The organism is Micromonospora aurantiaca ATCC 27029, assembly GCF_000145235.1.
Classification (GTDB): Bacteria; Actinomycetota; Actinomycetes; order Mycobacteriales; family Micromonosporaceae; genus Micromonospora; species Micromonospora aurantiaca.
Map to the genome: position 1 here is coordinate 2,665,344 of NC_014391.1, position 57,671 is coordinate 2,723,014.

The 57,671-nt window shown below is 75.2% G+C and carries 4 protein-coding genes (2 of these 4 cut by a window edge); all 4 read left to right on the plus strand.

Going from position 1 to position 57,671, the window contains the following annotated elements:
- A protein-coding gene (locus MICAU_RS12285) for a type I polyketide synthase (protein ID WP_013285630.1) crosses the window boundary here: on the plus strand, positions 1-5,219 show its final stretch. Its footprint begins 14,029 nt before the window's first position; only the last 5,219 of its 19,248 coding nucleotides appear in the window; the start codon falls outside the window, past its left edge; its stop codon occupies positions 5,217-5,219.
- A 245-nt stretch (positions 5,220-5,464) separates the two neighbouring features.
- Entirely contained in the window at positions 5,465-6,325 is an 861-nt protein-coding gene (locus MICAU_RS12290) for a metallophosphoesterase family protein (protein WP_013285631.1), read from the plus strand.
- Between the two features lie 324 nt (positions 6,326-6,649).
- A complete protein-coding gene (locus tag MICAU_RS12295; RefSeq protein WP_013285632.1) occupies positions 6,650-29,212 on the plus strand; it encodes a type I polyketide synthase in 22,563 nt (7,520 codons plus the stop codon).
- A gap of 26 nt (positions 29,213-29,238) precedes the next feature.
- Positions 29,239-57,671 carry the 5' portion of a type I polyketide synthase gene (locus MICAU_RS12300; RefSeq protein ID WP_013285633.1) on the plus strand. Its footprint extends 1,378 nt past the window's final position, so 28,433 of the gene's 29,811 nt are visible here — the first part of the coding sequence; its start codon is at positions 29,239-29,241; its stop codon lies beyond the right edge, outside the window.

The window sequence follows — 57,671 nt, forward strand, 5'->3', positions numbered from 1 at the left end:
GGGATCGGTTTGTGCCGTCGTTCACGGCGTTGCGTCCGTCGCGGTTGTTCACCGACATCCCCGAAGCACAGGCGGCGATCGAGGCGGCGTCCCGAGCCGAGACCGGCCCCACCGACCGGGCCTCCGCACTGCGCGAGCGGCTCGCGGCCCTGACGCCGCCGGAGGTCGAGGCGTCCCTCCTGGACCTCGTACGCTCCCAGGTCGCCACGGTGCTCGGCCACGCCACCGTGGAGGCGGTGCGGCCGGACCGGGCGTTCCAGCGTCTCGGCTTCGACTCGCTCACCGCAGTCGAGCTGCGCAACCGGCTGACCGCCGAGACGGGCCTCGCGTTGCCCTCCACCCTCGTCTTCGACCACCCGACGCCGGCCGCCCTGGTCGCCTTCATCCGGGAGACCGTGCTCGGAGCATCGGGCGACGCGCCGGCCGACCGCAGGGTCGCCACCGTCGACGACGACCCGATCGTGATCGTCGGCATGGGCTGCCGCCTCCCGGGTGGCGTCGCGTCCCCGGAAGAACTGTGGCAACTGCTCGCCACGGGACGCGACGGCATCTCCGAGTTCCCCCTCGACCGGGGCTGGGACAGCTTCCTCAGCAGCGGCCTGTCCGACACGTCCTTCGCCCGCAGGGGCGGCTTCGTCTACGACGCCGGCGAGTTCGACGCCGAGTTCTTCGGCATCTCGCCGCGTGAGGCGCTCGCCATGGACCCGCAGCAGCGGCTGCTGCTGGAGACCTCGTGGGAGGCCGTCGAGTCGGCGGGCATCGACCCGACCACCCTGCGGGGCGGCGCGGTCGGCGTCTTCGCCGGGGCCAGCTTCCAGGGGTACGCCAGCGGGTCGGTCGGTCGGGCCCAGGAGGTCGGCGGCCACCTGCTCACCGGCAACGCGACAAGCGTGTTGTCGGGCCGGGTGGCGTACTCGTTCGGCTTCGAGGGCCCGGCCGTGACTGTGGACACGGCGTGTTCGTCGTCGCTGGTCGCGTTGCACCTGGCGGCGCAGGCGCTGCGGTCCGGCGAGTGCGACCTCGCCCTGGCCGGCGGCGTCACCGTGATGGCCTCCCCGGGCACGTTCGCCGAGTTCTCGATCCAGGGCGGCCTGTCCGCCGACGGCCGCTGCAAGTCGTTCTCCGACGCTGCGGACGGCACGGGCTGGTCCGAGGGTGTCGGCGTGCTGCTGGTGCAGCGGCTGTCGGATGCGCAACGTGACGGGCGTCGGGTGTTGGCGGTGGTGCGGGGCACGGCGGTGAATCAGGACGGTGCGTCGAATGGTTTGACGGCGCCGAACGGTCCGTCGCAGCAGCGGGTGATCCGGCAGGCTCTGGCGTTTGCGGGTTTGTCGGCGGCTGATGTGGATGTGGTGGAGGCGCACGGTACGGGTACGTCGTTGGGTGATCCGATCGAGGCTCAGGCGTTGTTGGCGACGTATGGGCAGGGTCGGGATGTGCCGTTGTTGTTGGGGTCGGTGAAGTCGAACATCGGTCATACCCAGGCTGCCGCCGGGGTGGCCGGCATCATCAAGATGATTTTGGCGATGCGGCATGGTGTGGTGCCGGCGTCTTTGCACGTGGATGTGCCGTCGTCGCATGTGGACTGGTCGTCGGGTGCGGTGGAGTTGGTGACGGCCTCGCGTGAGTGGCCGGGCGTTGGGCGTCCCCGGCGGGCGGGTGTGTCGTCGTTCGGTATCTCGGGCACGAACGCGCACGTGATCATCGAGCAGCCCGAGGCCGCCCCGGCACCGGTCGCGCCCGTCGCACCGGTCGGGGTGCCGGTGCCGTGGGTGGTGTCGGGTCGTTCGGAGCGGGGTCTGTCGGGTCAGGCGGCGCGGTTGGCGTCGTTCGTGCGCGATCGTGGCCTGTCGCCGGTGGACGTGTCGTGGTCGTTGGCGACGACCCGTGCCGCGTTGGAGCATCGCGCGGTGGTGTGGGGCTCGGACGTGGACGAGCTGGCGGCGGGTCTGTTGGCGGTGGCCGAGGGCCGGTCTGCGGGTGTGGTGTCGGCGGGTCGTCGGGCGGTGTTGTTCACGGGTCAGGGTTCGCAGCGCGTGGGCATGGGCCGGGAGCTGTACGAGACGTTCCCGGTGTTCGCGGCGTCGTTCGACGAGGTGTGCGCGGAGATCGATCCGCGCCTGCCGCGTGCGCTGCGCGAGGTGGTGTTCGCCGAGCCGGGCACCGCCGATGGGGCTCTGTTGGATCAGACCGTGTTCGCGCAGGCGGGGTTGTTCGCGGTCGAGGTGGCGTTGTGGGAGTTGCTGTCGTCGTGGGGTGTGCGGGCGGACTACCTGGCGGGTCACTCGATCGGTGAGGTGACGGCCGCGTACGTGTCCGGGGTGTTGTCCCTGGCGGATGCGTGCACCCTGGTGGCGGCGCGGGGTCGGTTGATGCAGGCCCTGCCCAGCGGTGGGGTGATGGCGGCGGTCGGCGCGTCGGAGGAGGCTGTCGCCGAGCTGATCGGCGTGACCGGCGCGGCGGTGGACGTCGCGGCGGTGAACGGTCCGGCGTCGGTGGTGGTGTCGGGTGCCGTCGGCGAGGTGGCCTCGGTGGTGGCGGCCTGTCGTGAGCGGGGTTGGCGGGTCAAGGAACTCTCGGTCAGTCACGCGTTCCACTCGCGGTTGATGGAGCCGATGCTGGAGGAGTTCGCGTCGGTGGTGGCGGGGCTCGACTGGCGGTCGCCGAGGATCCCGATCGTGTCGAACGTGACCGGCGCGGTCGCGGACGCCGCAGAGATCACCGAGCCCGGCTACTGGGTGCGGCACGTGCGGCAGCCGGTGCGCTTCGCCGACGGTGTGGCGGCGTTGCGGGCACAGGGGGTGGACACCTTCCTGGAGATCGGCCCGGACGCGGTCCTCACCGCCATGGCCGCCGAGGCGGACACGGCCGACGACGTGCGGTACGTCGCCACGCTGCGCCGCAGCCAGCCCGACGTCACCACCCTCACCAGTGCCGCGGGGCAGCTCTGGGCCGCCGGCGTGGCCGTCGACTGGGCGGCGTACCTCGGCCAGACCGGCACCCGGCCGCGCGCGGTGGAACTGCCCACCTACGCCTTCGACCGGCAGCGCTACTGGCTGGAGGACCCCCAGCCCGGCTCGGCTCCGGAGCGGGCCGACGCCCCGTCCGACGAGCAGTTCTGGGCGGCGGTCGAGTCCGGGGACCTCGGCGTGCTGGACGAGGATCTCGCCGTGGGCGCGGACGAGCCGTCCACGGCGCTGCTGCCCAAACTCGCCCGGTGGCGGCGGGCGACGCAGCAGCGGGCGGTCGTCGACTCCTGGCGGTACCGGGCGACGTGGCGTACGGCCGCCGTGCCGGACTCCGCGACGTTGGCGGGAACCTGGCTGCTGCTGATGGCGCCCGGGCAGGAGGACCACCCGGTGGCCGCGGCGCTGGCTGCCCGGGCCGACCGGGCGGTCCCGGTGCTGGTCCCGGCCGGCGCCGACCGCGACCGGGTGGCGCGGCTCCTGCTGGAGGCGATGAGCTCAGACGCCCGGGACGCCCACGTGGTGTCCCTGCTGTCGCTGGCCGAGCCGCGGGAGGCGTCCCCGGTTCTGGCCGCCGCCGAGGTGTCGACGGCGCTGGCCGTGGTGCAGGCGCTGACCGACGTCGGTGGGTCGGGCCGGTTGTGGTGGCTGACGCGCGGGGCGGTGTCGGTCGGCGGCTCGGACGAGCTGGCGGATGTCGCGGGTTCTGCGGTGTGGGGTTTGGGTCGGGTGGTGGGTTTGGAGGTGCCGTTGCGGTGGGGTGGTTTGGTGGATTTGCCGGGTGTGTTGGGTGGGGGTGTGTGGGGTCGGTTGTGTGGGGTGTTGTCGTCGGGGGTTGAGGATCAGGTGGCGTTGCGGTCGTCGGGTGTGTTTGTGCGGCGTTTGGTGCGTGCGGGTGCGGGTGCGGGTGCGGGTGTTGGTGGTGGTTTTCGGTTGTCGGGGACGGTGTTGGTGACGGGTGGTACGGGGGCGTTGGGTGCGCGGGTGGCGTTGTGGGCGGTGGGTGTGGGTGCGGAGCATGTGGTGTTGGTGAGTCGGGGTGGTGGTGGTGCGCCGGGTGTGGGTGAGTTGGTGGGGCGGTTGGAGGGTTTGGGTGTGCGGGTGTCGGTGGTGGGTTGTGATGTGGCGGATCGTGGTGCGGTGGCGGGGTTGTTGGGGGATTTGGTGGGTCGGGGTGAGCGGTTGCGGGCGGTGGTGCATGCGGCTGGTGTGGCGCAGTTGACGCCGTTGGGTGAGGTGGGTGTGGGTGAGGTGGAGGAGGTGTTGCGGGCGAAGGTTGGTGGTGCGGTGGTGTTGGATGAGTTGACTGCTGGTTTGGATTTGGATGCGTTTGTGGTTTTTTCGTCGATTGCGGGGGTGTGGGGTTCTGCGGGTCAGGTGGGGTATGCGGCGGCGAATGCGTTTGTGGATGGGTTGGTGGTGTCGCGGCGTGGGCGTGGGTTGGTGGGGACGTCGGTGGCGTGGGGGCCGTGGGCTGAGGCGGGTATGGCGGTGGGGGTGGCGGGGGAGCAGTTGAGTCGGCGTGGTTTGCCGGGGATGGCTCCGGAGTTGGCGGTGGTGGCGTTGCAGCGGGCGTTGGATGGTGGTGAGGGGCAGGTGGTGGTGGCGGATGTGCGGTGGGATCGGTTTGTGCCGTCGTTCACGGCGTTGCGTCCGTCGCGTCTGTTCACCGACATCCCCGAAGCACAGCCCGCACAGGCCGAGGAGGCGCCGAAGGGCGAGGACCGCGGCGCGGCGTCGGCGCTGCGCGAGCGGCTCGCCGCCGCCTCCGGGTCGGAGCGCGACCGCATCCTGCTCGACCTGGTCCGCGGCACCGCCGCGGCGGTGCTGGGACACGCCACGCCGAGCGGGATCAGGCCCGCCCGCGGCTTCCTCGAACTGGGCTTCGACTCGCTCACCGCAGTCGAGCTGCGCAACCGGCTGACCGCCGCAACGGGCATCGGACTGCCCGCCACCCTCGTCTTCGACCATCCCACCCCGAACGCGCTCGCCGGTCACCTGCGGGCCGAGTTGGCGCCCGAGCAGCCGGCGTTGCCGATCGTGGCCGAGATCGAACGCCTCGACAAGCTCCTCGGCGGGCTGCCGGGCGACCAGGTCGACGACGCGGTCGTCGGTCGGCTGGAGGACCTGCTGACCCGGTGGCGGGGCCGACCCGCCGCCACCGCACCGGCGCCGGCCGCCGCAGAGGAGTTGGAGTCGGCCAGCCGGGACGAGCTCTTCGACATCATCCAGCGGGAGTTCGGCAAGTCCTGAGCGGACACTGCCCGACCCCGGGCGGGACGGGCCGGGGAAAGGGACACCCGACGGTGCCGGACGCCTGACCGGCGCCGTCGGGCAGGCGCGGCTGCCTAGGGGTCCACGTATCCCGTCTAGGGGTGTGCCGGTGCGGGCCCGGCTCCGTAGGGTCGGAGCACGCCAGGCCGCCTCGCCCTGCCCACCGGCAGCCGAGCGGTACGGATGTGGGTGCGTGCGGTGCCCCGGATGGACGGGAGGTCCGCATGGCCGGATCCGGCTTGCCTCAACTGCTCGCCATCAGCGACCTGCACGTGGTGCACGCGGAGAACAAGGCCATCGTCGAGCGGCTGCGGCCGGAGCGCGACGGCGACTGGCTCGTCGTCGCCGGCGACGTCGGGGAGTTCGTCGGCGACATCGAGTGGGCGCTGGGACTCCTCAGCCGCCGCTTCGCCAAGGTCATCTGGGCCCCCGGCAACCACGAGCTGTGGACTCCCCGCGAGGACCCGATCCAACTGCGGGGGGACGCGCGCTACCAGCACCTGGTGCAACTGTGCCGGGGGCTCGGGGTCATCACCCCGGAGGACCCGTACCCCGTCTGGGACCAGCAGGGCGACGACCCGGTCCTGATCGCGCCGCTGTTCCTGCTCTACGACTACACCTTCCGGCCCCCGGGGACGTACACGAAGGAGCAGGCCCTGGCGCGGGCCCACGAGGTCGGCGTGGTCTGCACCGACGAGATCCTGCTGCATCCGGACCCGTACCCGACGCGGGACGCCTGGTGCCGGGCGCGGCTGGCCCTGACGGAGCGGCGGCTGACCGCCGAGCGCGGCGGGCTGCCCACCGTCCTGGTCAACCACTTCCCGCTCGTGCGCGAGCCCACCCGGATCCTGCGGTACCCCGAGTTCGCCCAGTGGTGCGGCACCGAGGCCACGGCCGACTGGCACGTCCGCTTCGACGCCCGCGTCGCCGTCTACGGCCACCTGCACATCCCGCGCACCACCTGGTACGACGGGGTCCGGTTCGAAGAGGTCTCGGTCGGCTACCCACGGGAGTGGCGCCGCCGCTCGACGCCTCCCGGCCGACTGCGCCGCATCCTGCCGTCGGCCGCCGGACAGCCCGCCTGAGCGGCCCTCGCGGCGCTGGTCACCGCCGCTCGCCGGGCCTGCCGCGACGCCGCTCGCGGGCCGGTCGATCAGGGGTTCTCTAGGGGTTGGGCGGGCGTTTGGCGCTCAGTACCGTCCAGTCACGGTGGCGGGCATGTGTCGGCGGACCTGTCCGGCGTGGCGGGCGCCTGAGCAGGCACGACAACCGGAATCAGGAACAGGTGTGGGGTCCGTGAGCCGAACGGCCGCGTCTCCGCCCACCTGTGCACGAAGCCGGCCGTCGGCGGTGGTGTGGTCAACGAATCGGCAGATTCCGATCGATAGCAAGCTCTGGGCGGGTGGGTCATGGCGGACGAAGACAAGCTCCTCGAACACCTGAAGTGGGTGACCTCCGAGCTCCGCCTGGCGCGTCGGCGCCTGACCGAGCTGGAGGACGAGGACGCCGAGCCGATCGCAATCGTCGGCATGGCCTGCCGTTTCCCCGGCGGCGTCGCCTCACCGGAGGACCTCTGGGACCTCGTCGCCGGCGGGGTGGACGCCACCGGCACATTCCCCGACGACCGGGGCTGGGACCTCGACGGGCTCTACGACCCCGACCCCGACCACCCCGGCACCACGTACAGCAACCGGGGCGGCTTCCTGCGCGACGCCGGCCTGTTCGACCCGACCCTGTTCGGGATCTCGCCGCGCGAGGCGCTGGCCATGGACCCGCAGCAGCGGCTCCTGCTCGAGGTGACCTGGGAGGTCTTCGAGCGGGCCGGCATCGACGCCGCGTCGGTGCGGGGCAGCCGTACGGGGGTGTTCGTCGGCACCGCGGGGCAGGACTACACGTCCGTGCTGCGGCAACTGCCCGAGGGCACGGAGGGCTACGTCCTCACCGGCACCGCCGCGAGCGTCATGTCCGGCCGGCTGGCGTACTCCTTCGGGCTGGAGGGGCCGGCCGTCACCATCGACACCGCCTGCTCCTCGTCGCTCGTCGCCCTGCACCTCGCCGGTCAGGCCCTGCGCGACGGCGAGTGCTCCCTCGCCGTGGCCGGCGGCGTCACAGTGCTGGCCACGCCGGGTGCCTTCGTCGAGTTCTCCCGCCAGCGGGGGCTCGCCTCCGACGGGCGGTGCAAGGCGTTCTCCGCCGACGCCGACGGGACCGGCTGGTCCGAGGGCGTCGCCATGCTGCTCGTCGAGAAGCTCTCCGACGCCCGGCGCAACGGGCACCCCGTCCTGGCGGTGATCCGGGGCAGCGCCGTCAACCAGGACGGCGCCAGCAGCGGACTGACCGCCCCCAACGGCCCCTCGCAGCAGCGGGTCATCCGGCAGGCGCTGGAGAACGCCCGGCTCAGCCCATCCGACGTGGACGCCGTCGAGGCGCATGGCACGGGCACCCGGCTCGGCGACCCGATCGAGGCGCAGGCGCTGCTGGCCACGTACGGGCAGAGCCGCACCGCCGACCGCCCGCTGTGGCTGGGCTCGCTGAAGTCGAACATCGGCCACCCCCAGGCCGCGGCCGGCGCCGGCGGCGTCATCAAGATGGTGATGGCGATGCGGCACGGCGTGCTGCCGCCCACCCTGCACGTGGACCGGCCCTCACCGCACATCGACTGGTCGACCGGCGCGGTGGCCCTGCTCGACGAGGCGCGCCCGTGGGCCGGCGGCGAGCACGTCCGCAGGGCCGGCGTGTCGTCCTTCGGCATGAGCGGCACGAACGCCCACCTGATTCTGGAGCAGGCGCCGGCCCCCGACCCGGCCGGCGACGACGCCACCTGGTCCCGTCGTCCCACCGTCGTGCCCGTGCTGCTCTCCGCCGCGCAGCCGGCCGCGCTCGCCGCCCAGGCCGACCGGTGGGTCCGCCGGCTGACCGGCGACGAGCGACAGCGCCCGCTCGACGTGGCCTTCTCCTCGGCGGTGGCCCGCACGACGCTCGACCGGCGCGCGGTGCTGCTCGCCGGGGACCGCACGGGTCTGCTGGCGGGCCTGCGGTCCCTGGCGGCCGGCGAGCCGTCGGGCATCGTGGTCGCCGGCCAGGCCGGGGACCGGGGTCCGCTGGCGGTGCTCTTCTCCGGCCAGGGCGCGCAGCGCGCCGGCATGGGCCGCGAGCTGTACGCCGAGTTCCCCGTCTTCGCCGCCGCCCTCGACGAGGCGTGCGGGCACTTCGACCGGGTTCTGCCGCGCCCGCTCAAGGAGGTGCTGTTCGCACCGGAGGGCTCCGCCGAGGCGGAGCTGCTGGACCAGACCGCGTTCACCCAGGCCGGACTCTTCGCCGTCGAGGTGGCGCTGTTCCGGCTGGTCGAGTCGATGGGCGTCGCGCCGGACTACGTGGGCGGGCACTCGATCGGGGAGATCGCCGCCGCGCACGTGGCCGGGGTGCTGTCGCTCCAGGACGCCTGCCTGCTGGTGGCGGCGCGGGGCCGGCTGATGCAGGCGCTGCCGTCCGGCGGGGGCATGCTCGCCGTGGCCGCCGACGAGGCGGCCGTGGCGGAGTCGATCGCCGGGCTGACCGACCGGGTCGGCATCGCCGCCGTCAACGGCCCGGCCTCCGTCGTGGTCTCCGGCGCCGTCGACGCCCTCGACGAGGTCGAGCGCGTCTGGCAGGACCGGGGCGCCCGTACCCGCCGGCTGACCGTCAGCCACGCGTTCCACAGCCCGCTGATGGAGCCGGTGCTGGAGCGCTTCCGCGGCATCGTCGAGCGGCTGACCTTCGCCGCGCCCACGCTGCCGATGGTGTCGAACGTGACAGGCGCGCTCGCCGACGCCGACGAGATCCGCACCCCGGACTACTGGGTTCGCCACGTCCGCGAGGCGGTCCGCTACGCCGACGGGCTCGCCGCGCTGCGCGACGCCGGGGTCGACACGTTCCTGGAGGTCGGGCCGCGGAGCGTACTGACCGCGATGACGGCCGACGCGCTGCCCGGCGACGACGTGCTCGCCGTCGCCGCCCAGCGCCCGGACCGGCCCGAGGCGCAGGCGCTGCTGCACGCCCTCGCCGAGCTGCACGTGCACGGGGTGCCGGTGTCCTGGCGGGAGTGGTTCGCCGACACCGGCGCCGCCCGGGTCGACCTGCCCACGTACGCCTTCCAGCGGGAGCGGTTCTGGCCCGAGGTGCTGCCGTGGCGGGTCGGCGACGTGTCGGGCGCCGGCCTCGGCGTCGCGGGGCACCCGCTGCTCGGCGCGGCGGTGCGGCTCGCCGGCGACGACGAGGTGGTGCTGACCGGCCGGCTGTCGACGTCGACGCACCCGTGGCTGGCCGACCACGTGATCGCCGGCGCCGTGGTGGTGCCGGGCACCGCCCTGGTGGAGCTGGCGGTCCGCGCCGGCGACGAGGTCGGCGCGTCGCGGGTACGGGAGCTGACCGTGGCGGCGCCGCTGGTGCTGCCCGCGTCCGGCGCGGTACGGGTCCAGGTGCGCGTCGGCGCGGCCGACGAGGCCGCCGTGCGGACGGTGTCCGTGTACTCCCAGCCCGAGGACGACGAGACCGAGTGGGTGCGGCACGCCGACGGCCTGCTCGAACCGGTGTCGACCGACGAGCCGGGCCTCGGCGAGTGGCCGCCGGCGGGCGCGACCGAGGTGGACCTGACCGGCTGGTATCCGGCACTGGCGGAGCACGGCCTGTCGTACGGGCCGGTGTTCCAGGGCGTACGGCGGGCCTGGACGGCCGACGGCGAGGCGTACGCCGAGGTGGCGCTGCCGGACGGGACGGCCGGCGAGGCGGGCGCGTTCGGGGTGCACCCGGCGCTGCTGGACGCCGCGCTGCACCCGGTGGCGCTGCTGCTCGTGGCCGAGGCCGCGGGCGGCCCGCGCGTGCCGTTCGCGTTCGAGGGCGTGCAGGTGCACGCCTCGGGCGCCCGGACGCTGCGGGTGCGGCTGACCCGGGACGGCTCCGGGGTGCGGCTGGTCGCCTGCGACGGCTCGAACGCGCCGGTGGTGTCGGTGGACTCGCTGGTGCTGCGGGAGATGACCGCGACGGCGACCCGGGGCGCCGCCGCCCGCTCGCTGTACGAGGTGACCTGGCAGGCGGAGCAGATCGACGGCGTGGACGACCTCGCGGGCTGGGCGGCGCTGGGCGGTGCCGTCCCGGCCGCGCTGGCGGAGCTGCCGGTCTTCGCGGACGTGGCGACCCTGGCGGCGGCCGGCACCACGGCCCGGCAGGTGCTGCTGCCGGTGCCGACCGGCGACCCCGGCGTCGCCGTGCCGGAGGCCGTACGGACGCTCACCGGCTCCGTCCTGGACGTGCTGCGCGCCTGGCTCGCCGCCGACGCGCTGGCGGAGTCGAAGCTCGTGGTGGTGACCCGCGGCGCGGTGGCCGCCGCGGACGACGACCGGGTCGGCGACCTGGCCGCCGCCGCCGTCTGGGGCCTGCTGCGCTCGGCGCAGTCCGAGCACCCGGGGCGGATCGTCCTCGCCGACATCGACGGCGAGCTGACCGCCGCGACCCTCGCCGTGCTGGCCGGGGCGGCGGTCGACCCGTCGGTCTCCGGCGGCCAGCTCGCGGTGCGTGGCGAGCGGACCCTCGTGCCGAGGCTGGCGCGACCCGCGGGCGACGAGCTGACGCCGCCGCCCGGCCCGTGGCACCTCGCCCCCGTCACCGGCGGCACCCTGGACGGGATCGCGCCGGTGCCGGCCGCGCCCGCCGAGCTGGGCGAGGACCAGGTGCGCATCGCGGTGCGCGCGGCCGGCGTGAACTTCCGTGACGTGCTGATCGGGCTGGGCATGTACCCGGATCCGGCGGCCGTGCTGGGCAGCGAGGGCGCGGGCGTCGTGGTCGAGGTCGGCCCGGGCGTGACCGACCTGGTCCCCGGCGACCGCGTGCTCGGCATGTTCGAACTCGGCTTCAGCCCGCAGGCGGTGGCACACCGGCAGCGGATCGCCAGGATGCCCGCCGACTGGTCCTTCACCCAGGCCGCGTCGGTTCCGCTGGTCTTCCTGACCGCGTACTACGCGCTGCGGGACCTGGCCGACCTGCGGGCCGGTGAGTCGGTGCTGATCCACAACGGCGCGGGCGGCGTCGGCATGGCCGCGATCCAGCTCGCCCACCACCTCGGCGCCACCGTCCACGCGACGGCGAGCCCCGGGAAGTGGGGCGTGCTGCGGGAACTCGGGGTGGCCGAGGAGCGGATCGCGTCGTCGCGGACCACCGAGTTCGAGCAGACCTTCGGCGCGGCCACCGGCGGTGCCGGCGTCGACGTGGTGCTCGACGCGCTGGCCGGTGAGTTCGTGGACGCGTCGCTGCGGCTGCTGCCGCGCGGCGGCCGGTTCGTGGAGATGGGCAAGGCCGACGTACGCGACCCGGAGGCGGTCGCCGCCGGGCATCCGGGCGTGGTCTACCGCGCGTTCGACCTCAACGAGGCGGGCAGCACCCGTATCGGGGAGATGCTCACCGAGCTGCTCGACCTGTTCGCGCGGGGCGCGCTGCGCCCGCTGCCCGTACGGGCGTGGGACGTGCGCCAGGCCCGGCAGGCGCTGCGGCACGTCAGCCAGGCCCGCCATGTCGGCAAGGTGGTGCTGCGCATCCCCGCGCCCGTGGACCCCGAGGGCACCGTGCTGGTCACCGGCGCGGCCGGAACCCTGGCCGGCGTGCTCGCGCGGCACCTGGTCGCCACCGGCCAGGCCCGGCGCCTGCTGCTGGCCTCCCGCCGCGCACCCGGCCGGGACGACGCGTACGCCACCCTGCTCCGGGAACTGACCGACGCGGGCGCCGACGTCACCGCCGTGGCCGTCGACGTCAGCGACCCCGCCCAGGTCACCGAGCTGGTCGCCGGGATCGACCCGGCGCACCCGTTGACGGCTGTGGTGCACACCGCCGGGGTGATCGCGGACGCGACCATCGGTTCGCTGGACGAGTCCGCTCTGCGTACGGTGCTGGCGCCGAAGGTGGACGCGGGTTGGGTGTTGCACGAGGCCACCGCGCACCTGGACCTGTCGGCGTTCGTGCTGTTCTCGTCGGTGGCGGCCACCCTCGGCTCGCCGGGGCAGGGCAACTACGCGGCGGCGAACGCGTTCCTCGACGCCCTCGCCGAGTACCGGCGCGAGCAGGGGCTGCCCGCCACCAGCATCGCCTGGGGCATGTGGGCCACCAGCAGCACGATGACCGCCCACCTCGACGGCGACGACCAGCAGCGGCTGCGGCGCGTCGGGATGAGCCGGCTCTCCCCGGCCGAGGGCGCCGAACTCTTCGACGCCGCCCTGCCGGCCGCCCGGCCGGTCGTCGTCGCGGCCCGACTCCACGTCACCGGCGAGGCCAGCGGTGTGCCGCCGCTGATGCGGCACCTGCTGCGCGGCGGCGGCCGACGCCGTACGGCCGGCGACCGGCCGACCGCCGGCGCGTCGTGGCGCGAGCGACTCGACGGCCTCTCCGAGGCCGATGCCCGCCAGGCGCTCGTCGACCTGGTCTGCGGCCAGGCCGCCACGGTGCTGGGGCACGCCTCGGCGCAGTCGGTTCCCGCCGCCCGGGCCTTCAAGGACCTGGGCTTCGACTCGCTGACCTCGGTGGAACTGCGCAACCGCCTCGGTGCGGCCACCGGGCTGCGGCTGACCGCCACGCTGGCCTTCGACCACCCCACCCCGGCCCGGCTGGCCGAGCACCTGTTCGCGCAGCTCGGCCCGGCCACGGGCACCGGCGCCACCGTCCGTACGGTCGTCACCGCAGACGCCGACGAGCCGATCGCCATCATCGGCATGGCCTGCCGCTACCCGGGCGGCGTCGCCACCCCCGAGCAGCTGTGGCAGCTCGTCACCTCCGGGGCCGACGCCGTCGGCGACTTCCCGGCCGACCGCGGCTGGGACCTCGACCGGCTGTACGGCACGGACGGCGACCAGGCCGGCGGCACCGTCACCCACCAGGGCGGCTTCCTCTACGACGCGGCCGACTTCGACGCCGGCTTCTTCAACATCAGCCCCCGCGAGGCCCTCGCCATGGATCCCCAGCAGCGGCTGCTGCTGGAGACCGCCTGGGAGAGCTTCGAGTACGCCCGCATCGACCCCGCCGCCCTCAGCGGCACCGCCACCGGTGTCTTCGTCGGCGCCGCCTCCTCCGGCTACGCCACCAGCGGACGTGACGACCTGGACGGCCTCGAGGGGCACCTGCTGACCGGCACGGCGGGCAGCGTCGCCTCCGGACGGGTCGCCTACATGTTCGGCCTCGAAGGCCCGGCGGTCACAGTCGACACCGCCTGCTCCTCGTCCCTGGTGGCGCTGCACCTCGCCGCCCAGGCGCTGCGCGGCGGCGAGTGCGACATGGCCCTGGCCGGCGGGGTGGCACTCATGGCGCAGCCCGGCATGTTCTCCGAGTTCTCCCGGCAGGGCGGGCTGGCCCCCGACGGGCGGTGCAAGGCGTTCGCCGCCGGCGCGGACGGCACCGGCTGGGCCGAGGGCGTCGGCATGCTGCTCGTGGAGCGACTCTCCGACGCCCGGCGCAACGGCCACCGGGTGCTCGCGGTGCTGCGCGGCTCCGCGGTCAACTCCGACGGCGCGTCGAACGGGCTGACCGCCCCGAACGGCCCGTCCCAGCAGCGGGTCATCCGCCAGGCCCTGGAGAACGCGCGGCTCGACCCGGCCGACGTGGACGCCGTCGAGGCGCACGGCACCGGCACCGTCCTCGGCGACCCGATCGAGGCGCAGGCGGTGCTGGCCACCTACGGGCAGGACCGCGCCGACGGCGAGCCGCTCTGGCTCGGCTCGATCAAGTCGAACATCGGCCACTCCCAGGCGGCGGCCGGGGTGGCCGGCGTGATCAAGATGGTGCTGGCGATTCGGCACGGCGTGCTGCCGCCGACCCTGCACGTGGACCAGCCCTCGCCCCACGTCGACTGGAGCGCCGGGGCCGTCGCCCTGCTCACCGAGGCCCGGCCGTGGCCCGCCGTCGACCGGCCGCGCCGGGCCGCCGTGTCGTCGTTCGGCATCAGCGGCACCAACGCGCACACCATCATCGAGCAGGCGCCCGACGAGCCGGCCCCGGCGACGCCCGCACCGGCGGGGCACGTTCCCGGCCTGGTCGGGCCCGCCGCCGTACCCCTGCCGGTCTCCGGCAGAAGCCCTCGCGCGCTCCGGGCGCAGGCCGCCCGCCTCGGCGAACGGCTCGCCGGCGACGCCGGCCTCGACCCGCGCGACCTCGGCTTCTCCCTGGCCACCCAGCGGGCGCACCACCCGTACCGGGCGGTCGTCGTGGCCGCCGACCGGGACGACGCGCTCGCCCGCCTGGCCGCCCTCACCGACGGCGACAGCTCCCCGGCGGGCGCGGACGCCGCGTCGAAGGTCGTCTTCGTCTTCCCCGGCCAGGGCTCCCAGTGGACGTCGATGGCGCTGGACCTGATGGAGACCTCGCCGGTCTTCCGGCAGCGGATGGGCGAGTGCGCCGAGGAACTGTCCCGGCTGGTCGACTGGTCCCTGGAGGACGTGCTGCGGCAGGCGCCCGGCGCGCCACCCCTGGACCGGGTGGACGTGGTCCAGCCCGCGCTCTTCTCCGTCATGGTGTCCCTCGCGCAGCTCTGGCGCTCGTGCGGCGTGGAACCGGCCGCCGTCGTCGGGCACTCGCAGGGGGAACTTGCCGCGGCCTGCGTCGCCGGCGCGTTGACCCTCGCCGAAGCCGCGCGGCTCGTCGTGGCGCGCAGCCGCGGCCTGCTGGCGATCGCGGGTCGCGGCGGCATGGTCTCCGTCCCGCTCCCGGCCGCCGACACCGAGCGGCTCATCGCGCCGTGGCGGGGCAGCCTCTCCGTCGCCGCCCTCAACGGCGTCGCCGTGACCGTGGTCGCGGGCGACTCGGCGTCGGTCGCCGAGCTGCTCGCGCACTGCGCCGAGCGCGACGTCCGCGCCCGTCAGGTCGCCGTCGACTTCGCGGCGCACAGCGGCCACGTCGACCCGATCCGCGACGAGGTGACCGCCGGGTTCGGCACTGTGGACCCCCGCACCAGCACCGTGGCCTTCCACTCCACCGTCACGGGCGAGCCGATCGACACCGCCGGGCTCGACGCCGACTACTGGTACCGCAACCTGCGGGAAACAGTCCGGCTGGCGCCGGTCGTGGAGCAGCTGATCGAGCAGGGCTTCCGGACCTTCGTCGAGGTCAGCCCGCACCCCGTACTCAAGATCGCGGTGCAGGACGCGCTCGACCGGGCGGCCGGCGGCGGCGTGGTGGTGGGCTCGCTGCGCCGCGACGAGCATGGGCCGCGGCAGCTGCTGGCCAACCTCGGCGAGCTGCACGTCGCCGGTGTGCCCGTCGACTGGTCGCGCGTCTTCGCCGGCTCCGGCGCCACCCCTGTCGACCTGCCCACGTACGCCTTCCAGCGGGACCGGTTCTGGCCGGCGCTGGACCGCTCCGCCACCGGCGACGTGTCGGGCGCGGGGCTGGGCGCGGCCGGGCACGGGCTGCTCGGCGCGGCGGTGCGCCTCGCCGGCGACGACGAGGTCGTGCTGACCGGCCGGCTGTCGGCGTCCACGCATCCGTGGCTGGCCGACCACGTGGTCGGCGGCGCCGTGGTGCTGCCGGGCACGGCCCTGGTCGAGCTCGCGGTGCGCGCCGGCGACGAGGTCGGCACCTCCCGGGTGCGGGAGCTGACCGTCGCCGCGCCGCTGGTGCTGCCGAACCCGGGTGCGGTCCGCGTGCAGGTGCGCGTCGGCGCGGCCGACGGCTCCGGAACCCGGAGCGTGGCGGTGCACTCGCAGCCCGACGGCGACCCCGGGGACTCCTGGACGCGGCACGCCGACGGTCTGCTGGAGCAGGCCACCGACGAGCCGACGCTGGGCTCCTGGCCGCCGGCCGGGGGCACCGAGGTGGACCTCGCCGGCTGGTATCCGGCGCTCGCGGAGCGCGGCCTGGCCTACGGGCCGGCGTTCCGGGGCCTGCGGCGGCTGTGGACCGCCGGCGACGAGGCGTACGCCGAGGTGGCCCTGCCGGACGAGGCGGCCGACGACGCCGCCGGCTTCGCCGTGCACCCGGCGCTGCTGGACGCCGCCCTGCACCCCGTCGGGCTGCTGACGGCCGAGCGCTCCGGCGGACCGCGCGTGCCGTTCGCGTTCGAGGGCGTGCAGGTGCACGCCTCCGGCGCCAGGACGCTGCGGGTACGGCTGACCCGGGCGGGCTCGCGCGTGCGGCTGGTGGCCGGCGACGAGTCCGGCGCGCCCGTGGTGTCAGTCGAGTCGCTCGCCATGCGGGAGATGACCGACGCCACCGGCGCGGAGGCCGCGCAGCGGTCGCTGTTCGAGGTGACGTGGCCGGTCGAGGCGGTCACCCCGGCGCGGGACGTCACCGGCTGGGCGCTGCTCGGCGACGGACCCGCCCCGGCGGGCCTCGCCACGCCGGTGTTCCCGACCGTCGACGAGCTGACCGCGGCGGTCGCGGCCGGCACGGTCGAGGCGCCCCGCGCGCTCGTGGTCCCCGTGCCCGCCGGCACCCCGGAGGGCGACCTGCCCGACGAAGTCCGTACGGCCACCGCCCGTGTCCTGGCCGTGCTGCACCGCTGGCTGGAGAGCGAGGCGCTGGCCGGCACCACGCTCGTGGTGCTGACCCGCGCGGCGGTGGCCGCCACCCCGGCGGACGCGATGCGGGACCTGCCCGGCGCGGCGGTCTGGGGTCTGCTGCGCTCGGCGCAGTCCGAGCACCCGGGGCGGATCGTCCTCGCCGACGTCGACGGGGACCTCACCCCGGCCACCCTCGCCGTGCTCGCCGCCGTCGCCGAGAACCCCTCGCCGACCGGCGGCCAGGTGGCCGTACGCGGCGACGAGGTGCGCACGCCCCGCCTGGGCCGGCCCGCCGGCCAGGCCGCCGACGAACTCGTCCCGCCGGACGGACTGTGGCGGGTCGGGGCGGTCAGCCCCGGAACCCTCGACGGTGTCGGCATGGTGCCCGCCACCTCCGTCGCCCTGGACGCGGGTCAGGTGCGCATCGCGGTGCGCGCGGCCGGCGTGAACTTCCGTGACGTGCTGATCGGGCTGGGCATGTACCCGGATCCGGCGGCCGTGCTGGGCAGCGAGGGCGCGGGCGTCGTGATCGAGGTCGGCCCGGGCGTGACCGACCTGGTCCCCGGCGACCGCGTGCTCGGCATGTTCGAGCCGGCCTTCGCCCCCGAGGTGATCGCCACCCGCGACCTCGTGGCGAGGATCCCCGCCGGTTGGTCCTTCGCGCAGGCCGCCTCCGTGCCGGTGGTGTTCCTGACCGCGTACTACGCGCTGCGGGACCTGGCCGACCTGCGGGCCGGTGAGTCGGTGCTGATCCACAACGGCGCGGGCGGCGTCGGCATGGCCGCGATCCAGCTCGCCCGGCACTGGGGCGCGACGGTGTACGCCACCGCCAGCCCCGGCAAGTGGGGCGTGCTGCGGGAACTCGGGGTGGCCGAGGAGCGGATCGCGTCGTCGCGGACCACCGAGTTCGAGCAGACCTTCGGCGCGGCCACCGGCGGCGCCGGGATGGACGTGGTGCTCGACGCCCTCGCCGGTGGCTTCGTGGACGCGTCGCTGCGGTTGCTGCCGCGCGGCGGCCGGTTCGTGGAGATGGGCAAGGCCGACGTACGCGACCCCGAAACGGTCGCCGCCGGGCACCCGGGCGTGGTCTACCGCGCGTTCGACCTCAACGAGGCCGGGCACCGGCGCATCGGGGAGATGCTCACCGAACTGCTCGACCTGTTCGCGCGGGGCGCGCTGCGCCCGCTGCCCCTGCGGGCGTGGGACGTACGCCAGGCCCGGCAGGCGCTGCGCCACATGAGTCAGGCCCGCCACATCGGCAAGGTCGTCCTGCGGGTGCCCGCCCCCGCCGACCCGGACGGCACCGTGCTCGTCACCGGCGCCGGCGGCGCCCTCGCCGGCGTGTTCGCCCGGCACCTCGTCGCCACCGGCCAGGCCCGGCACCTGCTGCTGGCCTCCCGCCGTGGCCCCGAGCACTACCGGGAGCTGGTCGACGAGCTGACCCGCGCGGGCGCCCGGGTCACCGCCGGCACCGCCGACGTGACCGACCCCGCACAGGTGACCCGGCTGCTGGAACTGGTGGACCCGGCGCACCCGCTGACGGCTGTGGTGCACACCGCCGGGGTGATCGCGGACGCGACCATCGGTTCGCTGGACGAGTCCGCTCTGCGTACGGTGCTGGCGCCGAAGGTGGACGCGGGTTGGGTGTTGCACGAGGCCACCGCGCATCTGGACCTGTCGGCGTTCGTGCTGTTCTCGTCGGTGGCGGCGACCCTCGGCTCGCCGGGGCAGGGCAACTACGCGGCGGCGAACGCGTTCCTCGACGCCCTCGCCGAGTACCGGCGCGAGCAGGGGCTGCCCGCCACCAGCATCGCGTGGGGGCTGTGGGCCACCAGCAGCGCCATGACCGCCCACCTGGGCGGCAGCGAGCATCGCAAGGCGATCCGCGCCACCAGCGCCCCGCTGACCGACCGGCAGGGCGTGGCGCTGTACGAGCTGGCGCGACAGCGCGACGCGGCGCACCTCGTCCTCATGAACCTGCCGCCGGCGTCGCGGCCGACCGGCCAGAACGTGCCCAGCCTGCTGCGGGACCTGGTCCGCGCGGGCGGACCGGCCCGGCGCGCGGTGGGGCGCGGCCTCGCGGACACCGCCTCCGTACGGGACCGGCTGGCGACGCTCGGCCCGGCGGAGCGGCGCTCCCACCTGCTCGACCTGGTGGCCACCAGCGTGGCTGCAGTGCTCGGGCACCGCTCGGCCGAGACCGTCGACGCCCAGCGCGCCTTCAAGGAACTGGGCTTCGACTCGCTCACCTCGGTGGAACTGCGCAACCGGCTCTCCGCCGCCACCGGCCTGCGGCTGCCCGCGACCGTGGCGTTCGACTACCCGACCCCCGTGGTGCTCGCCGAGTTCCTGGACCGGGAGCTCGGCGGCGCGGCGACCGTGGACCGGCCCGTGGCGGCCGGCACCGCCGCCGCCCTCGACGAACCGATCGCCATCATCGGCATGGCCTGCCGGTTCCCCGGCGACGTGCAGACCCCCGAGCAGCTGTGGGACGTGGTCACCGCCGGCACCGACGTCATCTCGCCCTTCCCCACCGACCGGGGCTGGAACCTCGACGACCTGCGCGCCGGCGACCAGGACCCGGACGCCGTACCGCGGCAGGGCGGCTTCCTCCACGACGCCGCCCAGTTCGACGCCGCCTTCTTCGGGATCTCCCCCCGCGAGGCCCTGGCGATGGACCCGCAGCAGCGGCTGCTGCTGGAGACCTCCTGGGAGGCATTCGAGCGGGCCGGGATCGACCCCCACTCGGCGCGGGGCAGCAGCACCGGCGTCTACGTCGGGCTCATCTACCACGACTACGCCTCCCAGGCCGCCGGCGGCACCGACGACCTGGACGGCCACGTCGGCAACGGCAGCGCCGGCAGCGTCGCCTCCGGCCGCATCTCGTACCTGTTCGGCCTGGAGGGCCCCGCCGTCACCGTCGACACCGCCTGCTCGTCGTCGCTGGTGGCGCTGCACCTGGCCACCCAGGCGCTGCGGCAGGACGAGTGCCGCCTCGCCCTCGCCGGCGGGGTGAGCGTCATGTCCACCCCCGGCATGCTCACCGAGTTCTCCCGGCAGCGCGGCCTGTCGCCCGACGGGCGGTGCAAGGCGTTCGGCGCAGGCGCCGACGGCACCGGCTTCGCCGAGGGCGTCGGCATGCTCCTGCTGGAGCGCCTCTCCGACGCGCAGCGCAACGGCCACCGGGTGCTCGCCGTCGTCCGGGGCAGCGCCGTCAACCAGGACGGCGCCAGCAGCGGCCTGACCGCGCCGAACGGCCCTGCCCAGCAGCGGGTGATCCGGCAGGCGCTCGCCAACGCCCGGCTCGCCACCACCGACGTCGACGCCGTCGAGGCGCACGGCACCGGCACCGCCCTCGGAGACCCGATCGAGGCGCAGGCGCTGCTGGCCACGTACGGGCAGGGCCGACCGCAGGACCATCCACTGTGGCTGGGGTCGGTCAAGTCGAACATCGGCCACGCCCAGGCGGCGGCCGGTGTCGCCGGTGTGATCAAGATGGTGCTGGCCATGCGGCACGGCATCCTGCCGCCGACTCTGCACGCCGAGAAGCCGTCCCCGCACATCGACTGGACGGCCGGGTCGGTCGCCCTTCTCACCGAGGCGCGGCCGTGGCCGGCCGTCGACCGGCCCCGCCGCGCGGCGGTGTCGTCGTTCGGCATCAGCGGCACCAACGCCCACACCATCGTCGAGCAGGCCCCCGAGCCCGCCCCGGCGCAGGCCGCACCCGCCACGGGCGTCCCGGGCGACCTCGTCGCCTGCGTCCTGTCGGCCCGCGACGCCGCCGCCCTGCACGAGCAGGCGCGCCGGCTGCGGACCCTCGTCGACGGCGAGCCGGACCTGACCGTCGCCGACGTCGGCCGGGCGCTCGCCACCGCCCGCAGCGCCTTCGAGCACCGCGCCGTGCTGCTGCCCGGCGACCGCGCCGGACTGCTCGCCGCCCTCGGCGCGCTGGCCGACGACGAGCCCTCGGCCGCCGTCGTGCAGGGAATCGCCCGCAGCGGCCGCACCGCCGTCCTCTTCTCCGGTCAGGGCGCGCAGCGCGCCGGTATGGGTCGTGAGCTGTACGGGGCGTTCCCGGTGTTCGCCGCGGCCCTGGACGAGGTGTGTGCTCACCTGGATCCGCTGCTGCCGCGCCCGCTGCGGGAGGTGTTGTTCGCCGGGGTGGGTACGCCTGAGGCGGGGCTGCTGGACCAGACGGTGTTCACCCAGGCGGGCCTGTTCGCGGTCGAGGTGTCCCTGTTCCGCCTGATCGAGTCGTTGGGTGTCGTGCCGGACCTGGTGGCCGGGCACTCCATCGGTGAGATCGCGGCGGCGCACGTGGCGGGCGTGTTCTCCCTGGCCGACGCGTGTGCGCTGGTCGCGGCGCGGGGTCGGCTGATGCAGGCCCTGCCGGCCGGTGGTGGCATGCTCGCCGTGGCAGCCGCCGAGGACGCGGTGGCCGAGTCGATCGTTCCGTTCGCCGACCGGGTCGGCGTCGCCGCCGTCAACGGCCCCACCGCCGTGGTGGTATCCGGCGCCGCCGAGGCCCTCGACGAGGTGCAGCGGGCCTGGACGGACCGGGGTGTGCGTACGCGCCGGCTGACCGTCAGCCACGCGTTCCACAGCCCGCTCATGGAGCCGATGCTGGCCGAGTTCCGGCAGGTGCTCGACGGGCTGACGTTCCACTGGCCCGTCCTGCCGATCGTGTCGAACCTGACCGGCCGGATCGCGGACCCCGACGAGATCGGCACCCCCGACTACTGGGTCCGCCACCTACGGCAGACCGTCCGGTTCGCCGACGGGGTCGCGAGCCTGCGTGAGCGCAACGTCCGTACGTTCCTCGAACTGGGCCCCGACGCGGTGCTCGCCGGCATGGTGGGCGCCTGCCTGCCGGACGACGACGCGGCGACGGTCGTGGCGACCCTGCGCCCCGGCCGACCCGAGCCGGCGTCGCTGGTCCATGCGCTTGCGGAGCTGTACGCGCACGGCACGCCGGTCACCTGGACCGCGCTCCTGCCGGCCGGAGCCCGCCCCGTCGACCTGCCGACGTACCCGTTCCAGCGGCAGCGCTTCTGGCCGGCCGTGGGCCGGCTGCGCGCCGGCGACGTCAGCGGCGCCGGCCTCGGCGTGGCCGAGCACGGGCTGCTCGGCGCTGCCGTGGACCTGGCCGGCGACGACGAGATCGTGCTGACCGGCCGGATCTCCCCGACCACCCACCCCTGGCTGGCCGACCACGTCGTCACCGGTGTGACGCTGGTCCCGGGCACGGCCCTCGTGGAGCTGGCCGTCCGCGCCGGCGACGAGGCGGACCTGCCGCGGCTGCGGGACCTGACGGTGCTCGTGCCGCTGGTGCTCCCCGAGTCCGGCGCCATACGGATCCAGGTGCGGGTGCCCGCGTCGGAGTCCCCGCAGCGTCCCGTCGCCGTCTACTCCCGCCCCGACGACGATCCCGAGGCGGGCTGGACCCGGCACGCGGAGGGCGTGCTGGAACCGGCCACGGCCGACGAACCGCAGCCGGCCGCCTGGCCGCCCGCCGGCGCCACCGAGGTGGACCTGACCGGCTGGTATCCGGCGCTGCTCGAACACGGCCTGTCGTACGGGCCGGCGTTCCAGGGGCTGCGTCGGGTGTGGACCGGCGAGGACGACGTCTTCGCCGAGGTGGTCCTGCCGGACGACGCGGCGACCGAGGCGGCGCGCTTCGGCGTGCACCCGGCGCTGCTGGACGCCGCCCTGCACCCGATCGGGCTGCTGCCCGGCACCGAGGAGTCGGGCGGGCCGCGCGTACCGTTCGCCTTCGAGGGCGTGCAGGTGCACGCCTCCGGCGCAAGGCTGCTGCGGGTGCGGTTGACCCGCAACGGCTCCGCGGTGCGGCTGACCGCCCGCGACGAGGCGGGCGCGCCGGTGGTGTCGGTGGACTCCCTCGTCCTGCGGGAGCTGACCGGCTTGGCCGCCCCGAGCGCGGCGTCGCGTTCCCTGTTCGAGGTGGCCTGGCAGGCCGAGGAGGCCGACCCGGTCGACGACGCGTCGGGCTGGGCGGTGCTGGGCGGGCCGGCCCTGCCGGGCGTCCCCGGCGGCCCCTCCGCCGAGACGATCCGGCAGCTGCGCGCCGCCATCGACGCCGGCATCGCCCCGCCGCGCCTGCTGCTCTTCACGCCGGCCGCGTCGCCCGCCGACGACGGCGACCCGGCGCGGACCGTCCGCACGGTCACCGCCGACGTGCTGGGCCTGGTGCAGGCGTGGCTGGCCGTCGACGCGCTGGCCGACTCGAAGCTCGCGGTGGTGACCCGGGGCGCGCTGGCCGTCCGCGACGGGGACCGGGTGACCGACCTGGCCGCGGCGGCGGTGTGGGGCCTGCTGCGCTCCGCGCAGTCCGAGCACCCGGGCCGCATCGTCCTGGCCGACGTCGACGACGCGATCGACCCCGGCACGCTGGGCGTCCTGGCCCGCTTCGCCGCGGACCCGGCCGGCGGCCAGTTGGCCGTCCGCTCGGGCGAGGTGTTCGTGCCGCGTCTGGTGCGTGCGGTCGCTGCGGCGTCGGTGGAGACGCGGGTCGTGGGTGACGGTGCGGTGCTGGTGACCGGTGGTACGGGTGCGTTAGGTGCGTTGGTCGCGGAGCACCTGGTGTCGGCGCATGGTGTGCGCTCGCTGGTGCTGGTGTCGCGGCGCGGTCCGGAGGCCGCCGGTGCGGGTGAGTTGTCGGAGCGGTTGTCGGCGTTGGGTGCGTCGGTGCGGGTGGTCGCCTGTGATGTGACGGACCGGGACCAGGTGTTCGGTCTGGTGGCCGAGGTGGCCGCCGGGGGTCGGCTGGCAGGTGTGGTGCACACCGCTGGTGTGTTGGACGACGGTGTGGTGGAGGGGCTGACGGCGGAGCGGTTGGCGGGGGTGTTGGCGCCGAAGGTGTCGGCGGGTTGGTTCCTGCATGAGGCGACGGTGTCGCTCGCGCTGGATCTGTTCGTGGTGTTCTCGTCGGTTGCGGGTGTGCTGGGTTCGCCGGGTCAGTCGGGGTATGCGGCGGGTAACGCGTTCCTGGACGGGTTGGCGGTGTATCGGCGGCAGCTCGGGTTGCCGGCGGTGAGTCTGGCGTGGGGGATGTGGGACACGGCAGGCATGGCCGCCTCGATCGGCGGCAACGACCGGGCCCGTACGGCACGCGCCGGCCTGCGGCCGATGAACGCCCGCACCGGCCTGGAACTCTTCGATGCCGCCGTGGGGGCGGAGCGGGCGGTGCTGGTGCCGGCCGCGATCGACGTACCCGCGCTGCGGGCGGCAGCCGCCGGCGCGGTCGTACCGCCGATGCTGCGCAACCTGGTCGACGTGACGACGACCCGCCGCCGCGCCGGCCAGGGCGCCCCCGGCGGCTGGGCCGAGCGCCTCACCGGGCTCAGCGCCGAGGAGGGCCTCGCACAGGTCGACGAGCTGATCCGGGGCCTGGTCGCGCAGGTCCTCGGGCACGGCGGCGCCGAGGCGGTGCCGGCGGACCGGGCGTTCAAGGACCTGGGCTTCGACTCGCTGACCGCCGTCGAGCTGCGTAACCGGGTGAACGGCGCGACCGGCCTGCGCCTCACCTCGACCCTGGTGTTCGACTACCCGTCCCCGCAGGTCCTGGCGGCCCACGTGTACGCGGAACTCGCCGGCACCCGGCCCGGTGCCGTCGCGGCCGACGAGGCGACGACCGGCGACGCCGACGAGGCGATCGCGATCGTCGGCATGGCCTGCCGCTACCCCGGCGGGGTGGAGTCTCCCGACGAGCTGTGGAGGCTGGTCAGCACCGGTGGGGAGGGCATCGGGGAGTTCCCGGCCGACCGGGGCTGGGACCTGGAGTCCCTGTACGACCCGGACCCCGACCACGCCGGCACCTCGTACACCCGCCACGGCGGCTTCCTGTACGGCGCGGCGGAGTTCGACCCCGGCTTCTTCGGCATCTCGCCGCGCGAGGCCCTCGCCATGGACCCGCAGCACCGGCTGCTGCTGGAGGCGTCCTGGGAGACGTTCGAGTCGGCGGGCCTGGACCCGTCGGGCCTGCGGGGCAGCCGGACCGGTGTCTTCGCGGGCGTCATCTACCACGACTACTCGACGCGCCTGATGGAGACGCCCGAGGTCGAGGGCTACATCGGCACCGGCAACTCGGGCAGCGTGCTGTCGGGCCGGGTGGCGTACACGTTCGGGCTGGAGGGCCCGGCGGTGACCGTGGACACGGCCTGCTCGTCCAGCCTGGTGGCGTTGCACCTCGCGGTGCAGGCGCTGCGCAGCGGCGAGTGCGACCTGGCGCTGGCCGGCGGCGTGACGGTGATGGCCACGCCCGGCACCTTCGTGGAGTTCTCCCGGCAGCGGGGCCTGTCGGCCGACGGCCGGTGCCGGTCGTTCGCCGCGTCGGCCGACGGCACGGGCTGGTCCGAGGGCGTGGGCGTGCTCCTGGTGCAGCGCCTGTCGGACGCCCAGCGTGAGGGCCGGCGGATCCTGGCGGTCGTACGCGGCAGCGCCGTGAACCAGGACGGTGCGTCGAACGGGCTGACGGCGCCGAACGGTCCGTCGCAGCAGCGGGTGATCCGGCAGGCGCTGGCGTCGGCGCGGCTGTCGCCGTCCGACGTGGACGTGGTCGAGGCGCACGGCACGGGTACGACGCTGGGTGATCCGATCGAGGCGCAGGCCGTCCTGGCCACGTACGGGCAGGACCGGCAGGGGCGGGAGCCGTTGTGGCTCGGCTCGGTGAAGTCGAACATCGGGCACGCACAGGCGGCTGCCGGTGTCGCTGGTGTGATCAAGATGGTCATGGCGATGCGCCACGGCCTCGTCCCGCCGACGCTGCACGTGGACGAGCCGTCCCCGCACATCGACTGGTCGGCGGGGGCGGTGGCCCTGGCCACCGAGCCCACTCCGTGGCCGCGGGTGGACCGGCCGCGTCGGGCGGCGGTGTCGTCGTTCGGGATCTCCGGCACGAACGCGCACGTGATCATCGAGCAGCCGCCGGCCGGGACGATCGAGGGTGAGGTCGTCGCACGCGAGGTGCCGGCGGTCGTGCCGGTGCTGTTGTCGGCCCGCGACGTGGCCGGGCTGTCGGCGCAGGCGGGTCGGTGGGCGGGGTGGCTGGCGGCCGGCGAGGCTCCGCGTGTGGTGGATGTGGCGTGGTCGTCGGTGGCGTCGCGGTCTGTGCTGGAGCACCGGGCGGTTGTGTCCGGCGCGAGCCGGGACGAGCTGTTGGCGGGTCTCGCGGCCGTGGCGGCCGGCGAGCCGTCGGGAGCTGTCGTGACCGGCGCCGCCGGTCAGCGTGGTCAGCTTGCGCTGTTGTTCTCCGGTCAGGGTGCGCAGCGGGTGGGTATGGGCCGGGAGTTGTATGGCGGGTTCCCGGTGTTCGCGGCCGCGCTGGACGAGGTGTGCGGACACCTCGACCCGCTGCTGCCGCGCCCGCTGCGGGAGGTGCTGTTCGCGTCGTCGGGCACGGCCGAGGCGGAGTTGCTGGACCAGACCGTGTTCACGCAGGCCGGTCTGTTCGCGGTCGAGGTGGCGTTGTTCCGTCTGGTGGAGTCGTTCGGGATCGTTCCCGACGTGGTGGCCGGTCACTCGATCGGTGAGGTGACGGCGGCGTATGTGGCGGGGGTGTTGTCGCTCGCGGATGCGTGTGAGCTTGTGGCGGCGCGGGGTCGGTTGATGCAGGCGTTGCCGGCGGGTGGCGGGATGTTGGCGGTGGCGGCGGACGAGGCTTCGGTGGGGGAGTCGATCGCGGGGTTGGCGGACGTCGGTGTTGCGGCGGTCAACGGTCCGGCTGCTGTGGTGGTGTCGGGTGCCGTCGAGGCTCTCGACGCGGTGGAGCGGGTCTGGCGTGGGCGGAGTGTGCGGACGCGCCGGTTGGCGGTGAGTCATGCGTTCCACAGTCCGCTGATGGAGCCGATGCTGGCGGAGTTCCGGGCGGTGCTGGAGGGGCTGGCCTTCGCAGCGCCGTTGTTGCCGGTGGTGTCGAATGTGACCGGTGCGCTGGCTGACGCCGAGGAGATCCGCAGCCCGGAGTACTGGGTGCGGCATGTGCGGGAGGCTGTGCGCTACGCCGACGGGGTGACCGCGTTGCGTGAGACGGGTGTGGACACGTTCCTGGAGGTCGGCCCGCAGAGCGTGCTGACCGCGATGAACGCCGACGTGCTCGCCGAGGACGCGCTCGCGGTGGCCGTGCAGCGCCGGGACCGGTCCGAGACGCAGGCGTTGCTGCACGCCCTGGCGGAGCTGCACGTCCACGGCGTCCCGGTGTCATGGACGCAGTGGTTCACCGACACCGGTGCCGCCCGGGTCGACCTGCCCACGTACGCCTTCCACCGCGAGCGGTACTGGCCCGAGCCGGCGAGCCGGCCGCGACAGACGGCGACCCACGGCGGCGACGCCGACTTCTGGAACGCCGTCAAACGCGGCGACCTGAACGCCCTCGCCGCGCAGTTCGGCGACGACGGCACCGCCCTGGACGCCCTCACCCCGGCCCTGCCGGTCCTGTCGAACTGGCACCGGGCGCGTACGCAGCGGGCCGTCCTGGACGCGTGGTCGTACCGGGTCGGATGGAAGCGCACCGACATCACCGCCGAACCGGCGCGGCCCGGCGTGTGGCTGCTCGTGACGGCGCAGGACGACCTGGCGGACGGCACCCGGGCGGAGGCGGTGACCAAGGCCCTCGCCGAGGTCGGCGCCGACGTGGTCCGGCTCACCGTCGACCCGGTCGGCACCGACCGGGTGGGCCTCGCCCGACGGCTGGGCGACGCGCTGGCCGACGGCCCCGTCGCCGGCGTGCTCTCCCTGCTCGGCCTCCGCGACCAGCCGCACCCCGCCCACCCGGCCGTGCCGGTCGGGGCGGCCGCCACGCTGCTGCTGCTCCAGGCGCTGCACGACACCGGGGCGACGACCCGGCTCTGGTGCCTGACCCGGGGCGCGGTCAGCACCGGCGACGGAGACACCGTGCACGCCGTCGCCCAGAGCGGGCTCTGGGGCCTGGGGCTCGTGGCGGGCCTGGAACACCCCCACCTGTGGGGCGGGCTGGTGGACCTGCCCGAGCAGGTCGACGCGACGGCCTGGGACCGGCTGGTGCGGGTGGTGACCGGCGCCGGCGACGAGGACCAGCTGGCCGTGCGCCCCTCCGGGGTGTTCGTCCGTCGCCTGGTCCGCTCGGCACCTACCGCTCCCGACGCGGCGCAGCGGTGGCGGCCGTCCGGCACCGTGCTGGTCACCGGCGGCACCGGCGCGCTGGGCGCGCACGTGGCCCGCTGGGCGGCGGCCGAGGGGGCGGAGCACGTCGTGCTGACCAGCCGCCGGGGCGAGCGCGCCCCCGGGGCGGCCGAGCTGTGCGAGGAGCTCACCGCCCAGGGCGTACGGGCGTCGGTCGTGGCCTGCGACGTCGCCGATCGCGACCAGGTGGCGGAGCTGCTGGCCCGCCTCGACGAGGATCCCGCGCCGCTGACGGCCGTGGTCCACGCGGCGGGCGCCGGCGAGTCCGGGCTGATCGCCGACACCGACCTGGCCGCGTTCGCGGGCGTGCTCGACGGCAAGGTGGCCGGCGCGCTGCACCTGGACGCCCTGCTCGGCGACCGGCCGCTGGACGCGTTCGTGCTCTTCTCCTCCATCGCCGGGGTGTGGGGCAGCGGCGGGCAGTCCGCGTACGCCGCCGGCAACGCCTTCCTCGACGCGCTCGCGGAGCAGCGGCGCGGCCGGGGCCTGGCGGCGACGTCCGTGGCCTGGGGACCGTGGGCCGACGGCGGCATGGCCACCGGCGAAGCCCAGCAGATGCTGGCCCGGCGCGGCCTGACCGCCATGGCGCCGGCCGACGCCGTGCACGCCATGCGGTACGCCGCCGGCCTGCCCAGGGCGGCGCTGACCGTGGCGGACGTCGACTGGGCGGTCTTCGCCCCGGCGTACGCCTCGGCCCGCCCCCGGCCGCTGCTCGACGACATCGCCGAGGCCCGGGAGGCGCTGCACGCCCACGCCGGGGAGCAGCAGCCCGGCGCTGCCGATGCCCTGCGGGAGCACCTGCTCACCCTGCCCCGCCCCGAGCGGGTCCGGCACCTGGTCGACCTGGTCCGTACCCACGCCTCGGCCGTGCTCGGCCACGCGGGCACGGACCGGGTCAAGCCCCAGCGGGCGTTCAAGGAACTCGGATTCGACTCGCTGACGGCGGTCGAGCTGCGCAACCGACTCACCGGCGCCACCGGCCTGTCACTGCCCGCGACCCTCGTCTTCGACCACCCGACCCCGGCCGTGCTCGCCGAGAACCTGCTCGACGGCCTGCTGCCCGAGGCGGCGCAGGCGGACGACGGCGACCCGGCGGAGGCGGCCGTCCGGCAGACGCTCGCGGCGATACCGCTGGCCCGCCTGCGCGAGGCGGGGCTGCTGGACCTGCTGCTCAACCTCGCCGACGCCGACGGCGGTACCGGGGCCGAGCCCGCCGACGAGGCCCTGGACCTCGACGACCTCGACACCGACACCCTCGTCAGGCTGGCGCTTGACGGAACCGATTCCTGACCGTTGTCCCCAGTACGGAGCTCATGATGTCTACGTCCGCAGACAAGGTCGTCGAGGCGCTTCGCGCGTCGCTCAAGGAGACGGGCCGCCTCCGCCAGCTCAACCAGCAGCTGACCGCCGCCGCCCGGGAGCCGATCGCGATCGTCGCGATGTCCTGCCGCTACCCGGGCGGCGTCGCCAGCCCCGAGCAGCTCTGGGACCTGGTGGCCGCCGGCGGCGACGCGATCGGCGGCTTCCCGACGGACCGGGGCTGGGACCTGGACAACCTGTACGACCCGGACGCCGACCGGGCCGGCCGCTCCACGACCCGCGAGGGCGGCTTCCTCTACGACGCGGCCGACTTCGACGCCGAGTTCTTCGGCATCTCGCCGCGCGAGGCCGTGGCGATGGACCCCCAGCAGCGGCTGCTGCTGGAGACGTCGTGGGAGGCGTTCGAGCACGCCGGCATCGCACCCGCCTCGATGCGGGGGCAGAAGGTCGGCGTCTTCGTCGGCACCGCCGCCAACGGCTACGGCATGGGCCCGCAGAGCGAGGCCGAGGGCGCCGACGAGGGCTACCTGCTGACCGGTACGGCCACCAGCGTCGTCTCCGGCCGGATCGCGTACGCCCTCGGCCTGGAGGGCCCCGCGGTCACCGTCGACACCGCCTGCTCGTCGTCGCTGGTCGCCCTGCACCTGGCGTGCCAGGCGCTGCGGCAGGGCGACTTCGACCTGGCCCTGGCCGGCGGCGTGTGCGTCATGGCCACCCCCGGCCCGTTCGTGGGTTTCTCCCGGCAGCGAGGGCTCGCCCCGGACGGCCGCTGCAAGTCGTTCGCCGCCGCCGCCGACGGCACGGGCTGGTCCGAGGGCGTCGGCATTCTGCTGGTGGAGCGGCTGTCGGACGCGCAGCGCAAGGGACACCCGATCCTCGCCGTGATCCGGGGCAGCGCCGTCAACCAGGACGGCGCGTCCAACGGCCTCACCGCCCCCAACGGCCCCGCCCAGCAGCGGGTGATCCGGCAGGCCCTCGCGAACGCCCGGCTGACCACGGCCGACGTGGACGCCGTCGAGGCGCACGGCACCGGCACCGTCCTCGGCGATCCGATCGAGGCGCAGGCCCTGCTGGCCACGTACGGGCGGGACCGCCCCGCCGACCGGCCGTTGCTGCTCGGCTCGATCAAGTCGAACATCGGTCACAGTCAGTCCGCCGCGGGCGTGGCCGGTGTGATCAAGATGGTGATGGCGATGCGGCACGGGCTGGTGCCGTCCACCCTGCACGTCGACGAGCCGACGCCGAAGGTGGACTGGTCGGCCGGCGAGGTGTCGCTGGTGACGGAGGCGACGCCGTGGCCGGCGACCGACCGTCCCCGCCGGGCGGCCGTGTCGTCGTTCGGCATCTCCGGCACGAACGCGCACACCATCATCGAGGAGCCACCGACCCCGGATGCCGTCGAGCCCGCCGACGCCGGACCGGCACCCACAGTCGCCCTGCCGGCGGTGCCCGTGCTGCTCTCCGCCCGCTCCGAGGCCGCGCTCGGCGCGCAGGCGGGCCGCTGGACCCGGTGGCTGGAGGACGACGAGGCCCTCCGCACCGTGGACGTCGGCTGGTCGTCGGTCGTGTCGCGCTCCGCGCTGGAACACCGCGCGGTGCTCACCGCCACCGACCGCGAGGAGCTGCTGGCCGGGCTGCGCGCCCTCGCCGCCGGCCAGCCGTCCGGCGCGCTGGTCGCCGGGCAGGCCGCCGACCGGGGTCCGCTCGCGGTGCTCTTCTCGGGTCAGGGCGCGCAGCGCGCCGGCATGGGCCGGGAGTTGTACGCGGAGTTCCCGGTCTTCGCCGCCGCGCTGGACGAGGTGTCCGCACAGCTCGACGCGCTGCTGCCGCGCCCGCTCAAGGAGGTGCTGTTCGCACCCGAGGGCTCCGCCGAGGCGGAGCTGCTGGACCGGACGGTGTTCACGCAGGCCGGTCTGTTCGCGGTCGAGGTGGCGCTGTTCCGGCTCGTCGAGTCCTTCGGCGTCGCCCCCGACCTGGTCGGCGGTCATTCGATCGGCGAGGTCACGGCGGCGCATGTGGCGGGTGTGTTGTCGCTGGCGGATGCGTGTGTGTTGGTGGCGGCGCGGGGCCGGTTGATGCAGGCGTTGCCGGCCGGTGGTGGGATGCTGGCCGTCGCGGCGGCCGAGGCCGATGTGCTGGCGACGCTGGACGGCTCGACCGGTGTGGGGGTCGCGGCGGTCAACGGGCCGACGTCGGTGGTGGTGTCGGGTGCGGTGGAGGCGCTCGACGAGGTGGAGCGGGTCTGGCGTGGGCGGGGTGTGCGTACGCGCCGGTTGTCGGTGAGTCATGCGTTCCACAGTCCGTTGATGGAGCCGATGCTGGACGAGTTCCGGGTGGTCCTGGACGGGTTGACGTTCGAGGCGCCGGGGTTGCCGGTCGTGTCGAACGTGACCGGTGCGCTTGCTGACGTCGACGAGATCCGTAGTCCCGACTACTGGGTGCGGCACGTCCGGGAGGCTGTGCGTTTCGCCGACGGGGTCGCCGCGCTGCGCGCCGCCGGGGTGGACACGTTCCTGGAGATCGGCCCGCGCAGCGTCCTGACCGCCATGGCCCGGGACGTGCTGAGCGGGCGGGAGCCGGCGGACGTCGACGACGACACCCCGGTCGTCGCCGTACCCGCCCTGCGCGCCGACCGCCCCGAGTCGCGGGCCCTGCTCGCCGCCCTGTCCGAACTGCACGTCAACGGAACACCCGTCGACTGGGCGGCCCTCTACGCCGGCACCGGAGCGACCCCGGTCGCCCTGCCCACATACGCGTTCCAGCGGCAGCGCTACTGGCCCGAGCAGATGCCGGCCTCGGCCACCGGCCCGGTCAGCCCGGACGTGGTGGACGTCGAGTTCTGGTCGGCCGTCGAGCGCTCCGACGTGGCGGCGCTCGCGGCGCAGATCGGCGTCGACGGCGCGGCCCTGGACGTGCTCGCCCCGGCCCTGCCGGTGCTGTCGTCCTGGCGCAGGGCGCGGCTGCGGGACGCCGTCGTCGACGGCTGGTCGTACCGGGTGGTGTGGAAGCGGACCGCCGCCCCCGCACCGGTCACCCCGTCGGGCCGGTGGCTGCTCGTGGAGCCCGCCGACGACGCCGCCACGACCGAGTGGGCCGGGGCGCTCGCGGGGGCGCTGAGCGCCGCCGGCGGCGAGGTGTCCCGGCTGGCGGTGGACCCGCTCGCCGAGCGCGACCAGGTGACGTCGCGGGTGGCCCAGGCCGTACAGAACGCCCCGTTCACCGGGATCGTCTCCCTGCTGGGCCTGCTGGAGCGGCCTCACCCCGGCCGGCCGGCGGTGCCGCTCGGCACGGCCGCCACGATGACGCTGGTGCAGGCCCTGCACGCCGCCGACGTCACGGCACCACTGTGGATGCTCACGCGGGGCGCGGTCGGCACCGGCGACACCGACCCGGTGCGCAGCGTCGCCCAGGGCGGACTGTGGGGCCTGGCCCGGGTCGCCGGGCTGGAACACCCGCAGCTCTGGGGCGGCCTGGTCGACCTGCCGGACGCGCCCGGGCGCGGCGACTGGGACCACGCGGTGGGCGTCCTCACCGGCGGTGGCCCCGAGGACCAGGTGGCCGTACGACCCTCCGGCGTCTTCGTACGGCGACTGGTGCGTGCCACGCCGGCGGCCGTCGGCGCCGTCGACCGCTGGCAGCCGTCCGGCACCGTCCTCGTCACCGGCGGCACCGGCGCGCTGGGCGCGCACGTGGCCCGCTGGGCGGCGGCCAACGGGGCCGAGCACCTCGTGCTGACCAGCCGCCGCGGCGAGCACGCCCCCGGGGCGGCCGAGCTGCGCGACGAACTGACCGGGCTCGGCGCCCGGGTGACCCTGGTCGCCGCCGACATGGCCGACCGCGCCCGCGTCGAGGCGCTGCTGCGCGACGTCGACGCCGACCCGGCGCCGCTGACCGCGGTGGTACACGCCGCCGGGGTGGGCCAGCTGACCATGCTGGTCGACACCGACCTCGCCGGGCTGGCCGGGGTGCTCGACGGCAAGATCGCCGGCGCCGTGCACCTGGACGAGCTGCTGGGCGACCGGCCGCTCGACGCGTTCGTGCTGTTCTCCTCCATCGCCGGCATCTGGGGCAGCGGCGGACAGGCCGCGTACGCCGCCGGCAACGCCTTCCTCGACGCCCTCGCCGAGCGGCGCCGCGCCCGCGGCCTGGCCGCCACCGCCGTGGCCTGGGGCCCCTGGGCCGAGGGCGGCATGGCCAGCGGCGAGGGTCAGGAACTGCTGGCCCGCCGCGGCCTCAGCCCGATGTCCCCGGCCCAGGCCGTGTACGCGCTGCGCAGCGCCGTCGGCCGGGCCGTGCCGTCGGTGACCGTGGCGGACGTCGACTGGTCCCTGTTCACCCCGGCGTTCGCCGCCGCCCGCGCCCGCCCCCTGCTCGACGACGTCGCCGAGGCGCGCGACGCCCTGCGCGTGGTCGACGCCGAGCCGGAGGACACCGCCGGCGGCGGGCTGCGCCAGCACCTGCTGACGCTGCCCCGCGCCGAGCAGGACCGCCACCTGACCGACCTCGTACGCACGCACACCGCCGCCGTGCTCGGCCACTCCGGCACGGACCTGGTCAAGGCCGGCCGGGCGTTCAAGGAACTCGGCTTCGACTCGCTGACCGCCGTCGAGCTGCGCAACCGGCTCGGTGCCGCCACCGGCCTCACCCTGCCCACCACCCTGGTCTTCGACTACCCGAACCCGGCTGCCCTCGCCGACCACCTGTCGGTGACGCTGCGCCTGCACGAGGTCGAGACCGTGACCGCCTGGGGCCCCGCCGGGCCGGTGGACGGCGACCCGATCGTCATCGTCGGTATGAGCTGCCGCTATCCGGGCGGCGTGGCCAACCCGGACGACCTGTGGGACCTGGTCGCCACCGGGCGCGACGGCATCAGCGGCTTCCCCGACGACCGGCACTGGGACATGGGCCGGCTGCTGGCCGTCGACGCCGACGGGCAACCCGTCTCGCACACCCGCGAGGGCGGCTTCGTCGACGGCGCCACCACCTTCGACCCGGGCTTCTTCGGCATCTCGCCGCGCGAGGCCGTCGCCATGGACCCGCAGCAGCGCCTGCTGCTGGAGGCGTCCTGGGAGGCCATGGAGCAGGCCGGCATCGACCCGGACGAGCTGCGCGGCACCCGTACCGGCGTCTTCGTCGGCGCCTCCCCGTCGGGCTACGGCACCACCGACACACCGGCCGAGCTGGCCGGCTACCAGCTCACCGGCGGCGCGCACAGCGTCATCTCCGGCCGCGTGTCGTACACCTTCGGGCTGGAGGGCCCGGCGGTGACGGTCGACACCGCCTGCTCGTCCTCCCTCGTGGCGGTGCACCTGGCCGCTCAGGCGCTGCGCGGCGGCGAGTGCGACATGGCGCTGGCCGGCGGCGTCACCGTCATGGTGACCCCCGGTGCCTTCGTCGAGTTCTCCCGCCAGGGCGGCCTCGCCCCGGACGGTCGCTGCAAGTCCTTCGCCGCCGACGCCGACGGCACCGGCTGGTCGGAGGGCGTCGGCGTGCTGCTGGTCCAGCGGCTCTCCGACGCCCGGCGGCAGGGCCGCCAGGTGCTCGCCGTGCTCGCCGGCAGCGCCGTCAACCAGGACGGCGCGTCCAACGGCCTCACCGCCCCCAACGGCCCCGCCCAGCAGCGGGTGATCCGGCAGGCCCTCGCGAACGCCCGGCTGACCACGGCCGACGTGGACGCCGTCGAGGCGCACGGCACGGGAACGACGCTCGGCGACCCCATCGAGGCGCAGGCGCTGCTGGCCACCTACGGCCAGGGCCGCCCCGCCGACCGGCCGCTGCTGCTCGGCTCGATCAAGTCGAACATCGGCCACAGCCAGGCCGCGGCCGGCGTCGCCGGCATGATCAAGATGGTGCAGGCGATGCGGTACGGCCTGCTCCCGCGGACCCTGCACCTCGACGAGCCGACCCCCCACGTGGACTGGTCCTCCGGCGCGGTCTCCCTGCTCACCGAGGCGCGCCCCTGGCCGGCGGTGGACCGGCCGCGCCGGGCCGCCGTGTCGTCGTTCGGCATCAGCGGTACGAACGTGCACCTGATCCTGGAGCAGCCGTCCGCGCCGACCGACGCGGACGAGCCGGCCGACGGCGACGAGCCGGTCACCGGTGACGAGCCGTCCCGGGTGCCGGCGGTGCTGCCGCTGCTGCTGTCGGCCCGCGACGCCGCCGGGCTGTCGGCGCAGGCCGGCCGCTGGGCGCAATGGCTCGGCGGCACCGAGGCCCCGCGCCCGCTCGACGTGGCGTGGTCCTCGGTGGCGTCGCGCTCCGTACTGGAGCACCGGGCCGTCGTGTCCGGGGCGAGCCGGGACGAACTGCTGGCGGGCCTCGAAGCCGTGTCGGCGGGCGAGCTCTCGGCCGGCGTCCTCACCGGCCCGGGCGGCCAGCGCGGCCAGCTGGCGCTGTTGTTCTCCGGTCAGGGTGCGCAGCGTGCCGGGATGGGCCGGGAGTTGTACGGGGTCTTCCCGGTGTTCGCCGCCGCGCTGGACGAGGTGTGCGGACACCTCGACCCGCTGCTGCCGCGCCCGCTGCGGGAGGTGCTGTTCGCCGAGGCGGGCACCTCCGAGGCGGAGCTGCTGGACCAGACCGTGTTCACGCAGGCCGGGTTGTTCGCGGTCGAGGTGGCGCTGTTCCGCCTCGTGGAGTCGTTCGGGATTGTTCCCGACGTGGTGGCCGGTCACTCGATCGGTGAGGTGACGGCGGCGCATGTCGCGGGTGTGTTGTCCCTGGCGGATGCGTGTGAGCTTGTGGCGGCGCGGGGTCGGTTGATGCAGGCGCTGCCGACCGGTGGCGGGATGCTGGCCGTAGCCGCTGATGAGGCGGCCGTGGCGGAGTCGGTCGCAGGGCTGACCGATCGGGTCGGTATCGCGGCGGTCAACGGGCCTGCCGCAGTGGTGGTGTCGGGTGCCGTCGAGGCCCTGGCCGAGGTGGAGCGGGCCTGGCGGGATCGGGGGGTGCGTACCCGCCGGCTCACCGTCAGCCACGCGTTCCACAGCCCGTTGATGGCGCCGATGCTCGATGAGTTCCGTACGGTTCTGGGTGGGTTGGCGTTTGCGGCGCCGTTGTTGCCGGTCGTGTCGAACGTGACCGGTGCCCTGGCCGGTGACGAGATCTGCACGCCGGAGTATTGGGTGCGGCACGTGCGCGAGGCTGTGCGGTACGCCGACGGGGTCGCCGCCCTGCGGGCTGCCGGTGTGGATACGTTCCTGGAGGTCGGCCCGCAGAGCGTCCTGACCGCTATGAACGCCGACCTGCTCGCCGATGACGAGGCCGTGCTGGCGGTGGCTGTGCAGCGCCGTGACCGTTCGGACGCGCAGGCGTTGCTGCACGCCCTGGCCGAGTTGCACGTGCACGGCGTGCCGGTGACCTGGCAGTCGTGGTTCGCCGAGACCGGCGCGCGGCGGGTGGACCTGCCCACGTACGCCTTCCAGCGGGAGCGGTACTGGCTGCCGCCGGCCGGCCAGTCGGCCGACGTCTCCGGGGCCGGCCTCGGCGTGGCGCGACACCCGCTGCTCGGCGCGGCGGTGTCGGTCGCCGGCGAGGACATGGTGGTGCTGACCGGCCGGCTGTCGGTGTCGACGCACCCGTGGCTCGCCGACCACGTCGTCTCCGGCGCCGTGGTCGTGCCGGGCACCGCCCTGGTGGACCTCGTCGTCCGGGCGGGCGACGAGGTCGGTGCCTCCCGTGTCCGTGAGCTGACAGTCCTCGCCCCGCTCGTGCTGCCCGCCACCGGCGGCGGGGTACGGGTGCAGGTCCGGGTCGGTCCCGTCGACGGCACCGGCAGCCGGTCGGTGACCGTGCACTCGCAGTCCGAGGACGACCCCGAGTCGGGGTGGACCCGGCACGCCGACGGCCTCGTCGACGCCCCCACTGTCGACGAGCCCACCCTTGGCGCGTGGCCGCCACCCGGCGCGTCCGAGGTGGACGTCACCGGCTGGTACGCGACGGTCGCTGAGCACGGGCTCGCGTACGGGCCGGTCTTCCGGGGCCTGCGCCGGGCGTGGACCGCCGACGGCGAGGTGTTCGCCGAGGTCGCCCTCGCCGACGAGTTCGCCGGTGATCCGGCGGGCTTCGGGGTGCACCCGGCGCTGCTGGACGCCGCCCTGCACCCTGTCGGGCTGCTGCCCGCCGACGAGGCGGGCGGCGGTCCCCGGGTGCCGTTCGCGTTCGAGGGGGTGCAGGTTCACGCCGTCGGCGCCCGGACGCTCCGGGTCCGCCTCACCGCCTCCGGCAGCTCGGTGCGGCTGGTAGCCACCGACACCACGGGCGTGCCCGTGGTGTCGGTGGACTCGCTGACGCTGCGCGAGATGACCGGCCTGGCGGCCGCGCCGGACGAGGCGTACCGATCCCTGTTCGAGGTCTCCTGGCAGCCGGAGCAGATCGCCGCGCCCGACGGCACGTACGGCTGGGTCGTGCTCGGTGGGCGTCCGCTCGACGGCGCCCCGCAGCTTCCGGCGTACGCCGGCGTCGCCGATCTGACCACGGCGGCGACGGACGGCACCGCCCCGGCGGCGCTGCTGCTGCCCGTCACCCCGGCACCTTCCGGCGCGGACGTGCCCGACGCGGTGCGCTCCGTCACGGCGGACGTCCTCGGCGTGGTGCAGGCGTGGCTGGCGGCCGGGCCGCTGGCGGACTCGCGGCTGGTCGTCGTGACCCGCGGCGCGGTGGCTACCGGCGCCGACGACCGCGTCACCGACCTGGCGGGGGCGGCGGTCTGGGGCCTGCTGCGCTCGGCCCAGTCGGAGCACCCCGGCCGGATCGTGCTGGCCGACCTGGAACCCGGCACCGACCTGGACGCCGACCTGCTGGCCCTGCTCGCCGCCGTCGCCGACGGCCCCGCCCTCGGCGGGCAGGTCGCGGTGCGGTCGGGCACGGCGTACCTGCCGCGGCTGGTCCGCGCCACGGGCGCCGCGCGCACCCCGGAGGCCCTCGGCGGGGGAACCGTTCTGGTGACCGGCGGCACCGGATCGCTGGGCGCCCTGGTGTCCGAACACCTCGTCACCGCGTACGGCATGCGTTCGCTGGTGCTGGTGTCCCGGCAGGGGCCGGCCGCCCCCGGCGCCGACGAACTGGTGCGGCGGCTGGCCGCGCTGGGCGCGACCGCCCGGGTGGTCGCCACCGACGTCACCGACCGCGAGCGCGTCGGCGAGCTGGTTCGGTCCATCACCGCCGACGACCGCCTGGCCGGGGTGGTCCACACCGCCGGCGTCGTCGACGACGGCATCGTCAGCGGGATCACCGCCGACCGGCTGGCGGACGTGCTTGCCCCGAAGGTCACGGCGGGCTGGTGGCTGCACGAGGCGACCGCCGAGCTGGACCTCGACCTCTTCGTGCTCTTCTCCTCCGTCGCCGGAGTGCTCGGCTCTCCCGGCCAGGCCGCGTACGCGGCCGGCAACGCCTTCCTGGACGCCCTCGCCGTGCTGCGGGCGCAGCGCGGGCTGCCCGCCGTCAGCCTCGCCTGGGGCATGTGGGACACCGACGGCATGGCGGCGTCGATCAACGACGCCGACCGGGCCCGGGTGACCCGGGCCGGCCTGGTCCCGATGACCGCCCCCGTCGGGCTCGGGCTGTGGGACGCCGCCCTGACCCACGGCGGCGCGGCCCTGGTGCCGGCCGTGGTCGACCTGCCCGCCATGCGGGCGCAGACCGCCGCCGGCCGGGTGCCGGTGATGCTGCGGGGCCTGGTCGGACCGGCCGCGAAGCGCCGCCGCTCCGGCACCGGCGCGTGGGCCGACCGGCTGGCCGGCCTCGACCCGCAGGAGGCGCGTACGCAGGTGGCGCTGCTGGTGCGCGGAATGATCGCGCAGGTCCTCGGCCACGGCGGCGCCGAGGCGGTGCCGGCGGACCGGGCGTTCCGGGAGCTGGGCTTCGACTCGCTGACCGCCGTCGAGCTGCGCAACCGGATCAACAGCGCGAGCGGGCTGCGGCTCACGTCGACACTCGTCTTCGACTACCCGACCCCCGGTGCCCTGTCGGAGCACCTCTACGAGCAGCTGTCCGGCCAGGTCGCCGCGCAGCAGCAGGCCGTGCGGGCGACAACCGTCGACGAGCCGATCGCCATCGTGGGCATGGCGTGCCGCTACCCGGGTGGCGTGACGAACCCGCAGCAACTGTGGGACCTGGTCGCCGCCGGCGCCGACGGCATCGGCGAGTTCCCCACCGACCGGGGCTGGGACCTCGACCGGCTCTTCCACCCCGACCCGGACAACCCCGGGACGTCGTACACCCGCCACGGTGGCTTCCTGTACGGGGCCGCCGAGTTCGACCCGGACTTCTTCGGCATCTCGCCGCGCGAGGCGATCGCCATGGACCCGCAGCAGCGGCTGCTGCTGGAGGCGTCCTGGGAGACGTTCGAGTCGGCCGGTCTCGACCCCTCGCGGCTGCGCGGCAGCCGGACCGGCGTCTTCGCCGGCCTGATGTACCACGACTACGCCTCCGGCGTGCAGGACCTGCCCGAGGGCGTGGGCGGCTACCTCGGCACCGGCACCTCCGGCAGCGTGCTGTCCGGCCGGGTGGCGTACACGTTCGGGCTCGAAGGCCCGGCGGTGACCGTGGACACCGCGTGTTCGTCGTCGCTGGTCGCGCTGCACCTGGCGGTGCAGGCGCTGCGCGGCGGCGAGTGCGACCTGGCGCTGGCCGGCGGCGTGACGGTGATGGCCACGCCCGGCACGTTCATCGAGTTCTCCCGGCAGCGTGGCCTGTCGGCCGACGGCCGGTGCAAGTCCTTCGCGGCGTCGGCGGACGGCACGGGCTGGTCCGAGGGCGTGGGCGTGCTCCTGGTGGAGCGCCTGTCGGACGCGCGGCGCAACGGGCACCGCGTGCTTGCGGTCGTGCGTGGCACTGCCGTCAACCAGGACGGCGCGTCGAACGGTCTGACCGCCCCGAACGGCCCGTCGCAGCAGCGCGTGATCCGTCAGGCGCTGGCCAACGCGCGGCTCACCGCCGCCGACGTGGACGCCGTCGAGGCGCACGGCACCGGCACGACCCTGGGCGACCCGATCGAGGCGCAGGCCCTGCTGGCGACGTACGGGCAGGACCGGCCCGCCGACCGGCCGCTCTGGCTGGGCTCGGTCAAGTCGAACATCGGCCACACCCAGGCCGCCGCCGGGGCAGCCGGCATCATCAAGATGATCATGGCGATGCGGCACGGCGTGCTGCCGTCGACGCTGCACGTCGACGAGCCGTCCCCGCACATCGAGTGGAGCGCCGGGGCGGTCTCCCTGCTCACCGAGGCCCGCGACTGGCCTGCGGCGGGCCGGCCCCGTCGCGCCGCGATCTCGTCGTTCGGCGTCAGCGGCACGAACGCGCATGTGATCATCGAGCAGCCGCACGCCGAGGCGGAGCCGACCCGGGGCGAGGGCGCGCCGACGCCCACCGCCGGGCAGATGCCGTCGCCGGTGCTGCTGTCGGCCCGCTCCGAGGCCGCCGTCGCGGCCCAGGCGGAGCGCTGGGCCCGCTGGATCGCCGGCGACGAGGAACTGCGCCCCCTCGACGTCGGCTGGTCGTCGACCGTCAGCCGGGCCGTCATGGAGCACCGCGCGGTGGTCACCGCGACGGACCGGGACGAACTGCTGGCCGGGCTGCGCGCCCTCGCCGACGGTGAGCCGGCCGCCACCGTGGTCACCGGCACGGGCGCGACGCGTACGCAGCTGGCCGTGCTCTTCTCCGGCCAGGGCGCGCAGCGCGCCGGGATGGGCCGGGAGTTGTACGCCGGGTTCCCGGTGTTCGCGACCGCGCTGGACGAGGTGTGCGCGCAGCTCGATCCGTTGCTGCCGCGTCCGTTGCAGGGGGTGCTGTTCGCGTCGTCGGGTTCCGCCGAGGCGGAGTTGTTGGATCAGACGGTGTTCACGCAGGCCGGGTTGTTCGCGGTCGAGGTGGCGTTGTTCCGTCTGGTGGAGTCGTTCGGGGTCGTGCCGGACGTGGTGGCTGGTCACTCGATCGGTGAGGTGACGGCGGCGCATGTCGCGGGCGTGTTGTCCCTGGCCGACGCGTGTCAGCTTGTCGCCGCGCGGGGTCGGTTGATGCAGGCGTTGCCCACGGGCGGCGGCATGCTGGCCGTGGCCGCTGACGAGGCTGCGGTGGCGGAGTCTCTCGCCGGGATGACCGATCGGCTGGGTATCGCGGCGGTCAACGGTCCGGCCGCCGTGGTGGTGTCCGGTGCCGTCGAGGCTCTCGACGAGGTGGAGCGGGTCTGGCGGGAGCGGGGTGTGCGTACGCGCCGGCTGACGGTGAGCCACGCGTTCCACAGTCCGCTGATGGAGCCGATGCTCGACGAGTTCCGCGCCGTCCTGGCGGGGCTGACGTTCCGGGCGCCGCTGCTGCCGGTGGTGTCGAACCTGACCGGCGCGCTCGCCGACCCGCAGGAGATCACCCGCGCCGAGTACTGGGTGCGGCACGTGCGGGAGGCCGTCCGCTACGCCGACGGCATCGCCGCCCTGCGGGCCACCGGGGTCGACACCTTCCTGGAGATCGGCCCGCAGAGCGTCCTGACCGCGATGAACGCCGACCTGCTCGCCGAGGACTCGCTCGCGGTGGCCGTCCAGCGCCGGGACCGGCCCGCCCCGCAGGCACTCCTGCACGCCCTCGCCGACCTGCACGTCCACGGTGTCCCGGTGACCTGGACGCAGTGGTTCGCCGACGCCGGCGCCGCCCGGGTCGACCTGCCGACGTACGCCTTCCAGCACCAGCGGTACTGGCTCGGCGCGGGCCAGGCGCGTGCCGCCGACGTGTCCGGGGCGGGCCTCGGCGTGGCCGGGCACCCGCTGCTCGGCGCGGCGGTCTCAGTGGCCGGTGTGGACATGGTGGTGCTGACGGGCCGGGTGTCGGTGTCGACGCACGTGTGGCTCGCGGACCACGTCGTGTCCGGCGCGGTGGTCGTTCCCGGTGCCGCTCTGGTGGAGTTGGCGGTGCGGGCGGGCGACGAGGTGGGCGCGTCGCGGGTGCGGGAGCTGACCGTGGCCGCGCCGCTGGTGCTGCCGGAGGCCGGCGCGGTGCGGGTGCAGGTGCGCGTCGGTGCGGCCGACGAGACCGGCGTCCGGGTCGTGGCGGTGCACTCGCAGTCCGAGGGTGATCCGGAGGCCGACTGGGTGCGGCATGCGGAGGGCGTGCTGGAGCCGGCGTCGGCCGGCGAGCCGAGCCTGGGGGAGTGGCCGCCGGTCGGCGCGTCCGAGGTGGACGTGGCGGGCTGGTACCCGACGCTGGCGGAGCACGGCCTGGCGTACGGGCCGGTGTTCCGGGGGCTGCGCCGGGTGTGGACGGGCGGCGACGAGGTGTTCGCCGAGGTGGCGTTGCCGGACGAGGTGGCGACGGAGGCGGCGCGCTTCGGTGTGCACCCGGCGCTGCTGGACGCCGCCCTGCACCCGATCGGGCTGCTGCCCGGCACCGAGGGGTCGGGCGGGCCGCGGGTGCCGTTCGCGTTCGAGGGTGTGCAGGTGTATGCCTCGGGCGCGCGGGTGCTGCGGGTGCGGTTGTCGCGTACGGGCTCGGCGGTGCGTCTGGTCGCGTGCGACGAGTCGGGCGCGGCCGTGGTCTCGGTCGACTCCCTCGCCCTGCGCGAGCTGACCGGCGTGACCGCGGCGGGCGCGGCGGCCCGCGCGATGTTCGAACTCACCTGGCAGGCCGAGGAGATCGCCGCCACCGGGGACCTCTCCGGGTGGGCGCTGGTCGGCTCGCCGGCAACCGCCGACCTGCCGGCGTACGGCGACGTCGAGGCGCTCGTCGCGGCGGTCGACGCCGGCCGGACGGTCGCACCGAGGGCGCTGCTGCTGCCGATCGACGGGCCGGAGAGGGCCGTCCCCGACGCGGTACGCGCGGCGACCTCGGAGGTGCTGGCGACCGTCCGGTCCTGGCTGGCAGCCGATGCGCTGGCGGAGTCGCGGCTCGTGGTGGTGACGCGGGGTGCGGTGTCGGTGGCGGCGGACGACCGGGTGTCGGACCTGGCCGGTGCGGCGGTGTGGGGTCTGCTGCGGTCGGCGCAGTCGGAGCACCCGGGTCGCATCGTGCTGGCGGACGTGGACGGTGACGTGGATGCCGGGCTGCTGGGTGTGCTGACCACGGTGGCCGACGAGCCGTCGACGCACGGCGGTCAGGTCGCGGTGCGCTCGGGCGAGGTGTTCGTGCCGCGTCTGGTGCGTGCGGTCGCTGCGGCGTCGGTGGAGACGCCGGTCGTGGGTGACGGTGCGGTGGTGGTGACCGGTGGTACGGGTGCGTTGGGTGCGTTGGTCGCGGAGCATCTGGTGTCGGCGCATGGTGTGCGGTCGCTGGTGCTGGTGTCGCGTCGTGGTGCGGAGGCCGCTGGTGCGGGTGAGCTGTCGGAGCGGTTGTCGGCGTTGGGTGCGTCGGTGCGGGTCGTTGCCTGTGACGTGACGGACCGGGACCAGGTGTTCGGTCTGGTGGCGGAGGTGGCCGCCGAGGGTCGGCTGGCGGGTGTGGTGCACACGGCTGGTGTCCTAGACGACGGGGTGATCGAGCGGGTCACCGAGGAGCGTCTGGTGGGGGTGTTGGCGCCGAAGGTGTCGGCGGGTTGGTTGTTGCATGAGGCGACAGCGTCGCTCGCGCTGGATCTGTTCGTGGTGTTCTCGTCGGTTGCGGGTGTGCTGGGTTCGCCGGGTCAGTCGGCGTATGCGGCGGGTAACGCGTTCCTGGACGGGTTGGCGGTGTATCGGCGGCAGCTCGGGTTGCCGGCGGTGAGTCTGGCGTGGGGGATGTGGGACACGGCAGGCATGGCCGCCTCGATCGACGAGGCGGACCGGGCGCGGTCCGCGCGGGCGGGTCTGACGCCGATGAGCGCCGAGATCGGGTTGGAGCTGTTCGACGCCGCCCTGGTGGCGGAGCAGCCGGCGTTGGTGCCGGCCGTGATCGACGTACCGGCGATGCGCGCAGCGCTCGGCGCCGGCCCGGTGCCGGCCGTGCTGCGTACCCTGATCGGGTCGACGGCGGCCCGGCGACGGGCCGCGCGGAGCGGCGACTGGGCCAACCAGCTCGCGGGCCTGGCGCCCGACGAGGCGCGCGCCCAGATCGACGTGCTGGTACGGGGTCTGGTCGCGCAGGTGCTGGGGCACGGTGGTGCGGAAGCCGTGCCGGCGGACCGGGCGTTCCGGGAGTTGGGCTTCGACTCGCTGACGGCGGTGGACCTGCGTAACCGGTTGAACGCGGCCACCGGGCTGCGGCTGGCCTCGACGCTGGTCTTCGACTACCCGACCCCGGCCGTGCTCGCCGACCATCTGCACGAGCAGGTCTCCGGGCAGATCACCGCCCGCCAGACGGCGGTACTCACCGCCGGCACCGACGAGCCGATCGCGATCGTGGGCATGGCCTGCCGCTACCCCGGTGGCGTCGATAGTCCGGACCAGCTGTGGGCGTTGCTGGCCGGCGGCGGCGACGGGATCTCGGAGTTCCCCACCGATCGCGGCTGGGACCTGGAGAGCCTGTTCGACCCGGACCCGGAGCACAGCGGTACGTCGTACACGCGCCACGGGGGTTTCCTGTACGGGGCTGCCGAGTTCGACCCGGGCTTCTTCGGGATCTCGCCGCGTGAGGCCCTGGCGATGGATCCGCAGCAGCGGTTGCTGCTGGAGGCGTCGTGGGAGTCGTTCGAGTCGGCGGGGCTGGACCCGCAGCGGTTGCGGGGCAGCCGGACGGGTGTCTTCGCCGGTGTCATGTACCACGACTACGCCTCCCGCCTGATGGACCTGCCGCCGGACGCCGAGGGCTTCGTCGGAACGGGCACGTCGGGCAGCGTGCTGTCCGGTCGGGTCGCCTACACCTTCGGGCTCGAGGGGCCGGCGGTCACCGTCGACACCGCTTGTTCTTCCAGCCTCGTCGCGCTGCACCTTGCCGCGCAGGCGTTGCGGTCGGGTGAGTGCGATCTGGCGTTGGCCGGTGGTGTGACGGTGATGGCGACGCCGGGGACGTTCATCGAGTTCTCCCGGCAGCGTGGCCTGTCGGCCGACGGCCGCTGCAAGTCGTTCGCGGCGTCGGCCGACGGCACCGGCTGGTCCGAGGGCGTCGGCGTGCTGCTCGTGGAGCGGCTGTCGGACGCGCGGCGCAACGGGCACCGCGTGCTGGCGGTGGTACGTGGCACGGCCGTGAATCAGGACGGTGCGTCGAACGGTCTGACGGCGCCGAACGGTCCGTCGCAGCAGCGGGTGATCCGGCAGGCCCTGGCGAACGCGCGCCTGTCCCCGGCGGACGTGGATGCCGTGGAGGCGCACGGTACGGGTACGACGCTGGGTGATCCGATCGAGGCGCAGGCGTTGCTGGCGACGTACGGGCAGGAGCGTCCGCAGGATCGGCCGTTGTTGCTGGGGTCGGTGAAGTCGAACATCGGGCACACGCAGGCGGCTGCTGGTGTGGCTGGTGTGATCAAGATGGTGTTGGCGATGCGGCACGGTCTGGTGCCGGCGACGTTGCATGTGGACGAGGCGTCGCCGCATGTGGACTGGTCGGCGGGGGCGGTGGCCCTGGCTACCGAGCCCACCCCGTGGCCGCGGGTGGACCGTCCGCGTCGGGCGGCGGTGTCGTCGTTCGGGATCTCCGGCACGAACGCGCATGTGATCATCGAGCAGCCGCCGGCTGAGACGATCGAGGGCGAGATCGTCGCCCGCGACGTGCCGCCGGTCGTACCGGTGCTGCTGTCGGCCCGCGACGCCGCCGCGCTGTCGGCGCAGGCGGGCCGGTGGGCGCGCTGGCTGACCGCCGACGAGGCCCCGCGTCCGCTGGACCTGGCCTGGTCCTCCGTCACCACCCGGCCCGCGCTGGAACACCGGGCGGTCGTCACCGCCGCCGACCGGGACGACCTGGTCGCGGCGTTGACCGCCCTCGCCGACGGCGACCCCACCGGTACGGCCGTCTCCGGCGCCACCGGCCAGCGCGGCCGGCTCGCGCTGCTCTTCTCGGGCCAGGGTGCGCAGCGCGCCGGGATGGGCCGGGAGCTGTCGGCCGGGTTCCCGGTGTTCGCCGCCGCGCTGGACGAGGTGTGCGGACACCTCGATCCGTTGTTGCCGCGTCCGTTGCGGGAGGTGCTGTTCGCGTCGGCGGGTTCCGCCGAGGCGGAGTTGCTGGATCAGACGGTGTTCACGCAGGCCGGGTTGTTCGCGGTCGAGGTGGCGCTGTTCCGTCTGGTGGAGTCGTTCGGGATCGTGCCGGACATGCTGGCTGGTCACTCGATCGGTGAGGTGACGGCCGCGTACGTGGCCGGGGTGTTGTCCCTGGCCGACGCGTGCGCTCTCGTGGCCGCGCGGGGTCGGTTGATGCAGGCGTTGCCCACGGGCGGCGGCATGCTGGCCGTGGCCGCTGACGAGGCCGCAGTGGTCGAGTCGATCGCCGGGCTCGCCGACCGGGCAGGCGTCGCTGCGGTCAACGGACCCACCGCAGTGGTGGTGTCCGGTGCCGTCGAGGCCCTCGACGAGGTGGAGCGGCACTGGCGCGACCGGGGTGTGCGCACTCGCCGTCTCATGGTGAGCCACGCGTTCCACAGCCCGCTGATGGAGCCGATGCTCGACGAGTTCCGCACGGTCCTGGACGGGTTGACGTTCTCCGCGCCGCTGCTGCCGGTCGTGTCGAACGTGACCGGGGCCCTGGCCGGGGACGAGATCCGCACGGCCGACTACTGGGTGCGGCACGTGCGCGACGCCGTGCGTTTCGCCGACGGGATCACCGCCCTGAGGGCCGCCGGTATCGACACGTTCCTGGAGGTCGGGCCGCAGAGCGTGCTGACCGCGATGACCGCCGACGTGCTGGCCGGCGACGACGCCGTGCTGGCCGTCGCGGTGCAGCGCCGGGACCGTCCGGAGGCGCACGCGCTGCTGCACGCCCTGGCGGAGCTGCACGTGCACGGGATGCCGGTGACCTGGCAGTCGTGGTTCGCCGACACCGGCGCGCGCCGCGTCGACCTGCCCACGTACGCCTTCCAGCACCAGCGCTACTGGCCCACCGCCGGCCGGGCGCGTACGGGCGACGTGTCCGGGGCCGGGCTCGGCCGCACCGGGCACCCGCTGCTCGGCGCGACGGTGGACCTGGCCGGCGACGACGAGATGGTGCTGACGGGCCGGCTCTCCCTGGCCACGCACCCGTGGCTGGCCGACCACACGGTCTCCGGGCTGACGCTGGTGCCGGGCACCGCCCTGGTCGAGCTGGCGGTGCGGGCCGGCGACGAGGTGGGCCTCTCCCGGCTGCGGGAGCTGACCATGGCCACCCCGCTGGCCCTCCCCGGAACGGGAGGCGTACGGATCCAGGTGCGGGTGTCCACGTCGGAGTCGCCGCAGCGTCCCGTCGCCGTCTACTCCCGCCCCGACGACGATCCCGAGGCGGGCTGGACCCGGCACGCGGAGGGCGTGCTGGAGCCTTCCACCGCCGACGAGCCGGACCCGGTCACCTGGCCCCCCGCCGGCGCGGCGGAGGTGGACCTGGCGAGCTGGTACCCGACGCTGGCGGAACACGGCCTGACGTACGGGCCGGCCTTCCAGGGGCTCCGGCGTGCCTGGACCGGCGGCGACGAGGTGTACGCCGAGGTGGTCCTGCCGGACGACGCGACGGAGGCCGCCGGGTTCGGCGTGCACCCGGCGCTGCTGGACGCCGCCCTGCACCCGATCGGGCTGCTGCTGGGCGGCGAGGAGTCGGGCGGGCCACGGGTGCCGTTCGCGTTCGAGGGCGTGCAGGTACACGCCTCGGGAGCGGGGGCGCTGCGGGTACGCCTGACCCGCGACGGCTCCGGGCTGCGGCTGGCCGCGTACGACGAGGTGGGCGCGCCGGTCGTGTCGGTGGACTCCCTCGCCCTGCGGGAGCTGACCGGCGTGGCCGCGCCGGGCGTGGCCACGCGGTCGCTGTTCGAGCTGCGATGGCCGGCCGTGGAGGCCGCGCCCGCCGGGGAGCTTTCCGGCTGGGCGCTGGTGACCGGCGGCCGGGAGCTGCCGGCACCCGTCGGAATGCCCACGTACCCCGACGTGGCGACGGCCGCGGGGGAGGAGTCCGTCCCCCGGACGCTGCTGCTGCCGGTGTTCCCCGCGCCCGGGTCGGCGACCGCGGAGTCGGTCCGGGCGGTGACCTCGGACGTGCTGGCGACCGTGCAGTCCTGGCTCGCGGCGGATGCCCTGGCGGACTCGCGGCTCGTGGTGGTGACCCGGGGCGCGGTGTCCGTCGGGGACGACGACCGGGTGACCGACCTGGCCGGCGCGGCGGTGTGGGGTCTGCTGCGGTCGGCGCAGTCGGAGCACCCGGGCCGCATCGTGCTCGCGGACGTCGACGGCGACCCGGATGCCGCGCTGGTGGCCCTGCTGGACGGCGTCCTGCGGGAACCGACCGCGACCGGCGGCCAGTTGGCCGTCCGCGGGGGTGCGGTGCACTCGCCGCGCCTGGTCCGGGCCGGCATCACGGCGGCGGAGACGCCGGCCGTGGGTGACGGTGCGGTGCTGGTCACCGGCGGTACGGGTGCGCTCGGTGCGCTGGTCGCGGAGCACCTGGTGTCGGTGCACGGCGTGCGGTCGCTGGTGCTGGTGTCGCGGCGTGGTCCGGAGGCCGCCGGTGCGGGCGAGCTGTCGGAGCGGTTGTCGGCGTTGGGTGCGTCCGTGCGGGTCGTTGCCTGTGACGTGACGGACCGGGACCAGGTGTTCGGTCTGGTGGCCGAGGTGGCCGCCGAGGGTCGGCTGGCAGGTGTGGTGCACACCGCTGGTGTGTTGGACGACGGTGTGGTGGAGGGGCTGACGGCGGAGCGGTTGGCGGGGGTGTTGGCGCCGAAGGTGTCGGCGGGTTGGTTCCTGCACGAGGCGACGGCGGGTCTGGATCTCGACTTGTTCGTGGTGTTCTCGTCGGTTGCGGGTGTGCTCGGCTCGCCGGGTCAGTCGGCGTATGCGGCGGGCAACGCGTTCCTCGACGGGCTTGCGGCCCACCGGCGGCAGCTCGGGTTGCCGGCGGTGAGTCTGGCGTGGGGGATGTGGGACACGGCAGGCATGGCCGCCTCGATCGACGAGGCGGACCGGGCGCGGTCCGCGCGGGCGGGTCTGACGCCGATGAGCGCCGAGATCGGGTTGGAGCTGTTCGACGCCGCCCTGGGCGCCGACCGGGCGGTGCTCGTACCGGCCGTGATCGACGTGCCCGCGCTGCGGGCGGCGACCTCCGGCGGCCCCGTGCCGGCCGTGCTGCGCACCCTGATCGGCGTGACCGGCACCCGCCGCCAGGCGGGGCAGGGCGGTGGCGGCTGGGCCGACCGGCTCGTCGGGCTGACCGAGGACGAGGGCCGCGCCCAGGTCGACGTGCTGGTACGGGGTCTGGTCGCGCAGGTGTTGGGGCACGGTGGTGCGGAGTCGGTGCCGGCGGACCGGGCGTTCCGGGAGCTGGGCTTCGACTCGCTGACGGCGGTGGACCTGCGTAACCGGTTGAACGCGGCCACCGGGCTGCGGCTGGCCTCGACGCTGGTCTTCGACTACCCGACCCCGGCCGTGCTCGCCGACCACCTGTGGTCGGAGTTGGCCGGGGTGCGCCAGTCGCCCGCCGGCCCGGTCGCCGGCCCGGTCGTCGGCACCGACGAGCCGATCGCGATCGTGGGCATGGCCTGCCGCTACCCGGGCGGGGTGGAATCCCCCGACGAACTGTGGGAGCTGCTGGCCGGCGGCGGCGACGGGATCTCCGAGTTCCCGGCGGACCGGGGCTGGGACCTGGAGTCGCTGTTCGACCCGGACCCGAACCGCAGCGGTACGTCGTACACGCGCCATGGTGGTTTCCTGTACGGCGCCGGCGAGTTCGACCCGGGCTTCTTCGGGATCTCGCCGCGTGAAGCCCTCGCCATGGACCCGCAGCAGCGGTTGCTGCTGGAGGCGTCGTGGGAGTCGTTCGAGTCGGCCGGGCTGGACCCGCAGCGGTTGCGGGGCAGCCGGACGGGTGTCTTCGCCGGTGTCATGTACCACGACTACGCCTCCCGGCTCATGGACCTGCCGACCGAGGTGGAGGGCTACGTCGGCACCGGCACCTCCGGCAGCGTGCTGTCCGGTCGGGTCGCCTACACCTTCGGGTTGGAGGGGCCGGCGGTCACGGTGGACACGGCGTGCTCGTCGTCGCTGGTGGCGCTCCACCTCGCCGCGCAGGCGTTGCGTTCCGGCGAGTGCGACCTGGCGTTGGCCGGTGGTGTGACGGTGATGGCGACGCCGGGGACGTTCATCGAGTTCTCGCGTCAGCGTGGTCTGTCGCAGGACGGCCGGTGCAAGTCGTTCGCCGCCTCGGCCGACGGCACCGGCTGGTCCGAGGGCGTCGGCGTGCTGCTGGTGCAGCGGCTCTCCGACGCCCAGCGCGAGGGCCGGAAGATCTACGCCGTGGTGCGGGGCACGGCCGTGAATCAGGACGGTGCGTCGAACGGGCTGACGGCGCCGAACGGTCCGTCGCAGCAGCGGGTGATCCGGCAGGCGCTGGCGTCGGCGCGGCTGTCGCCGTCCGACGTGGACGTGGTCGAGGCGCACGGCACGGGCACGACGCTGGGTGACCCGATCGAGGCGCAGGCCGTCCTGGCCACGTACGGGCAGGACCGGCCCGCCGACCGGCCACTCTGGCTCGGCTCGGTCAAGTCGAACATCGGGCACACGCAGGCGGCTGCTGGTGTGGCCGGTGTGATCAAGATGGTCATGGCGATGCGCCACGGCCTGGTGCCGGCGACCCTGCACGTGGACGAGCCGTCGCCGCATGTCGACTGGACGGCCGGGGCGGTGGCCCTCGCGACCGAGCCCACTCCGTGGCCGGCGGTGGACCGTCCGCGTCGGGCGGCGGTGTCGTCGTTCGGGATCTCCGGCACGAACGCGCACGTGATCATCGAGCAGCCACCGGCTGAGACGATCGAGGGCGAGATCGTCGCCCGCGACCTGCCGCCGGTCGTACCGGTGCTGCTCTCCGCGCGCTCCGACGCGGCCCTGGCCGGCCAAGCGGGCCGGTGGGCGCGCTGGCTCGCCGCCGACGAGGCCCCGCGTCCGCTGGACGCGGCCTGGTCCTCCGTCACCACCCGACCCGCGCTGGAACAGCGTGCCGTCGCCGTGGTGGCCGACGGCAACGACCTGCTCACCGCGCTTCGGGCCCTCGATGCGGGCGAGCCCTCCGGGACCGTCGTGACCGGCTCCACCGCCGTACGCGGCCAGCTCGCGCTGATCTTCTCCGGCCAGGGTGCGCAGCGTGCCGGGATGGGCCGGGAGTTGTACGCCGGGTTCCCCGTGTTCGCGACCGCGCTGGACGAGGTGTGCGGACACCTCGATCCGTTGTTGCCGCGTCCGTTGCGGGAGGTGCTGTTCGCGTCGGCGGGCACGGCCGAGGCGGAGTTGCTGGATCAGACGGTGTTCACGCAGGCCGGGTTGTTCGCGGTCGAGGTGGCGCTGTTCCGTCTGGTGGAGTCGTTCGGGATCGTGCCGGACATGCTGGCTGGTCACTCGATCGGTGAGGTGACGGCCGCGTACGTGGCCGGGGTGTTGTCCCTGGCCGACGCGTGCGCTCTCGTGGCCGCGCGGGGTCGGTTGATGCAGGCGTTGCCCACGGGCGGCGGCATGCTGGCCGTGGCCGCTGACGAGGCCGCAGTGGTCGAGTCGATCGCCGGGCTCGCCGACCGGGCAGGCGTCGCTGCGGTCAACGGACCCACCGCAGTGGTGGTGTCCGGTGCCGTCGAGGCCCTCGACGAGGTGGAGCGGCACTGGCGCGACCGGGGTGTGCGCACTCGCCGTCTCATGGTGAGCCACGCGTTCCACAGCCCGCTGATGGAGCCGATGCTCGACGAGTTCCGCACGGTCCTGGACGGGTTGACGTTCTCCGCGCCGCTGCTGCCGGTCGTGTCGAACGTGACCGGGGCCCTGGCCGGGGACGAGATCCGCACGGCCGACTACTGGGTGCGGCACGTGCGCGACGCCGTGCGTTTCGCCGACGGGATCACCGCCCTGAGGGCCGCCGGTATCGACACGTTCCTGGAGGTCGGGCCGCAGAGCGTGCTGACCGCGATGACCGCCGACGTGCTGGCCGGCGACGACGCCGTGCTGGCCGTCGCGGTGCAGCGCCGGGACCGTCCGGAGGCGCACGCGCTGCTGCACGCCCTGGCGGAGCTGCACGTGCACGGCGTACCGGTGACCTGGCAGTCGTGGTTCGCCGACACCGGCGCGCGCCGCGTCGACCTGCCCACGTACGCCTTCCAGCACCAGCGCTACTGGCCTGAGGGCACGCCCACGAGGCAGACCGCCCCGGATGGCGGCGACACCGAGTTCTGGGCCGCCGTCGAGCGCGGCGACCTGGCCGCCCTCGCCGCCGAACTCGGCGACGACACCGAGGACCTGGACGCGCTCGGCCCGGCCCTGCCGCTCCTGGCGCGCTGGCGTCAGCACCGGTCGCGCGACACCGCCCTCGACGGGTGGTCGTACCGGATCGGCTGGGAGCCGGTACGGCCGGCCCCGGCGACCCGGCTGTCCGGGCGGTGGCTGGTCGTCACCGTCGACAGCGGCGCCGACGCGGGCGTGGCGAAGACCCTCACCCAGGCGGGCGCCCGGGTGGACACGCTCACCGTGTCGTCCACCCTCGCCCGCGCCGAACTGGGCGAGCGACTGCGCCGCATCAGCGGGGACGGCTGGGCCGGGGTGCTCTGCGTGCTGCCCCGCCAGGACCGGCCCCTGGCGGACACCCCGGCGGTGCCCGCCGGCGCGGCCGCCCTGCTCACCCTCATCCGGGCGCTCACCGACACCGGCCTGCCGGGACGGGTGTGGGCGCTGAGCCGTACCGCGATGCCGGTCACGGCCGGGGAGCGCGCCGGCGACGTGTGGGCGGCGCTGGCGTGGGGCCTGGGCCGGGTCGTCGCCCTCGAACAGCCGGACCGCTGGGGTGGCCTGGTCGACCTGCCCGACCGCGCCGACCGCGGCGCCCGCGCCGGGCTCGTCGCGGTCCTCGCCGACGGCACCCTGGACCAGGTGGCCGTCCGCCGCAACGGCCTCTTCGGCCGGCGGCTGGTGCCGGCCGCGCCGCCCGCGGGTGCGGGTTGGCGGCCCGCCGGGACGGTGCTGGTGACCGGTGGTACGGGCGCCTTGGGTCGGCATGTGGCGCGCTGGTTGCTGGCGAACGGGGCGGCCGAGGTGGTGCTGGCGTCGCGGCGGGGTCCGGCGGCTCCGGGCGCTGCGGAGCTGGTGGCGGAGCTGGGCGCGGTGCGGGTGGTGGCGTGCGACGTCACCGATCGGGCCGCGGTCGAGGCTCTGGTCTCCGGGCTGCCGGAGCTGACCGCCGTCGTGCACACCGCCGGGGCGTCCGGCGGCACCACCGCAGCGCACGAGGTGACCGACGGCGAGCTGTCGGAGACCCTGGCCGGCAAGGTGCTCGGCGCCCTGCACCTCGACACCGCCTGCCGGGGTCGGGACCTCGACGCGTTCGTGGTCTTCTCCTCGGTCGCCGGTGTCTGGGGCGGCGGCGGGCAGGCCGGCTACGCGGCCGGCAACGCCCTGCTCGACACCCTCGTCGCCGCCCGCCGGGCGAAGGGCCTGCCCGCCACCGCGCTGGCGTACGGCCCGTGGGCGGAGGACGGCATGGCCGCCGGGGAGACCGCGGACGGCCTGCGCCGCCGCGGGTTCAGCCCGCTCGCGCCCGACGCCGCCGTCGCGGCGCTCGGCCGCTGGGTGAACGCCCCCGAGGCGGCCCCGGTGATCGTGGACGTCGACTGGTCCCGGTTCGTCACGGCGTTCACCGCCGCACGGCCGAGCCACCTCTTCGACCGGGTCGCCCCCGCCGTCGCCGGGGAGCCGCAGCGGCCGGAGAACGCCGCCGCGACCGACGGGCTGCGCAACCGGCTCGCCGCGCTGCCGGCGACCGGCCAGGAGGCGCTGCTGGTCGACCTCGTCCGCGCGGAGGCGGCGGCCGTGCTCGGCCACCCCACCACCGACCAGGTGCCGGCCGGCCGGGCGTTCCGCGAGCTGGGCTTCGACTCCCTCGCCGCCGTGCAGCTGCGGGACCGGCTGGGCCGGGTCACCGGCCTGACCCTGCCGTCGACAGTGGTCTTCGACCACCCCTCGGCGGCGGAACTGGCCCGCTTCCTGCGTACCGAAATCGTCGTCGGCGCGGACGGCGGCCCGGCTGCCGGCGGCGCGACCGCGGCCCGGCCCGCGGCCGACGAGCCGATCGCGATCGTCTCCATGGCCTGCCGCTTCCCGGGCGGGGTGTCGTCGCCGCAGGAGCTGTGGCGGCTGCTGGCCGACGGAGTGGACGCGGTCACGCCGATGCCTGCCGACCGGGGCTGGGACCTCGACGCCCTGTTCGACAGCGACCCGGAGCAGGTCGGCACCAGCTACACCCGCAGCGGCGGGTTCCTGCACGACGTCGCCGGCTTCGACGCCGCGTTCTTCGGGATCAACCCGCGCGAGGCCCTCGCCATGGACCCGCAGCAGCGGCTGCTGCTGCACACCACCTGGGAGGCCTTCGAACGCGCCGGCATCGACCCGCACCGGGTACGCGGCTCCGCCACCGGCGTCTTCATGGGCACCAACGGGCAGGACTACGCCACGCTGCTGCTGGGCGCCCGAGCCCAGGTGGAGGGCTACCAGGCGACCGGCAACGGCGCGTCGGTGGTCTCGGGCCGCCTGGCGTACTCGTTCGGGCTGCACGGCCCGGCGGTCACCGTCGACACGGCCTGCTCGTCGTCGCTGGTGGCCCTGCACCTCGCCACGCAGGCGCTGCGCAGCGGCGAATGCGACCTCGCGCTGGCCGGCGGCGTGACGGTGATGTCGACGCCGGGCGCGTTCCTGGAGTTCTCCCGGCAGCGCGGCCTCGCCGCCGACGGGCGGGTCAAGGCGTTCGCCGAGGCCGCCGACGGCACCGGCTGGGGCGAGGGCGTCGGCGTCCTGCTGCTCCAGCGGCTCTCCGACGCCCAGCGCGACGGCAACCGGATCCTCGCCGTCGTACGGGGCAGCGCCGTCAACTCCGACGGCGCGAGCAACGGCCTCACCGCGCCGAACGGGCCCGCGCAGCAGCGGGTCATCCGGCACGCGCTCGACAACGCCGGCCTCACCCCCGCCGACGTGGACGTCGTCGAGGCGCACGGCACCGGCACCACCCTCGGCGACCCGATCGAGGCGCAGGCCCTGCTGGCCACGTACGGCAGGGACCGGACCGCCGACCGGCCGCTGTGGCTCGGGTCGGTGAAGTCGAACATCGGCCACACCCAGGCCGCGGCGGGCGCCGCCAGCCTCATCAAGATGGTGCTGGCCCTGCAGCACGAGGTGCTGCCGAAGACCCTGCACGTCGACGCGCCGACCCCGCACGTCGACTGGTCCTCCGGCACGCTGGCGCTGCTCACCGAGGCACGACCGTGGACCACCACGGAAGGGCCGCGCCGGGCGGGCGTCTCCTCGTTCGGCATCAGCGGCACCAACGCCCACGTCATCCTGGAACAGGCCCCGGACCGTCCGGAGCCGGTCCTCCCCGACGGGGACCGTCCCGCGGCGATCCTGCCGTGGCCGGTCTCCGCCGCCGACCTGCCCGCGCTGCGTGAGCAGGCCGGCCGGCTGGCCGACCGCGTCGCGACGGGCGACGACCCCGCCGACCTGGTCGCCTGGGCGCTCGCCGACGGCCGGGCCCACCTCGGCCGGCGGGCCACAGTGGTGGCCGCCGACCGGGCGACCCGGCTGGCCGCGCTGCGCGCCCTGGCCGCCGGGGAGGAGCACCCCGCGGTGGTCACCGCCCGGCGACGCGGCGGCGGCCTCGCGGTCCAGTTCTCCGGCCAGGGCGCCCAGCGCCCCGGTGCCGGCCGCCGGCTGTACGACACGTTCCCCGTCTTCGCGGCGGCCCTCGACGAGGTCTGCGCGGCCCTGGACCACCAGCTGCCGCAGCCGCTGAAGCCGGTGCTGTTCGCGGCCGAGGGCAGCGCCGAGGCGACGCTGCTCGACGAGACGGTCTTCACCCAGGCGGGGCTGTTCGCGCTGGAGGTGGCCCTGTTCCGGCTGGTCGAGTCGTTCGGGGTGGTGCCCGGGCACGTTGGCGGGCACTCCATCGGCGAGATCACCGCCGCGCACGTCGCCGGCGTGCTGTCCCTCGCCGACGCCGCCACGCTGGTGGCCGCCCGGGGCCGGCTCATGCAGGCCCTGCCCGCCGGGGGCGGGATGCTCGCCGTCGCCGCCGACGAGGCGGCCGTCGTCGAGTCCCTGGCCGGGCTGGGCGACCGGGTCGGCGTCGCCGCGGTCAACGGCCCCACCGCCGTGGTCCTCGCCGGGGCCCTCGACGCCCTCGACGGGCTGGAACGGCTCTGGCGGGAACGCGGCGTACGCACCCGCCGGCTGCGGGTCAGCCACGCGTTCCACAGCCCGCTGATGGAGCCGATGCTGACCGATTTCCGAGCCGTCCTCGACGGACTGACGTTCGCCGCGCCGCTGCTGCCGATCGTGTCGAACCTGACCGGGCGGCTCGCCGAGCCCGACGAGATCCGTACGCCTGGCTACTGGGTGCGCCACGTCCGGGAGGCCGTCCGGTACGCCGACGGGATCGCCGCGCTGCGCGACGCGGGCGTGGACACCTTCCTGGAACTCGGACCGCAGGCGGTGCTGACGGCGATGACCGCCGGCCTGCTCCCCGACGCCGACGACGGCACGGCCGTGGCGGCGCTGCGCGCCGGCGCCGACGAGCCGGCCGCCCTGCTCGCCGCGCTGGCCGTCGTGCACGGCACCGGGCGCGACGTCGACTGGGCGGCGGTGCTCGCCGCGCTGGCCGGCCCCCGCCCGGATCGCCGGCTGCTGCCCGAGCTGCCGACGTACGCGTTCCGGCCGCAGCGCTACTGGCCGACCCTCGACACGTTGCCGGCACCGGCCGCCGACGACCCGGTCGACGACGCGTTCTGGCGGGCCGTCACCGACGGCGACCTGGGCCGCCTCGGCCTCGACCCGGACCAGCCGATGCGCGAGCTGCTGCCGGAACTGGAGTCGTGGCGGCGCCGCCGGCAGCTCGACGGCACCCTGGCCGGCTGGCGGTACCGGGTCACCTGGGAACGCCGGGCGCTGACCGTCGCCGACCCCGGCACGTGGCTGGTGGTGGCCCCGCGGCACCAGGTCACCGAGCGGGTGCTCGCCGCCCTCACGGCCGGCGCCGCGACGGTGCACCTGCTGACCGTCGACCCGGCCACCGTCACCCGCGACGGTCTGACCGCCGACCTCGACCGGCTCGCCGCCGCGCACCAGCCGACGGCGCTGCTGTCCCTGCTGGCGCTGGACGAGGCGCCGCACCCGGAGCAGTCCGCGCTGCCGACCGGCCTGGCGGCGAACCTGCTGCTCGTGCAGGCGCACACCGGCCGCTCCGGCCCGGCCGTGCCGCTGTGGCTGGCCACCACCGGCGCCGTCGCCGTCGGCGGGGAAGCGGTCGTGCACCCGACGCAGGCCACCACCTGGGGCCTCGGCCTCGTCGCCGCGCTGGAGCACCCCCGGCACGTCGGCGGAGTCGTCGACCTGCCGGCGGACCCGGCCGAGGCGGCGTA

Coding starts and splice junctions, on each gene's coding strand:
- MICAU_RS12295 (WP_013285632.1), top strand. CDS start 6,650: ATGGCGGACGAAGACAAGCTCCTCGAACACCTGAAGTGGGTGACCTCC.
- MICAU_RS12290 (WP_013285631.1), top strand. CDS start 5,465: ATGGCCGGATCCGGCTTGCCTCAACTGCTCGCCATCAGCGACCTGCAC.